The organism is Andreprevotia lacus DSM 23236 (assembly GCF_900176275.1).
GTDB lineage: Bacteria > Pseudomonadota > Gammaproteobacteria > Burkholderiales > Chitinibacteraceae > Andreprevotia > Andreprevotia lacus.
In genome coordinates this window covers 114,177-171,847 of record NZ_FWXD01000010.1, presented here as the reverse complement: position 1 = coordinate 171,847, position 57,671 = coordinate 114,177, and the positions used below count along the sequence as shown (strand labels likewise).

47 protein-coding genes (2 of these 47 cut by a window edge) are annotated in these 57,671 nt (G+C 62.2%); 16 read left to right on the top strand and 31 right to left on the bottom strand.

Going from position 1 to position 57,671, the window contains the following annotated elements; translation table 11 throughout:
- From B9A19_RS10385 to B9A19_RS10350, 8 genes are all read right to left on the bottom strand, one after another.
- Positions 1-1,270 carry part of the coding region annotated (locus B9A19_RS10385) for a condensation domain-containing protein (protein WP_139798768.1) on the bottom strand (this coding region is incomplete at its 3' end). Its footprint begins 488 nt before the window's first position, so 1,270 of the 1,758 annotated nt are shown.
- 112 nt (positions 1,271-1,382) lie between these two features.
- Positions 1,383-2,771, bottom strand: a complete 1,389-nt coding sequence (locus B9A19_RS10380) for an MFS transporter (RefSeq protein WP_084090724.1) — start codon at positions 2,769-2,771, stop codon at positions 1,383-1,385.
- A 15-nt stretch (positions 2,772-2,786) separates the two neighbouring features.
- The gene (locus B9A19_RS10375; protein WP_084090723.1) at positions 2,787-4,328 is read right to left on the bottom strand and encodes a thioesterase domain-containing protein; all 1,542 of its coding nucleotides are present in this window, start codon (positions 4,326-4,328) and stop codon (positions 2,787-2,789) included.
- Positions 4,325-5,656, bottom strand: coding sequence for a diaminobutyrate--2-oxoglutarate transaminase family protein (locus tag B9A19_RS10370; protein WP_084090722.1), 1,332 nt, complete (start codon positions 5,654-5,656; stop codon positions 4,325-4,327). The genes B9A19_RS10375 and B9A19_RS10370 overlap by 4 nt, the downstream gene beginning before the upstream one ends.
- A gap of 649 nt (positions 5,657-6,305) precedes the next feature.
- Positions 6,306-8,072: a glycoside hydrolase family 18 protein gene (locus B9A19_RS10365; RefSeq protein WP_084090721.1), complete on the bottom strand. Its 1,767-nt coding sequence runs from the start codon at positions 8,070-8,072 to the stop codon at positions 6,306-6,308.
- Positions 8,073-8,152: 80 nt separating this feature from the next.
- Entirely contained in the window at positions 8,153-8,695 is a 543-nt protein-coding gene (tadA, locus tag B9A19_RS10360) for a tRNA adenosine(34) deaminase TadA (RefSeq protein WP_084090720.1), read from the bottom strand.
- On the bottom strand, positions 8,688-10,346 hold the full coding sequence (gene recN / locus B9A19_RS10355) for a DNA repair protein RecN (protein ID WP_084090719.1): 1,659 nt from the start codon (positions 10,344-10,346) through the stop codon (positions 8,688-8,690). Before recN ends, tadA begins: the two co-directional genes overlap by 8 nt.
- Positions 10,347-10,356: 10 nt before the next feature.
- Complete coding sequence (locus B9A19_RS10350) at positions 10,357-11,232, bottom strand: NAD kinase (protein ID WP_084090734.1); 876 nt, start codon at positions 11,230-11,232, stop codon at positions 10,357-10,359.
- A 122-nt stretch (positions 11,233-11,354) separates the two neighbouring features.
- On the opposite strand from B9A19_RS10350, the gene B9A19_RS10345 reads away from it, so the two are divergent.
- The 4 genes from B9A19_RS10345 (at position 11,355) to B9A19_RS10330 (ending at position 15,869) form a co-directional block, all read left to right on the top strand.
- The gene (locus tag B9A19_RS10345; protein WP_176216880.1) at positions 11,355-12,917 is read left to right on the top strand and encodes a M48 family metallopeptidase; all 1,563 of its coding nucleotides are present in this window, start codon (positions 11,355-11,357) and stop codon (positions 12,915-12,917) included.
- A gap of 108 nt (positions 12,918-13,025) precedes the next feature.
- Positions 13,026-14,030: a heat-inducible transcriptional repressor HrcA gene (hrcA, locus tag B9A19_RS10340; protein WP_084090733.1), complete on the top strand. Its 1,005-nt coding sequence runs from the start codon at positions 13,026-13,028 to the stop codon at positions 14,028-14,030.
- Positions 14,031-14,046: 16 nt separating this feature from the next.
- On the top strand, positions 14,047-15,114 hold the full coding sequence (gene mltB / locus B9A19_RS10335; protein ID WP_084090717.1) for a lytic murein transglycosylase B: 1,068 nt from the start codon (positions 14,047-14,049) through the stop codon (positions 15,112-15,114).
- 14 nt (positions 15,115-15,128) lie between these two features.
- Positions 15,129-15,869 carry a substrate-binding periplasmic protein gene (locus B9A19_RS10330; RefSeq protein WP_084090716.1) on the top strand — a complete coding sequence of 247 codons (741 nt, stop codon included), beginning with the start codon at positions 15,129-15,131 and terminating at the stop codon, positions 15,867-15,869.
- Between the two features lie 35 nt (positions 15,870-15,904).
- On the opposite strand, the gene rlmB is transcribed toward B9A19_RS10330, so the two are convergent.
- Both rlmB and B9A19_RS10320 read right to left on the bottom strand, forming a co-directional pair.
- Entirely contained in the window at positions 15,905-16,657 is a 753-nt protein-coding gene (gene rlmB, locus B9A19_RS10325; RefSeq protein WP_084090715.1) for a 23S rRNA (guanosine(2251)-2'-O)-methyltransferase RlmB, read from the bottom strand.
- Between the two features lie 103 nt (positions 16,658-16,760).
- Positions 16,761-18,485 (bottom strand): diguanylate cyclase domain-containing protein, encoded by a 1,725-nt coding sequence (locus B9A19_RS10320; RefSeq protein WP_084090714.1) that lies wholly within the window; start codon positions 18,483-18,485, stop codon positions 16,761-16,763.
- 209 nt (positions 18,486-18,694) lie between these two features.
- Here B9A19_RS10320 and mfd point away from each other — a divergent pair, with 209 nt between their 5' ends.
- The 4 genes from mfd (at position 18,695) to B9A19_RS10300 (ending at position 24,352) form a co-directional block, all read left to right on the top strand.
- Entirely contained in the window at positions 18,695-22,099 is a 3,405-nt protein-coding gene (gene mfd, locus B9A19_RS10315) for a transcription-repair coupling factor (protein WP_139798767.1), read from the top strand.
- Between the two features lie 158 nt (positions 22,100-22,257).
- Positions 22,258-22,593, top strand: coding sequence for a PadR family transcriptional regulator (locus tag B9A19_RS10310; RefSeq protein ID WP_084090713.1), 336 nt, complete (start codon positions 22,258-22,260; stop codon positions 22,591-22,593).
- Positions 22,580-23,578 carry an HAAS signaling domain-containing protein gene (locus tag B9A19_RS10305; RefSeq protein WP_176216879.1) on the top strand — a complete coding sequence of 333 codons (999 nt, stop codon included), beginning with the start codon at positions 22,580-22,582 and terminating at the stop codon, positions 23,576-23,578. The genes B9A19_RS10310 and B9A19_RS10305 overlap by 14 nt, the downstream gene beginning before the upstream one ends.
- A gap of 72 nt (positions 23,579-23,650) precedes the next feature.
- Entirely contained in the window at positions 23,651-24,352 is a 702-nt protein-coding gene (locus B9A19_RS10300) for a UPF0149 family protein (protein ID WP_084090731.1), read from the top strand.
- Positions 24,353-24,421: 69 nt separating this feature from the next.
- Here the strand turns inward: B9A19_RS10300 and B9A19_RS10295 are convergent, their stop codons facing one another.
- Genes B9A19_RS10295 through B9A19_RS10280 form a run of 4 tightly spaced genes read right to left on the bottom strand, consistent with a single transcriptional unit; the run spans position 24,422 to position 28,289 of the window.
- Entirely contained in the window at positions 24,422-25,573 is a 1,152-nt protein-coding gene (locus B9A19_RS10295; protein ID WP_084090711.1) for an NAD(P)/FAD-dependent oxidoreductase, read from the bottom strand.
- Between the two features lie 52 nt (positions 25,574-25,625).
- Positions 25,626-26,546, bottom strand: a complete 921-nt coding sequence (locus B9A19_RS10290) for a LysR substrate-binding domain-containing protein (RefSeq protein WP_084090710.1) — start codon at positions 26,544-26,546, stop codon at positions 25,626-25,628.
- Entirely contained in the window at positions 26,543-27,064 is a 522-nt protein-coding gene (locus tag B9A19_RS10285; protein ID WP_084090709.1) for a disulfide bond formation protein B, read from the bottom strand. The genes B9A19_RS10290 and B9A19_RS10285 overlap by 4 nt, the downstream gene beginning before the upstream one ends.
- A 25-nt stretch (positions 27,065-27,089) precedes the next feature.
- Positions 27,090-28,289, bottom strand: a complete 1,200-nt coding sequence (locus B9A19_RS10280; protein ID WP_084090708.1) for a patatin-like phospholipase family protein — start codon at positions 28,287-28,289, stop codon at positions 27,090-27,092.
- A gap of 211 nt (positions 28,290-28,500) precedes the next feature.
- On the opposite strand from B9A19_RS10280, the gene guaB reads away from it, so the two are divergent.
- The gene (gene guaB / locus B9A19_RS10275; RefSeq protein ID WP_084090707.1) at positions 28,501-29,967 is read left to right on the top strand and encodes an IMP dehydrogenase; all 1,467 of its coding nucleotides are present in this window, start codon (positions 28,501-28,503) and stop codon (positions 29,965-29,967) included.
- A gap of 89 nt (positions 29,968-30,056) precedes the next feature.
- On the opposite strand, the gene B9A19_RS10270 is transcribed toward guaB, so the two are convergent.
- The 4 genes from B9A19_RS10270 to B9A19_RS10255 all read right to left on the bottom strand — a co-directional run bounded on the left by B9A19_RS10270 (position 30,057) and on the right by B9A19_RS10255 (position 32,942).
- Positions 30,057-30,899: an AraC family transcriptional regulator gene (locus B9A19_RS10270; RefSeq protein ID WP_084090706.1), complete on the bottom strand. Its 843-nt coding sequence runs from the start codon at positions 30,897-30,899 to the stop codon at positions 30,057-30,059.
- Positions 30,900-30,911: 12 nt separating this feature from the next.
- Positions 30,912-31,220, bottom strand: a complete 309-nt coding sequence (locus tag B9A19_RS10265) for a putative quinol monooxygenase (RefSeq protein ID WP_084090705.1) — start codon at positions 31,218-31,220, stop codon at positions 30,912-30,914.
- A gap of 99 nt (positions 31,221-31,319) precedes the next feature.
- Positions 31,320-32,249: a GNAT family N-acetyltransferase gene (locus B9A19_RS22555; protein ID WP_176216878.1), complete on the bottom strand. Its 930-nt coding sequence runs from the start codon at positions 32,247-32,249 to the stop codon at positions 31,320-31,322.
- Between the two features lie 78 nt (positions 32,250-32,327).
- Positions 32,328-32,942 carry a DJ-1/PfpI family protein gene (locus tag B9A19_RS10255; RefSeq protein WP_139798766.1) on the bottom strand — a complete coding sequence of 205 codons (615 nt, stop codon included), beginning with the start codon at positions 32,940-32,942 and terminating at the stop codon, positions 32,328-32,330.
- Between the two features lie 200 nt (positions 32,943-33,142).
- Between B9A19_RS10255 and B9A19_RS10250 the strand changes: the two genes are divergently transcribed.
- Positions 33,143-34,249: a hypothetical protein gene (locus B9A19_RS10250; RefSeq protein WP_084090703.1), complete on the top strand. Its 1,107-nt coding sequence runs from the start codon at positions 33,143-33,145 to the stop codon at positions 34,247-34,249.
- Positions 34,240-35,829, top strand: a complete 1,590-nt coding sequence (locus B9A19_RS10245) for a GGDEF domain-containing protein (RefSeq protein ID WP_084090702.1) — start codon at positions 34,240-34,242, stop codon at positions 35,827-35,829. The genes B9A19_RS10250 and B9A19_RS10245 overlap by 10 nt, the downstream gene beginning before the upstream one ends.
- Before the next feature lie 35 nt (positions 35,830-35,864).
- Here the strand turns inward: B9A19_RS10245 and B9A19_RS10240 are convergent, their stop codons facing one another.
- On the bottom strand, positions 35,865-37,046 hold the full coding sequence (locus B9A19_RS10240; RefSeq protein ID WP_084090701.1) for a GGDEF domain-containing protein: 1,182 nt from the start codon (positions 37,044-37,046) through the stop codon (positions 35,865-35,867).
- A gap of 477 nt (positions 37,047-37,523) precedes the next feature.
- Here B9A19_RS10240 and B9A19_RS10235 point away from each other — a divergent pair, with 477 nt between their 5' ends.
- From B9A19_RS10235 to B9A19_RS10225, 3 genes are all read left to right on the top strand, one after another.
- Positions 37,524-37,889 (top strand): VOC family protein, encoded by a 366-nt coding sequence (locus B9A19_RS10235; RefSeq protein ID WP_084090700.1) that lies wholly within the window; start codon positions 37,524-37,526, stop codon positions 37,887-37,889.
- A gap of 8 nt (positions 37,890-37,897) precedes the next feature.
- The gene (locus B9A19_RS10230; protein ID WP_084090699.1) at positions 37,898-38,398 is read left to right on the top strand and encodes a GNAT family N-acetyltransferase; all 501 of its coding nucleotides are present in this window, start codon (positions 37,898-37,900) and stop codon (positions 38,396-38,398) included.
- Between the two features lie 74 nt (positions 38,399-38,472).
- Complete coding sequence (locus B9A19_RS10225) at positions 38,473-38,883, top strand: styrene oxide isomerase (RefSeq protein ID WP_084090698.1); 411 nt, start codon at positions 38,473-38,475, stop codon at positions 38,881-38,883.
- A gap of 12 nt (positions 38,884-38,895) precedes the next feature.
- Here B9A19_RS10225 and kdpE read toward each other — a convergent pair whose 3' ends face one another.
- From kdpE to kdpF, 6 genes are all read right to left on the bottom strand, one after another.
- A complete protein-coding gene (gene kdpE / locus B9A19_RS10220) occupies positions 38,896-39,591 on the bottom strand; it encodes a two-component system response regulator KdpE (protein ID WP_084090697.1) in 696 nt (231 codons plus the stop codon).
- Positions 39,592-39,593: 2 nt separating this feature from the next.
- Positions 39,594-42,296, bottom strand: coding sequence for a DUF4118 domain-containing protein (locus tag B9A19_RS10215; protein ID WP_084090730.1), 2,703 nt, complete (start codon positions 42,294-42,296; stop codon positions 39,594-39,596).
- A gap of 82 nt (positions 42,297-42,378) precedes the next feature.
- Positions 42,379-42,951 (bottom strand): potassium-transporting ATPase subunit KdpC, encoded by a 573-nt coding sequence (gene kdpC, locus B9A19_RS10210; RefSeq protein WP_084090696.1) that lies wholly within the window; start codon positions 42,949-42,951, stop codon positions 42,379-42,381.
- A 56-nt stretch (positions 42,952-43,007) separates the two neighbouring features.
- Positions 43,008-45,068, bottom strand: coding sequence for a potassium-transporting ATPase subunit KdpB (gene kdpB / locus B9A19_RS10205; protein WP_084090695.1), 2,061 nt, complete (start codon positions 45,066-45,068; stop codon positions 43,008-43,010).
- A gap of 31 nt (positions 45,069-45,099) precedes the next feature.
- Complete coding sequence (gene kdpA, locus B9A19_RS10200) at positions 45,100-46,890, bottom strand: potassium-transporting ATPase subunit KdpA (RefSeq protein WP_084090694.1); 1,791 nt, start codon at positions 46,888-46,890, stop codon at positions 45,100-45,102.
- Positions 46,891-46,980: a K(+)-transporting ATPase subunit F gene (gene kdpF / locus B9A19_RS10195; RefSeq protein ID WP_084090693.1), complete on the bottom strand. Its 90-nt coding sequence runs from the start codon at positions 46,978-46,980 to the stop codon at positions 46,891-46,893.
- Between the two features lie 347 nt (positions 46,981-47,327).
- Here kdpF and leuA point away from each other — a divergent pair, with 347 nt between their 5' ends.
- Positions 47,328-49,037: a 2-isopropylmalate synthase gene (gene leuA, locus B9A19_RS10190; RefSeq protein ID WP_084090692.1), complete on the top strand. Its 1,710-nt coding sequence runs from the start codon at positions 47,328-47,330 to the stop codon at positions 49,035-49,037.
- A gap of 73 nt (positions 49,038-49,110) precedes the next feature.
- Here the strand turns inward: leuA and tssH are convergent, their stop codons facing one another.
- The gene (gene tssH, locus B9A19_RS10185) at positions 49,111-51,732 is read right to left on the bottom strand and encodes a type VI secretion system ATPase TssH (RefSeq protein WP_084090691.1); all 2,622 of its coding nucleotides are present in this window, start codon (positions 51,730-51,732) and stop codon (positions 49,111-49,113) included.
- An 81-nt stretch (positions 51,733-51,813) separates the two neighbouring features.
- On the opposite strand from tssH, the gene B9A19_RS10180 reads away from it, so the two are divergent.
- Entirely contained in the window at positions 51,814-52,575 is a 762-nt protein-coding gene (locus tag B9A19_RS10180; RefSeq protein ID WP_176216877.1) for an FHA domain-containing protein, read from the top strand.
- A gap of 47 nt (positions 52,576-52,622) precedes the next feature.
- Here the strand turns inward: B9A19_RS10180 and tssG are convergent, their stop codons facing one another.
- The 5 genes in view from tssG to tssM are tightly spaced (at most 19 nt apart) and all read right to left on the bottom strand, a layout consistent with a single transcriptional unit that may run on beyond the window.
- Positions 52,623-53,639 carry a type VI secretion system baseplate subunit TssG gene (gene tssG, locus B9A19_RS10175; RefSeq protein ID WP_084090689.1) on the bottom strand — a complete coding sequence of 339 codons (1,017 nt, stop codon included), beginning with the start codon at positions 53,637-53,639 and terminating at the stop codon, positions 52,623-52,625.
- Positions 53,603-55,474 (bottom strand): type VI secretion system baseplate subunit TssF, encoded by a 1,872-nt coding sequence (gene tssF / locus B9A19_RS10170; protein WP_084090688.1) that lies wholly within the window; start codon positions 55,472-55,474, stop codon positions 53,603-53,605. Before tssF ends, tssG begins: the two co-directional genes overlap by 37 nt.
- A 3-nt stretch (positions 55,475-55,477) precedes the next feature.
- Positions 55,478-55,960, bottom strand: coding sequence for a type VI secretion system baseplate subunit TssE (gene tssE / locus B9A19_RS10165; RefSeq protein ID WP_084090687.1), 483 nt, complete (start codon positions 55,958-55,960; stop codon positions 55,478-55,480).
- A 9-nt stretch (positions 55,961-55,969) separates the two neighbouring features.
- A complete protein-coding gene (tagF, locus tag B9A19_RS10160) occupies positions 55,970-56,686 on the bottom strand; it encodes a type VI secretion system-associated protein TagF (RefSeq protein ID WP_176216876.1) in 717 nt (238 codons plus the stop codon).
- Between the two features lie 19 nt (positions 56,687-56,705).
- Positions 56,706-57,671, bottom strand: the final stretch of a protein-coding gene (tssM, locus tag B9A19_RS10155) for a type VI secretion system membrane subunit TssM (RefSeq protein ID WP_084090685.1). The gene runs 2,643 nt beyond the window's last position; only the last 966 of its 3,609 coding nucleotides appear in the window; its start codon lies off the right edge, out of view — the gene reads right to left on this strand; it ends in the stop codon at positions 56,706-56,708.

The window sequence follows — 57,671 nt, the reverse complement described above, 5'->3', positions numbered from 1 at the left end:
CGTAATCCAGCGGCGCGGCGATGCGGCCATTGGTTTCGGCCAGATCGAATACCAGATCCATGCCGACACCGCCGTTGTTCTGGATGCTGGCGTAGGTACGCAGCTTGACGCCACCCCAGTCCACATCGCCGATTTCGGCACGGTGGGCCATCAGGCCCATCATGTCGGATGCAGCGCGGGCCTTCTGGAAGGTAAACAGCGTCTGGAAATACGGCTGGCCCGACTCGCCGCGTTGCGGGTTCAGCCGCTCCACCAGCTCGGAAAGCGGGTAGTGCTGATTCTTGAGACCGCGCCAGGCAGTAGAGCTGACCTGTTTGATGAAATCGGCCACGCTCAGTGCCGGGTCGATATCGGCACGCAGCACCACCGGGTTGGTGAAGTTGCCGATAGTGTGGTTCCACAGCTTGCTGCGACCCGGCATGGGCGAGCCGACAGCCAGCTCGCGCTGGCCACTCAGGCGCGACAGCAGCAGGAAATACGAGGCCAACAGGGTGGCAAACATGGTGACGCCCAGCCGGTCGGACAATGCACGGATGGCATCGGTCAGCGGCTCGGACACATACAGGTTGACGGTTTCGCGCCCTTCATCGCCGCCCTGCTCGCCCGTGCGATGGTCGGCTTGCAGCGCCAGTGGTTCGCACGGCACACCCACCTCACCACGCCAGTACTCAAGCTGGCGCTCGCCGGCACTGCCTTGCAGCCATTGCTGCTGCTCGGCCACAAAATCGAAAAAGCGTGGTGGCAGCGCTTCAGCCACAGCCGGACCATCCTGCAAAGACAGCAGCGATTGATTCAGCTCCTCCAGGATTTGCCACAGCGACCAGCCATCAGTCACCAGATGGTCAAATGCCAGCAGCAACGCGCATTCGTCATGATGGCGGCTGCGATACAGGCAGGCACGAGCGAGCGGGCCGGCGTGCAGATCGAAGGCCGTGCCACGGTCATCCATGACCCGGGCAATGACGGCCGGATCATCCAGATCGTCCACCTCGACCACGCTGAACGGAAAACGCGCCGAAGCGGAGGCCGCTTGCATGGGCACGCCGTCTTGCAATGCAAATGAGGTGCGCAGCATTTCATGCCGTGCGATCAATTGATCCAGCGCGACCTGAAGGCGAGCGGAATCAATGCCTGGCCGGGCACGTGCGGTAAAGGCTATATTGAAATAACCGCGCAATTCCGGATTCATTTCATAAAGAAACCACAGCGACTTCTGAATGGCCGAGAGCGGATGCCAATCCGAATGAGAAAGCTTGATTTCATTCGGCATATCGTTTTTTGAAGTCAATACGTGCTCAGGCGAAGTCACAATGCTTCTCCATTCAGAATTCGGAGTGGTGCGAAAAGAAGGTGGATAGCCGGTTAGAACCGGCTATCCAGGCTCAAGCTTGGGCAGGTGCCAGCGGCTGTGGAGGAAGAACATCCTCGGTCTGCGTGGTGGGCGGTGTTTCGTCGTCGTCGCGGTTCTGCTCCGGCACCAATTCATCCAGCCGGATCAGACGGCCATTGAGCATGGCCACCAGGGATACCAGTGCAAACACGGCACCAACCAGGATGAAGAGCAGCGCCACGCCACGCCCCTTGCCGGTGCCCAGCCACGGGCCAAGTTGCTCGGCCAGCGCGCTGCCGGGCATCATCAACGGCTCAAGCACGTGCTCGGTCAGCGCGCCACCGCACAGCAGTACGGTGCACATCACCAACAGATTGGCGGCGCCGATGGCTGCAAACACACTGCCCTGCTTTTCCTTGGGTACCTTGCGCATCCACAACGCGCTGGCACACCCTTCGGACACACCGCCGAACGCGAATGCGCCAAACGCACACAGCGACCAGATTTCAATCGACGAACCAAAGCCAGCCCCGGCCACGAACAGCGCCAGACCGACATCAGCAATCAGCACCCACAGCATCAGGTGTTTCTTGAGGTTGGTGGAGGCCAGAATTACCGCGCCGATCACGCCACCAATTGCACCCAGCGTCATCACGGCACCCAGCGTTTCCTTGGAGTGCGTGGCCAGAATCAGCGGTGTGAGCATCGACGAGGCCAGGATCAGCAGACCTTCCTGGATCAGGATGTAGGCAGCCAGGCCCACCATCAGCGGATATGTCTTGAAGTAATCAACCACACCGGCCATGCTCGCCTTGATACCGGCAAACAGCGAGAACGGCGCGCCATCCGAATGCCCCCGTATCGCGCGCGAGGCACTGGTCAGTGCAGCAAAGACCGCAACGGCGCCCGCCAGCACCATGACCAGCTCGATGAGCACGATACCGCGCAGTCCCCAGGCAGCCATCAGGTAACCGGTCAGCAAGGGGGCTCCGATTTGCAGCACCCCCTTGCTCGAATGTACCAGGCCATTGGCTTGGGTCAATTTGTCTGCCGGTACGATCTGGGCAATCGCCGCTTGATAAGACGGGCTACGCAATGCGCCGATCACCGATCCTACCGCACCAATAATGTAGAAATGCGTGATCGCCAGCTGACTATTGAACAGCAGCCAGGCCAGCACCACGATCATCAATACATAAGCCATATCACAAGCGGCAATCACCCAGCGGCGATCAGCCCAATCCGCCAGGGCTCCGGCAACCGGAATGCACAATAGTGCCGGCACTGCCGAAATCAGAATGGCCCAGGAAAATTGCTGCACTGACCCGCTTTGCTCGAAAACCCAAACACCGAGCGCAAAGCCCATCAACGCGGCACCAATATCGAACGCGGTTTCACTAAGCCACAGCAGAATGAAGGCGCGGTTGAACAACTTTTTCATTGGATGAACCTGTATTTAAATGGCGAACCGATAACCATGATGAACGGGGCCGCTGTGCGGCACCGGATTGGGCACGTCTGTTTTCATCCAGTGCGCAACCGAATCGATATGCGGAGACTTGAGCAGGGTGACGTGATTGCCCTTTTCGATGCGCAGCTCCAGCCCCGGGGCCAGGTTTTGCCAGCCTTCAAACGCCTGCTGCATGCGCCGGGTGGCGCTATCACCGAATTCATTGCTGCCACGCACCAGCACCAGCCGTGCAACACCGTTAAAGGTGCCGACCGGCTGGTAACGTGTACGAATCGCTGCCTCGAAGCTGCGCAAGGTACCGCGCAGATGCTCAGGCACGGAACGCGCCGGCATCAGGCCCACCTTGACCAACTGGCGATGCAGCAATTGCAGCTGCCCTGCATGGCCTGCAGTCTCGAACTGTTCTGCGGTCAGCTCCAGTGGCTGGCCGGACGCTTGCTCATACAGCCAGACCAGCAGCATCAACGCCTCCACGCGGGAGTACTCATGCCCTACCCGGCTGCTGAGGCCAGGCGCTTCGCTGTCGAGCAGGGTGAGCGAGCGCACGATGCGGCCCTGCGCCTGCAAGCGCAGTGCCAGCTCGAAAGCCACCCAGCCGCCGAACGAATGGCCAACCAGATGCAGCGGCTGGCGCGGTGCGACACGCTCGATTTCACGCAGATGCACCTGTACTGCGGCCTCGATATTGCCGAAGGGCAGCAGATTGCCGTCCATGCCACGCGATTGCAGGCCGTGCACCGCCACCTGGCTGCCCATGGCGCTGGCCAGCGGCAGAAAATCGAACACGCTGGCACCGGCACCCGGCACGCAGAAATAGGGCTCTGCAGGCTGGCGTGGCGACTGGATGGTCATCAGCGACGAATACGCCAGTTCGGCCGGGGTGGCTCGGCTGGCCGCCGGTACTTCTGCCACGCAGCGCACCAGTTCATCGCCACAGGCATCCGCCGCAGCATGGCCCTGGCCGCTGTCAAGGTGCTGCCGCAGGCTGCTGCCAGCCAGCCCGGCCATGCGCTGCGGCAGGCTGCCCGCAGCATCGGGCGTAGTGCCGAACCAGTGTACGGTCAGCGGCAACGGCTCCAGCTGGTACTGCGCCGCCCAATCGGACCAGACACCAGCAACTGCACCCGGCAGCTCCAGCGCGCCGACAAAGCCGACCGGCTCATCACGCATCAGCGCCTGCCGTGCGACTTCATACGCCAACAGGGCTGCGGAGCCCAGGCCGGCAAAGCGGTAAGGTGCTCCGTCCGTTTTCCAGCTGCGCATTTCAGCCATCACATGCGCGGCCAAGCCTTCCAGCGTGCGAAACAGGCTGGTGTCCTGCACTTCAATCAGGCAGACCGGCGCGATATTGGCCAGATGGCGCAGCAGCAGCGCCGCTTCGGGCCACGATGCATCATTGCTGCGCAGCACGAAGAACGGCGCTGCGCCGGTAACGTGGCTACCCTGCGTGGTGACCACATGCAGCGCCTCGGGCTGCATCAGGCCGTCACCGTGCGGCGCGGTACCGGCCAGCCATTCACGCCTCATGCCGGCACCAGACTCTTGTGAACAGCTGCCGCAACGGCCGCTTCGAAACGATCAAGAATCGCGCCGACATCGGCAGCGGTCACGATCAGCGGCGGCAGGAAGCGCAGCACCGCACCGTGGCGACCGCCGGTTTCCAGCAGCAGACCGTTGGCGAATGCTTCCATCTTGATGCGGCGCGCCATGTCGCCGTCCTGCGGCCCCGGGTAGACCTCATCGCTCGGGCGGATGACCTCGACACCGATCATCAGGCCACGGCCGCGCAGATCACCCAGCACCGGGAAGCGGTTGGCAATTTCGCGCAGGCCATCCATCAGTACATCACCCATCTGGGCTGCGTGCTGACTCAGGTTGTCGCGTGTGATGATTTCCATGGTCTTGCGGCCCGACAGCATGGCGATCTGGTTGCCACGGAAGGTGCCGGCGTGCATGCCGCGTGTCCATGCATCAAGCTGCTTGTTGTACACCACCACGGCCAGCGGGAAGCCACCGCCCAGCGCTTTGGAGAGCACCAGCACGTCCGGCGTGATGCCGGCGCGTTCGAACGCAAACATCGACCCGGTGCGGCCAAAGCCGCTTTGTACTTCGTCGATGATCAGCGGAATGTTGCGATCACGGGTAACCCAGCGCAGCGCACGCAGCCAGGCATCGGACACGGGAATGCAGCCGCCCTCGCCCTGCACCACTTCGACGATCACCGCTGCCGGGGTCGGAATGCCGCTCTCAGGGTCGTTCAGCAGGTTTTCCAGATAGTTGATCGACAGCTCTTCGGTCTGGCTGCCATCACTGCCAAAGGGGCAGCGGAAGCTGTACGGGTACGGTGCAAAGTGTATGCCGGAAGCAGCCGACAACAGGCCGGTCTTGGGCCCCAGATTGCCCATGGCGGCCAGCGCGCCGCTGGTCATGCCGTGATAGGCACCGTGGAAGGCAATGATGGGGTGACGCCCTGTTGCAATGCGGGTCAGCTTCATCGCCGCTTCAACGGCATCCGAACCGCTCGGGCTGCAGAACTGGATCTTGGCGTTGGCCGCAAACTCCGCGGGCAGCAGCGCGAACAATTGGTCTACGAAATCCGACTTGGCCGGCGTGGTCAGATCCAGCGCCTGCAACATGTGGCCCGATTGCAGGAAGGAGATCACTGCATCGCGGACTTCCGGGTGATTGTGCCCCAGCGGCAACGCACCCGCGCAGGCCAGGCAATCGATGATCTCGCGGCCATTGCTGTCCCAGATGCGGGCGCCATTGCCGTATTCGAAAACACTTTCAAATGTCGCCGCATAAGTGCGGGCATTGGATTCGCGCTTCTTCAGCGCTTCATAACGGTGAGTCATGTCTTTCCACCTTCTGGCCGCCGGCCTGAGTTCGTTGATAAACGAAGAGGAGGCCCCCTTTGTTGCGGCGCAATACTAGGCGGAGAACATTACACGTATGTTTATACTTATTAAGTTAATTAAACTTTAAATTACCAAATACTTTCATTTAATCGTCTATACAACCGAATATCAGAAAGAATTAAGATACCAAATGGTATTTATTGCCAAAATCAAGACTGAATGCGGCTCAAGGCACAGCAATGAGGGATTCAGACTAATCCGGCGAACATACCTTTTTGTAAGTAACTTACACAAATGTGTCGAAATTTTCCGGAAACAAGGGAGATGTCGCCAGATAATATTGCGACGCACAAAATCAATAGTTCAAGCAGCCGTGTGAAACAGCTCACCACTTCGCGATTCATGCAGCCCCGGGTAACGGTAAGCACTTTCCCGGAAATCGCGCTTGCTCTCATGCAGGGTGTAGAAAAACCAGGGATTTGAAGTGCCCAATCTGCGCGTCAGGCCGCGCAGCCAAGCCGGGTTCACCCCTCATCCAGCCACATCACCACTTTCTTGCATGGCTCGATCAAGGCAACAGACTGCTGTAATGAAAACGGGGCGCCGCAGCGCCCCGTTTTCATTTCGACCTATCGTGCTATCGTGCTTACTTGAGCAGATTGTCGTAGATGGTGCCGACCAGTTCACCATCGCGATCGCCGCTCAGCTCCCAGGCCATCAGGCCACCCAGCTTCTGGCTCTTCACGAACTCGATCTTGTCCTTCAGCAGCTGAGGATCGTCATAGGTCCAGACATCCTTGCCATTGAGCTTCCACATGGCCTTGGTCTTGTCGTCGCGGAACACCTTGCCCGGCATGGTCTTGAGCAGGTAGTAACCGGCAGTACCCTCTTCCGTCGCACCTGCCAGCTTGGCCTTGGCCTTGGCCGGTTGATAGATGCCGCCATTGTCGGTGTTGTCGACCGTCCAGCCATAGCCATAGAACGGCACGCCCAGCACGATCTTGTTCGACGGTACGCCACGGCCGGTCAGATCCTTCACGGTTGCATCAATGGACACCTTGTCCTTGGCGCTGCCGATCAGCGTGGAATGCGGGCCGGTGACGTTGGACCAAGGACCGTTGAAGTCATAGGTCATCAGGTTGATCCAGTTCAGCGAGAGTGGAATCTTCTCGAACTCGATCAGATCGGTCTTGCTCGACGGTGCCGGCGAGGCAATCGTCAGCAGATAACCCGGCTTGACGGCATCAAGCTGCTTGCGGAACTCGGCCAGCAGTGCGGTGTAGTTCTGAGTATCTTCCGGACGCACGATGTTGCCGTCGTTGCCGGCTGCAGCCGGGTATTCCCAGTCGATATCGAAGCCGTCGAACACGCCGGCAGCCAGACCTTCAGCCAGCTTGCCGTCGCGGGTCGGCACATTGCCCTTGATGTAGGCATCAACGCACGACTTGACAAAGGCAACGCGGTTTTCCGGCAGCGCGGCATCAGAGAAGTACTTGGACCAGGTCCAGCCACCCAGGCTGATCACCACCTTGAGGTTCGGGTGCTTCTTCTTGAGCTGCTTGAGCTGGTTCCAGTGGCCGAACAGGCCGTTGTCACCCTTGTCTTCCTGACCGTCCAGCGTGTTGGCCGCCGGGATGGCATCCCAGTAGTCGTCCGAGGCGGCGCCCACGCCGGCCTTGTCCACGCCGACCACGCACTTCTTGCCATCGACGTTGCCGAAAGCATATTCAATCACTGTGACCTTGTCGGCGGCGCCGCTGGTCTCGATATTCTTCACCCAATAGCCGTTACCCTTGCCCCAGGCGGTGAAATAAGTCACCAGTTGCGGCTTGCTCGGCGCCGGTGCACCACCGGTCACCACCTTGACCTTGGGCGCCTCGCTTGCTGCAGCGCCGCCGCCAAGGCTGGTCAGCTTCAGGTTGTCGATATAGGCATCCTTGCCCTTGCCCTTGGCGCTGTCCCATTGCTCCCACGTCATGTGGAAATCAAACTTGGCAGTGAACTCAAAGTCGTAATGGTTCCACTTGCCGTTGTCGCTCAGCGTATTCGGAAAACCGCGCGCTGTACTGGCGATCCAGTATTCCTTGTTGCCCGGGAAACCTATATGAATGCCCAGCGTAGCGCCGCAGTTGGAGGAACAAGTGCCAAGATAATCGAAGGAAATCTTGTACTTGCCCGCCGGGAAAGTCTGCTTGGTGAAGATGTCGCCGCTGTTTACCGGCTGATCGAACCGGCCAACCTTGTTTCCGGCAACCAGCGGATCATCGACGATGCTGACGTGCATAGGCACCGAGCCATCGCCGCCCTGGCCTACCCAGGCACCCAGATCCTTGTCAAACGTCTCTTCGAACACCACCGATTCGGCGTGTGCACCAACGGCAGCCAGCATCAGCGGCAACAGCAACTTGTTCATGCGTGATCTCCTCCACGACTACTTTTCTGTGAGCAAAACAACTCACGCAGTCTACACCGTCGCCTGATGCTGCAAAATTCTTAATCTGCTTGTGTTGTATCCGTTGAAAGCGCTTCCCCGCCGCCCTGCTTTTCGGCGCGCTTGGCGGCACGGCGCTGGCGAAAGAAGTCGCTCAGCATCTCGCTGGCCTCATCGGACAGCAGGCCGCCGATGACTTCGGTCTGATGGTTCAGGCGCCGGTCGGGAAAGGGGTTGATCACGCTGCCCGCCGCCCCGGTCTTGGGATCGGTCGCGGCATAGACGACGCGCGCCAGCCGGCCATGCAGCATGGCGCCCACGCACATCAAGCACGGTTCCAGCGTGATGTACATGGTGCAGCCCGGCAGCCGGTAATTGGCCATGCGCCGCGCTGCTTGCCGCAGTGCGCGCATTTCGGCGTGGGCACTGGGGTCATGCAGGGCGATGGGCAGATTGTGGCCACGGCCGATGATGACGCCATCCTGCACCAGCACCGCCCCCACCGGTACTTCGCCTCTTGCTGCGGCCTTGCGCGCTTCGGTGAGTGCGGCACGCATGAAGCGCCGGTCTGCTGCGCTCCATGCCGGCGATATTGCTTCACTCATGCCCGAGCAACTCGGCCGCGTGCTTGCGCGTGGTTTCGGTAATGTCCACACCGCCCAGCATGCGTGCGATCTCGTCGATGCGTTCATCACGCCCCAGACCACGCACCGCGCTGACAATGCCACCGGCATCGGTCTTGGCCTTGCTCACCTGCAAGTGCTGGCGGCCTTGTGCGGCCACCTGCGGCAAGTGGGTAATGCATAGCACCTGGCGCGATTCACCCAGTTGCGCCAGCAGACGACCGACAATCTCGGCCACCCGGCCGCCGATGCCGACATCCACTTCATCGAATACCAGCGTGGCCACGCCCGAGCGCGCCGAGACGATGACCTGCAGCGACAGACTGATGCGCGACAATTCGCCACCCGACACGATCTTGCCCAACGCGCGCGCCGGCGCCTCGCCATGCGCCACGCGGAAATCGATGCTCTCCAGCCCGTGTGCCGACGGCGCCCCCGCCTCCAGCACGATCTCCAGCCGTGAATCGGCCAGCGCCAACGGCCGCATCTCTGCCGTTACGGCGGCAGCCAGCTTAGGTGCCGCGGCTGAGCGGGCTTTGGACAGCTTGCGTGCCGCCTTGGTATACGCGGCCTCGGCCTGCTCAACGGCTTTTTCCAGCCGTGCCAACCCTTCGCTGCCGCCCAGCGTAGCCAGCCTTTGCTGCCATTGCGCCAACTGGCCGGCCAGCTGCTCCGGCTCCAATCGGTATTTACGCGCCATGCGCCACACCGCGTCCATGCGTGCCTCAACCTCGGCCAGGCGGTCCGGGTCCAGCTCCAGCGCATCGGCGTAGCGGCGCAAGGTATTCACCGCCTCGGCCAGCTGGGCATCCACGCCTGCCAGCAGCTCCAGCGGCGCTTCCAGTTGGGCATCGTAGCCAGCCAGTTCGGCCAGCCCATGACTGGCGCGGTTGAGCCAGCCCTGGCAGTTGTCATCGCCATCGGCCAGCACCGCGATGGCGGTCTGCACGCCATCAATCAGGCTGGCGGCATGGTGCAGGCGTTTGTGTTCGGCTTGCAGCTCTTCCCACTCGGCATCGGCCAGTGCCAGCCCGGCGACTTCGTCGATCTGCCATTGCAAGCGTTCGCGTTCGGCCTCAAACGCGCTGGCATTGCGGCGGGCATCATCCAGCTGGGCCAGATTGCCCTGCCAGTCACGCCAGCATTCCGCCACCTCGCGCGCCAACGGCAGCGCCTCGGCATAGCCATCAATCAGCTCGCGCTGCACATCGGGCCGCAGCAGCTGCTGGTGTGCATGCTGGCCGTGGATGTCCACCAGCATCTCGCCCAGGGTCTTGAGCTGGGCCAGCGTGGCGCCGATGCCGTTGATATACGCCTTGCTCTTGCCGGCGCTATCGAGCGTGCGGCGCAGCAACAAACGATCTTCCTCATCGCCAGCCATGTCGTTGTCGAGCAGCCAGGCCAGCGCGGACGGCGTTTGCGCCAAGGCAAACTCGGCCACCAGCTCGGCCTTGTCGGCACCATGGCGCAACATGCCGACATCGGCACGATCACCCAGCAGCAGGCCCAGCGCATCGAGCACGATGGACTTGCCCGCGCCGGTCTCGCCGGTCAGCACCGTCAGGCCGCTGGCAAAGTCCAGCTCCAGCTCATCGACGATGACGAAGTTCTTTAGATAAAGGGAAGTCAGCATGGCCGGTGGCTCACATCAGCTTCTGGCCCCAATGCAGCTTGGCACGGAGCATGTCGTAATAGTTGTACCCTTCCGGGTGCAGGATGCGCAGCGTGTTGCGGTAGCGGCGGATCAGCACGCGATCCATTTCCTTCAGCTCGCAGTCGGACTGGTTATCGAAATACACGCGCGTGTCGGCCGAGCGTGTCAGCAGGAATTCGACCTCGCAGTTGTCGTTCACCACAATGGGACGGTTGGACAGCGATTGCGGACAGATCGGCACCAGCGCCAGTGCCGGCAAACTGGGGTGCATGATCGGCCCTCCCGAGGCCAGCGAATAGGCCGTCGAGCCAGTGGGCGTGCTGACGATCAGACCATCCGAGCGCTGGCTGTAGACAAACTGCCGGTCGATGAAGGTTTCAAACTCGATCATCGCACCGGTCGAGCCACGGCTGAATACCACATCGTTGAACGCCAGATAGGGGCCGGACTCAACCCCATCGTGAATCACCGTGGTTTCCAGCAGGATGCGCTCTTCGGGCACGAAGGCGCCGCCGAGCATTTCCGCCACCACGCGCTCCATGTCACCCAGCGGGATATCGGTCATGAAACCGAGCCGGCCCTGATTGATGCCGATCAGTGGAATACGGTATGGCGCCAACAGGCGGGCCACCCCCAGCATGGTGCCGTCGCCCCCCAGCACGATGACCAGATCGGCCAGCTTGCCGATGGCGTCACGCGCGACGGATGGATGGGTGGTAATAGCGTGCTCGCTGGCCGCAGCTTCGTCGATCAATACCTTGACACCCATGCCTTCCAGCATTGCGGCCAGACGCCGCAGCGGTTCACCGATGGCAGGCGTATTGTGGCGCGCCACCAGCGCAATCGTCTTGAACAGGCTTTGCATCAGTTCGCTCTCGTAGCAGATGGCGAATTTAACCATAGCGCGGCCCCATTGCGGCAACTTGGCGCATGAAACCGCTGCGCACTTGCATGACAGTCACATGTCAGGCTGATTTAGCATTTAGAATGCCCTCATCCTTCGTTCACACCGCCGCCATGTTCGACACCGATTACGAAGACCTGGTGCACCGGCTTGAATCCGACGCCAGGCGCAACCCGGGGAGCTTCAAGCTCAAGGTGCTGCTGGTCAGCATGTCCGCCTATCTGCTGCTGGGCCTTAGTTTGCTGTTGATCGTGGCGATCGGCTGGTTTGCCGTATGGATGATTGAAAACCAGCACATGATCATCCGCATGGTGGAGTTGTTGTTATTGCTGGTTGCGGCCAGCATTCCCGTGCTGTTCATCACTGTACGCATGGCGCTGATCCGGCTGGACGCCCCCAAGGGTATCGAGATCACGCGCAAGGAAGCACCCCGGCTGTTCAAGTTGCTCGACAAGCTGCGCAGCAAGCTCAAGGCACCGCATATACACCGCGTCGTCATCGATAACTCGATGAGCGCAACGGTCTTCCAGCTGCCCCGGCTGGGCCTGTTTGGCGGACACAGTAATCATCTGGTGTTGGGCCTGCCACTGCTATTGGCCTGTACGCCCAAGGAAATGCTGGCGCTCATCGCACATGAATATGGTCTGCTGGCCGGCAAGCATGGCTCCGCCGACGCGTGGGTCTACCGCCAGCGGCTGATGTTCAACGCGCTGCAGGAGCGGGTCGACGGGAATCGTGAGGACAACTTCATCAACGGTTTGATGGCCAACTGGCTCAACCGGATCGCGCCCTATTTCAACGCCCATACCTTTGTGCTGGCAAGACAGAATGAATACGAGGCCGACGCAGCAGCAGCCCATCTGATCGGTGCGCAACATCTGGCCAATGGGCTGACCCGTGCCGCGCTGATGTCACCATGGCTGGAAGACACCTTCTGGCCCAAGCTGTATGCGCAAGCCGACGACCGCGCCACGCCGGCCTTCATGCCGCACGCCGCAATGAAGAAAGCATTCACGATGAGTCGCGAACAATGGGCATTGCAGGCGCGGCTGGACGAACTGCTGCTGCAGAATTCCGACCTGCACGATACCCACCCCTGCCTGCGTGATCGTCTGCGTGCGCTGGGCCAGCCGGCCAGGCTGCCCGAAGCGGCGCCCAGAACCGCTGCCGAAGACCTGCTGGGCGAGCTGTGCACGCGGCTGATCAACAAATACGACCTCAAGTGGTGGGAGGATGAGCGCGCCAACTGGCAAAAACATCACCACACCAGGCGCACCGGCAAGACCCGGCTGGCCGAGCTGACGCAGCAACCGCTGGACAACCTGGACGTGATGGCGCTGCACGAGCTGGCCCAGCTTGAAGCCGAACACGGCCACAGCAGTCGCGCCAAGGCCGTACTGGCGCATTTGCAACAGTGTGCCGGCGGGCCGTTCGGCAAGGCGTCACTGCTGCATGGCCGCATCCTGCTGGCCGAAAAAAATGGCAACGGGCTGGACAAGCTGCAGGAGGCCGCTTACCTGATGCCTGAACTCTCCGAGCAATGTGCGCAGCTGGGTTTTGACTATCTGGCCCGCACCGAGGGCGATCTTGCCGCTGAAAGCTGGCTCAAGCGCGTATTCCCGCGCATGGCGCTGGCCCGACAATAGCGCGGTAAGCCGCAGACCCTCTTGTATTTCGCGGCCCTGGCTTGATCTAGCAGATATACCCACCGGCGCACTCGCCGCAGTGTGCGGACAGCCGTTAGAATGGTCGCCATGTTGAACGAACGTGCCCAAATCCTGCTGCGCAGTCTGGTCGAGCGCTATATTGCCGATGGCCAGCCAGTCGGCTCCAAGACGCTTGCCCAGTCCACCGGGCTGGAAGTCAGCCCCGCCACCATCCGCAATGTGATGGCCGAGCTGGAAGACCTGGGCTTCATCGCCAGCCCGCATACTTCGGCCGGCCGGGTGCCCACTGCGCGCGGCTACCGCTTCTTTGTCGATTCGCTGATGATCGCGCAGCAGCGCGAGCTGCTGGACCCGGTTGCCGTGCTGTCGGCCAGCCTGCCCAGCGACAATCCGCAGCGCAGCATTGCAGCTGCCTCGCAGATGCTGTCGCAGCTCACGCAGTTTGCCGGCATCGTCGTGATGGGGCGGCGGCAGGAAGTGCTGCTGCAGCACGTCGAATTTTTGCGCCTGTCGGACAACCGCATCCTGCTCATCATCGTCACCAACGATGGCGATGTGCAAAACCGCATCCTGCATACCGATACGCCGCTAGCACCGATGCAGCTGATCGAGGCTGCCAATTTCCTCAATCAGCATTGTGCCGGCCGCACGCTGAGCCATTTGCGCACCTTTGTCGAGACCGAAGTCTTTGCGCTCAAGCGCGAAATGGTCACCCTGCTCAACCACGAAGGCCAAGCACCCGGCAGCAACGACCAGCTGCTGATTTCGGGCGAGCGCAATCTGCTCAACAGTGATGATCTGGCCAGCAACATGCAGCGCCTGCGCCAGCTGTTTGAATTGTTCGAACGCAAGACCGCACTATTGCAACTGCTCGAACTCGGCCACGCGGCCGAGGGCGTGCAGATTTTCATCGGCGGTGAATCGGGCCTGGAGCCGCTGGGCGATTGCTCGGTGATTACCGCCCCCTATCAAGCCAATGGCGAGATCGTCGGCACGCTGGGCGTCATTGGCCCCACGCGCATGGCCTACGAGCGCGTCATCCCCATTGTGAACATCACGGCCAAGCTGCTGTCGAGCGCGCTCTCGCAGTAAGGCCAAACGGACCCCCATGCGTAAAACCCTGATCGCGGCTGCGGCCGCGCTGCTGTCCTTGTGTGCCCACGCCGACGAAGCCCTGCTGGCCCGTCCCGAGGTGCAGGATTACCTGAACCAGCTCAGCACTACGCAGAACTTTGATCGTGCCCAGCTCGATGCACTGTTCACCCGCGTCAATCTCAAGCCCAATATCATCAGCATTCTGGACCGGCCCTCCACCAGCCGGCCGTGGTATCAATTCCGCGACAACTTCATCAGCAAGAGCCGCGTCGTGGCAGGAGCGCGCTTCATGCGCCGCTACAAGGACACCTTCGATGCGGTGCAGGAGCGCTACGGTGTGCCGGCCGAGGTCGTGGCTGCCGTGATCGGCTGTGAAACCATGTATGGCCGCGACACCGGCAGCTTCCGCGTACTGGACGTGCTGGCCACCATCGCCTTCGACTACCCGCGCCGTGCCGACTTCTTCAAGAACGAGCTGACCGAGTTCATGCTGCTGGCGCGTGAGGAAAACGAAGACCCGCTCAGTTTCATGGGCTCGTATGCCGGCGCCATGGGCCTGCCGCAGTTCATGCCGTCGAGCTTCCGCAAGTACGCGGTGGACTGGAACGGCGACCAGCATCGTGATATCTGGGGCACACCGGACGACGCGATCGCCAGCGTGGCCCATTTCCTCGTCGAGCATGGCTGGCAGAAGAACGGCGAGATCATGCAGCCGGTCAACGTCAGCGGTGAAGAAATTCCCGTGCTACTGGCTGACAAATTCAATCTGCACTACACCGTGGGCGAGCTGATGCAGAAAGGCGTAGCGCCGCTGTCCGAGGTCGACCCGCAGCAGCAGGCGGTGTTGTTTGCGCTGGAGACCGAGCCCGGTTTCACGCGCCACTACATCGGCTACGCCAATTTCTACGCCATTACCCGCTATAACCGCAGCACGCTGTACGCCAGCGCGGTGGCCGGCCTCGCCAATGCCATCCGCACCGCCTATACCGAAGAGAAGGATCTGGCGGTGCCAGAAGCCAAACCCGCCAAGGCCAGCCCCAAGCCTGCAGCCAAAGCGGCCCACAAGAAGAAAACCGGCTGATCGACGAGAACGGAATGCGACGACTGCTGTTGGGATTGTTGCTGTGTGCCACCTGCGTGCAGGCCAAAGAGCCTGCAGTGCGGATAGGCATGATTGCGTCCATTCCGCCCTATGTCTACGCCCAGCAAGATAAAGGCATTGAGGTAGACCTGATCCGCGAAGCCTTGCGCCGTACAGGGCGTGATGCCGAAATGATCTATACCCCGCTGGAGCGGGTGATCTATGGCTTCAAGGCCGGCCAGATCGATGCTGCGGCCACCATGGACGAATCATCCGGGCTGAAAGCCGTTTATTCGGCACCGTATATCGAGTTCCACCACGTGGCCGTGGCGCTGGAGAAAAACCAGCTGGCCATCAAGCAGGTTGCCGATCTGGGCCAGTACCGCATGGTGAGTTTCCGCCGTGCCAGCAACTTTCTTGGCCCGGCCTTCGCTGCGGCGGCCAAGGCAGCCCCCGAGTATCATGAAGAAAACAACGACATCGACCTGAACCGGCTGCTGTACAAAGGCGCGGTGGATGTCGTAGTGGGCGACGAGCGCATTTTCCGCGCCATCATGGCGCAACTGCCCGAGTCGGCAGACAACCCGGTGCGGGTATACCGGGTGTTCCCGGCCAAGCCCTACAGCGTGGCCTTCCGCGATGCCAAACTGCGTGGTGAATTCGACAAGGCCATGGCGCAAATGCGCGCCGACGGCAGCTATGCCCGCATCGTTGCGCACTACCTGGATTTGCTGCCGACCATGACCGAACAGTAGCGCGGCCGAACCGCGCTGCGTTCAGTGCCCGGGTTTCAGCCTTTGGGCGTGGCCATCGTGCGCTGGCGGCGCGATTCGGCCAGCACGATGCCGGTGGCCACCGACACATTCAGGCTTTCCACCGAGCCGAACATCGGAATCGACACCAGCACATCGCAATGCTCGCGCGTCAGGCGGCGCATGCCTTCGCCCTCGTTGCCCAGCACCCAGGCAATCGGGCCGGTGCCACCGGTGAAGTGGTGCAGATCGACATGCGCATCAGCAGCGGTGCCGGCGATCCAGATCTCGCGCTCTTTCATCTCGCGCAGCGTGCGCGCCAGATTGGTCACCATCACATAGGGCATGACCTCGGCCGCACCGCAGGCCACCTTGGACACGGTGGCATTGATGCCCACCGATTTGTCCTTGGGTGCCACCACCGCGTGCACGCCCATGGCATCGGCAACGCGCAGGCAAGCGCCGAGGTTGTGCGGGTCGGTAATGCCGTCGAGCACCAGCACAAATGGCGGCTCGCTCAGATCGTCCAGCACGTCATCCAGCGAAATATATGACTTGCCGGCATCAATGCTGGCCGCCACACCCTGATGGCGACCACCACCAGCCAGACCATCCAGCCGTTTTTCGTCCACCAGCACCACTTTGGTACCCTGGGCCTCGGCCAGCTTCATCAGCTCGCGCATGCGCTGATCCAGCCGCGCGGCGTTCACATACAGCTCGACCACGCTGTCGGGAAAGCGCTTGATGCGGGTGGAGACGGCGTGAAAACCGTGAATGAGCTTGTTTTGCATGGCAATTTCCGGCGCGGGATCAGGCGCGGCACCTTACCCTAGTCGGGCGGGGGCAACAAGCCTGCCCGTTGATTTCAAGCACCCAGCATAGGCAGCAACTGCATCACACCGCCACCGACGGCGCATGAAAGCAGACCTGTCCCTTGCCTGCGTCCTTGGCTTGATACATGGCACTGTCTGCCGCCTTGAGCAGTTGTTGCGCGTCCGCAGCGTCGCGCGGGTAACAGGCGATCCCGATCGATGCCCCCACCTGCAAGGCGGTCTCGTGCAACGTCACCGGCTGTGCCACAGCGGCCAGCAGCCGCTGGGCAATGGCGGCCAGCTCGTCAGTATCACGCACATGATCAAGCAGGATGATGAACTCATCGCCACCCAGACGAGCGATCACGTCGTCATCTTTCAAGCTGCTGCGCAGACGCTGGGCTATCACACGCAGCAACTCGTCGCCCACGTCATGACCGTGGCGATCATTGACCGGCTTGAAGCCGTCGAGGTCAAGAAAGAACAGCGCCAGTTGTTCGCCGCTGCTGCGGGCTGCCGCGATGGCGGCAGTCAGTGCCTCGGTCATCGCTACCCGGTTGCTCAGCCCGGTCAAGGCGTCGGTATGCGCGAGCGCCTGCAATTGCACCTCGACCTGCTTGCGGTCTGAATAATCGGAGAACACGCCCACGTAATTGCTCACGCGGCCCTTGTCGTCATGCACCGCGCTGATCGATAGCCAGGCTGGATACAGCTCGCCGTTGCGGCGGCGATCCAGCGTTTCGCCCTGCCACATGCCGGTGGTCTGCAGTTGCTTGTGCACGGTCTGGTTGAACTCGCGCACCTTGCCGGCCGTATCGAATATACGCGAGGGCTTGCCGATGGCCTCGGCCACCGAATAGCCGGTGATGCGGCTGAAAGCGGGGTTTACCGAGACGATCACCGCGTCGGCATCGGTAATCACGATGCCCTCATGCGTGCTCTCGAACACTTGCGCCGCCATGCGCTGCGCCTTGAGTGCACGCTGCAACAAACGGTTGTAGACGGCCAGCATCAGCGACGAGGTGCCGGCACAAAGCAACGCCAGCACGGCGGCCGGGCTTTGCAGCGCCTCGCCGCTGCCAAAGCGGATGACCACGCTGGCCGCCAGCGCGGCCAGCAGCAGGATGCCGGCATTGAGCGGGTAGCCCGCACGCAACGCAGACCAGATCAACAGGGGAAACAGCAGGAACTGTGCTTCTGCCAGCTCGAACAGTGTACAGGCATAGATGATCGCCACCACGCCCGCCCCCACAGCTAGCGCAGCAAGCAGCCGCAATACCGGCGTGCTCCGCAAGGCAGTCAGACTCGACGGGGACAAAGCCAGCGGCACCAGCGCCAGCACGCCCAGCAGCCCGCCCGCCCACAACCGCAGCCCGTCCTGCCAGCCATCACTGATCAGATCATGCTCTGCCAGGCCAAGGACCAGCATCATCAATCCCGCCACCAGCATGCTGAGCAAGCCCGGCAGCAACACGACGCGCAGCGCGGCAAAACGCAGCGTCAGCGGCATGCCATGCGGGCGTTTTGCCAGGCGATGGATGGCCATGATCTGGCCGGTCTGGAGCAGGGCCAAGCCGCCTGCAGCAAGCCAGGGCAATCCATGCAGCAACGGTAACAGCAAACTGCCCGCCGCCAGCAGCGGCAACATCCGCCTGCCGCGCACCAGCACCATCCACACTGCTACGCCTGTCGCCGGTGCAAACAGGGCCTGATACTGGCCGGCAGGGGCCAGCAGCCAGCCCAGCCATTGGGCCAGGCAGTAAACAAGGGGCGGCAGCAGCAGCGCCAGCCAGGCAGATGCTTTCAAGCGTATCTCCTGCCTCGGGCGGCAAGGGGCTGATCAACAAGGGAAAAAGTCACGGGACAGTAGCGCATGATTCGTTGCTGGTGGTAAAAAATCAACACCTGCCGAATACCCGGCGGGTAGCACAAGATTGCCCCGGACTGTGCATGGTCACGCAACGGTATGGCGCCGACCCCGATATAATCATGCTTTTGCCAGATCCGGCTTTACCCATGCCCGCCCTGCCCCGCGCCAACGAGCGACTGCAACTTGCCCTGCCCCACGGCTCCTTCGACGCCAGAATGCTGGCCGATTACAGCGATGCCGTACGTCCGCTGCTGATCCTGACCGCGCAAGCACAGGACGCCGCACGCCTGAAAGAGGAAATTGCCTTCTTCGCGCCCGGCAAGACGGTGCTGCAGCTGCCGGACTGGGAAACCTTGCCTTATGACCACTTCAGCCCGCATCAGGACTTGATCTCGGAGCGGCTGGAAACGCTGTGGCAATTGCGCGAGCAAAAAGCCGACGTGGTGCTGGTGCCGCTGCAGACCGCCATGAGCCGGCTGGCGCCGGTGGAATACCTGGCCGGCTATACCTTCTTTTTGCAGAAGGGCCAGAAGTTCGATGCCGAAAAGCTGCGCGCCGACATGGCATTTGCCGGCTATAGCCACGTGACGCAGGTCTACAGCCCCGGCGAATTTTCGATCCGTGGCGGGCTGGTCGATCTGTTCCCCATGGGCAGCACCCTGCCGTACCGGCTGGACCTGTTCGACGACGAAATCGAAACCATCCGCACTTTCGACGTCGATACGCAGCGCAGCCTGTTTCCGGTGCCGGAAATCCGCCTGCTGCCAGCGCGTGAATTCCCGCTGGATGATGGCGGGCGTACCAAGTTCCGCCAGCGTTTCCGCGAAGTGTTCGAGGGCGACCCGAGCAAATCGCGGCTGTACAAGGATATCAGCGCTGGTGTCACTCCCGCCGGCGTCGAATACTATCTGCCCTTGTTTTTCGATCTGACGGCCACGCTGTTCGACTATCTGCCCAAGGATGCGCTGATTGCGCTGCATGGCGACATTCACGCCGCCGCGCAGCAATTCTGGGCCGATACGCAGGATCGCTACCGCAACCTGTCGGGCGAGAAAGACCGCCCGATCTTGCCGCCCAAAGACATCTATCTGCCGCCGGACGATCTGTTTGCCAGCCTGAAAAACTTCAAGCGGCTGGAATTCGTTGCCGGCAGCAGCGATGCCACGCTGCCGCTGCCCGATCTGGGTGTTGACCGCCGTGCCGAACAGCCGATCCAGAAGCTGCTCGATTTCATTGCCCGCCACTCCGCCACCAAAACACAGCGTGTGCTGATCTGCGCCGAGAGTCTGGGCCGCCGTGAAACCATGGCGCAGTTCTTTGCCGAATACGGCCTCAAGCCGGCCTTGGTCGATAGCTGGCAAGACTTTGCCAGCGCGCGCGATGCGGTCATGCTGACCGCAGCGCCGCTCTACAACGGCTTTATCGAAGCCGCCAGCCAGCTGGCAGTGATTACCGAGGCCAGTCTTTACGCTACCGTGGCGCAGTCGCGCGGCAAGCGCCAGCAAAAGCGCAGCAATACCGACGCCATGCTGCGCGATCTGTCAGAGCTGAAAATCGGTGATGCGGTGGTGCACGAGGCCCACGGCATCGGCCGCTATCAGGGCCTGGTATCGATGGACCTGGGCGACGGGCCGACCGAACTGCTGCTGTTGCAATACGCGGGCGAAGACAAGCTCTATGTGCCGGTGTCGCAGCTGCATGTGATCTCGCGCTATTCCGGCGGCAGCGCCGATGCGGCGCCACTGCACAAGCTCGGCTCCGGCGCGTGGGATAAAGCCAAGCGACGCGTTGCCGAACAGGTACGTGACACCGCCGCCGAGCTGCTCAATCTATATGCCCGCCGCGCAGCGCGTAAAGGCCATGCGTTCGAGTGGAATCATCACGATTACGAAGCCTTTGCCGCCGGCTTCGGCTTTGAGGAAACCGCCGATCAGGCCGCCGCCATCGAGGCGGTGCTGATCGACCTGCGCATTGATCGCCCCATGGACCGGCTGGTGTGCGGCGACGTGGGTTTCGGCAAGACCGAAGTAGCGCTGCGTGCCGCCTTTGCTGCAGTGCTCGGTGGCAAGCAGGTGGCCGTGCTGGTGCCCACCACCCTGCTGGCCGAGCAACACTTCCAGACTTTCAGCGACCGCTTTGCCGACTGGCCGATCCGCATTGCCGAGCTGTCGCGCTTCCGCTCGCCCAAGGAAGTGGCCGCCGCGCTCAAGGGCTTGGCCGATGGCCAGATCGACATCATCATCGGCACTCACAAGCTGGTGCAGCCGGACGTGCAATTCGCCAAGCTGGGCCTCGTCATCATCGACGAAGAGCACCGCTTTGGCGTGCGCCAGAAAGAACAGCTGAAAGCGCTGCGCGCCGACGTGGACGTACTTACCCTCACCGCCACCCCCATCCCGCGTACGCTGGCGATGAGCCTGGAAGGCTTGCGCGATTTCTCGGTGATTGCCACGGCGCCCAGCAAGCGACTGGCGGTCAAGACCTTCGTTGCAAAATATGCCGACGGCGTGATCCGCGAAGCTGTGCTGCGTGAGTTCAAGCGTGGCGGCCAGGTGTTCTTCCTGCACAACGAAGTCGACACCATCGAGAACATGCGCGAAAAGCTCACCGCGCTGCTGCCCGAGGCCCGCATCGGCGTGGCGCACGGCCAGATGCGCGAGCGCGAGCTGGAGCACGTGATGCGCGACTTCAACGCGCAGCGCTTCAACCTGTTGCTGTGCACCACCATCATCGAAACCGGTATCGACATCCCCAACGCCAACACCATCGTGATGAACCGCGCCGACAAGTTCGGTCTGGCGCAATTGCACCAGATGCGCGGCCGCGTGGGCCGCTCGCACCACCAGGCTTATGCCTATCTGCTGGTGCCCGATCTGAAGAGCATCACCACCGACGCCAAGAAGCGGCTGGAAGCCATCCAGCAGATGGAAGAGCTCGGCTCGGGCTTCTATCTGGCCATGCACGACCTGGAAATCCGCGGTGCGGGCGAGGTGCTGGGTGATTCGCAATCGGGCGAGATGCAGGAAATCGGCTTCTCGCTCTACTCGCAAATGCTCAACGAAGCCGTCAAGGCGCTCAAGAAGGGGCTGGAGCCGGACCTGACCCAGCCACTGGGCGTGACCACCGAAATCAATCTGCATGCGCCAGCGCTGCTGCCGGTGGACTATTGCCCGGACGTGAACGAACGCCTGAGCCTGTACAAGCGCCTGGCCAGCGCCGATACGCCGGACGATCTGGACGACCTGATGCAGGAATTGATCGACCGCTTCGGCCTGCTGCCAGATGCTGCCAAGGTGTTGCTGGACTGCCACCGCCTGCGCATATTGGCCAAACCGGCCGGCATCGCCAAGATCGACGCGGCCGACAGCGCCATCGTGGTCACCTTTGCCAAGAACACCGTGGTCGAGCCGTTCAAGATCATCCAGCTGGTGCAGAGCAAAAAGAACTACAAGATGGTGCCGCCAGACCGGTTGCGTATCGAGGGCAACTGGCCCGAACCCACGCTGCGCACCGTGCGCATCAAGGAATTGCTGGTCGAACTGACCCGCTGATTGGCATGCCACCCGGCGCCCCTGCCGGGTGGTGGTTCTCCACTGCCGTATTGAACATCCCCCAACCGCACAAGCACTCTTCATCATGCAAGGTATCTTGCAATGAAAGATACCTTGCCATAGACTGAGCGCATTCCAGATCACGTCGTGGGGCCGGCATGGCCGAGGCAATTTCCACCCAGCTCAAGAAAGGCGTCCTCGACCTGTGCGTGCTGGCCTTGCTCGATCAGGGCGACAACTATGCCTACGAGATCGCGGGCGCACTGGCACAGGCTGTGGACATGGGCGAAGGCACCATCTATCCGCTGATGCGCCGCCTGCAGCAGGATGGCTATGTCAGCACCTATCTGCAGGAATCGCCTAGCGGACCGCCGCGCAAGTACTACCGCATCACCCCTGCCGGCCAGGCGTCGCTCAGCCAGCAAAAACAGGAATGGCGGCAATTTTCCGGTGCAGTCAGCCGCTTACTCGGAGGCAATGATGAACAAGTTTGAGTTTCTGGCGCGCCTGCGCAAGGCGCTGAAAGGCCTGCCCGCGGATGATGTGAACGAGATCGTGGCCGACTACGACAGCCACTTTGCCGAGGCCAGCGCAGCCGGCCGCAGCGAGGAAGAAACCGCCCGCGCACTGGGCGACCCGGCCCGACTGGCCCGCGAGCACACTGGCGGACGCCAGCGCCGGCAACGTCATGGCGCGGCGGGCAAACCGGTCAACTGGTTGCTGGCTGGCGCCGGCATGACCTTGCTGCTGCCATTTGCCGGCTTGCTGCTGCTTCTGGTGGGCGGACTGCTGTTTTCGCTCATCATTGTGGGCGGCGGCTTGCTGCTGACCGTGCTGCCGCTGATGCTGGGCGGCGTACTGATTGCGCTTACGCTGGCCATCGCACGTCGAAGCCGGCCGGCCAGTGGCCGCAAAGCACCAGACTGGCAAGAGCGCGAGCTGCCCTGGCAACCCGGCCGCAGCATGACCATCAACATCGCCGCGGACGTGACCTGGCGCCCGGCCATCACGCCGCGCGCCGTGATACGGGGCAATGCCCGAGCGCTGGAGCACATCCAGCTTCACGGCACACAAATCAGCGGCAAGTTTCGCTGGCGCGATTTCGACCAGGTGCGGATCGAGCTGGAAGGACCTGCGGTCGAATCCTGGCAGTTGCTCAGCAGCGGCGACCTGCAACTGCTGAACGTAGATCAGGCTCTGCTGGAACTGGAAGTCTGCGGCAGCGGCGATATCGAGGCCAGTGGCAGCGTGCAGGTCTTGTCCGCGCTGGTTGCGGGCTCGGGCGATGTGTCCACCGGGGCGCTGCGGCAAATCCGCAGCTGCGTGCGCATCGCCGGCAGCGGCGATGCCGTCATTGCGCCCAGCGAGCTGGCCGATCTGGAAATTGCCGGCAGTGGCGACATCATCGTGCTGAGCAAACCGGCCACCGTGCACAGCCGCGTGGCAGGCAGCGGCGAAATCCGCATGGCGGCGCGCTGACGGCGGTATCGGCTGGCAGCGATACCGGCTAAAATCCCGGGTTAACCCGTTGATCTGCAGACTGGAATTGCAATGAGCCACACTCCGCTGAACGAGAGCGAACTCGAATACCTCGATACCTTTTTGATGGGGCCAACCACCCCGGACGAAACCATGGACCTGGAAATGGTCGATGGCTTCTTTGTCGCCCTGACCGTCGGCCCGGAAGACATCGCCGAGGACGAGTGGCTGCCGCAGATTTTTGCCGGGCAGACCCCGGAATTCTCCGACCAGAATGAAGCCGATGAAATCCTCGGCCTGATCCGCCGTCATTATCAGACCGTGCAGGATGCCTACTCGCCCAAGCGCCGTGGCAATGTGGGCGAAGAACCGCTCTACCTGCCGCTGATCCTCGAAGATGAAGGTGTGGACGAGAAATGGAAGGAAACGCTGGGGGCCTACTGGGCGTCGGGCTTCCGCGTCGGCATTCTGGCGCGTGAAGACCTGTGGCAAGCCGGGCTGGACGAGGATGAGGAATTCTTCGACACCGTGGCCGGCATTCTGGCGCTGGAAGGCAATGACGGCGAGGACGAAGACCTGGAAACACTGGACATCGCCCAGCGCGAAGAACGCCTGGCCGAACTGCCGTGGCTGGTCGAGGACGCGATGTTCTACTGGCTGGAAAAGCGCTACGGCAAAGTGGAAACCGTGCGCAACGATGCCCCCAAGGTCGGCCGCAACGACCCCTGCCCGTGCGGCAGTGGCAAGAAGTACAAGAAATGCCACGGCGCGTGATTGCATTGCACCTCATGAAAAACGGCGCCTGAAGCGCCGCTTTTCATTGCAATCCACGCAGTTCGTGAATCAGCCCAACACAGCCGGCAACGACGGCGCCAATGCCTGGCGCTGCTTGCTCGCCTCGCCCAGCAGCGCAAAGCCCAGCAGGCTGCCGTCGGCGGCGACAAAACGTGCATCGACGCCTGCCTCGCTCGCTTCAACCCACCACTGCCCGGCGGCACCGGCAGCGGGCAGTGCCACCACGGTCGGGCAAGCAGGGGTTTTCACCACCACCGGCATGGCCGGGTATTTGAGCTCCGTAGCGTTACCAGCCAAGGTAGCGCCCAGCGCACGTGCCTGCTGCATGATGGGCATCACAAAAGGCAGATTCAGCCCTTCCACTTCGGCGGTATCACCCAGCGCATAGATATCCGGGCTGCTGGTTTGCAGCAGCCGGTTCACCACCACGCCGCGCTGCACCGTCAACCCGGCTGCTTGCGCCAGTTGCGTGCGCGGGCGCAAGCCAATGGCAGACAGCACCAGATCGGCATCCAGCCTGCTGCCATCGTCCAGCGTGATGCGATAACCACTGCCTTGCTTGTCCACCGCACTGGCTGCCACGCCAAAACGGAACTGCACACCGGCGGCGGTCAGTTTGGCGGCCAGATAATCACCCGCCTGCTGCGGCACCAGTCGTGACAACGGCCATTGCGCCACATCCAGCACGGTCGGAGTGATGCCGCGTGCCAGCAAATCGTTGGCGAATTCGCAACCGATCAGACCGCCACCCAGAATGGCCACACTGCGTACGCCTTCCAGCTTGTCGGCAAAGCGCGCGTAGTCGTCCAGATCATTCACCGACAGCACGTCGGCTGAGGCATCGCCCGCCAGCGGCAGGCGAATCGGGTCGGCGCCCTGTGCCAGCACCAGTTTGCCGTAGGCAATGCTGCTACCGTCGGCCAGCGTCACCGTATGTGCTGCCGGGTCGATGGCATTGACGTCGCTACGCGCCAGTATGGTTGCGTTCAGCTCTTCAGCCATCTTCTCCACCGGTTTCATCACCAGCGTGGTCGCCGTCTTGTTGCCGGCCAGCGCATTGGACAACATGGGCTTGGAATAGAAACCGGCGCCGTCGCGGCTGATCAGGGTCAGCGGCGTGGCGGTGTCGTGTTTGCGCAGCTCGCGCGCCAGGTTGTAGCCGGCCAGGCCGGTGCCAATGATGACGATGTTGGCAGTCATGGGGTCCTCTCAGCCGCGCCACGGGGGCTGGCCAGCAAATCAACAGATTGGATCAGTGCAGGAACGTAACGCCGGCCAGGCCGGAGTTGAGCACCGCAGTACGCACGGCCTCGATGGCTGCCGTACGCGGGAAATTCTTGCGCCAGGCCAGAATCACCCGCCGCGTCGGCGTTTCGCCCGAGAAGGGCTTGATGGTCAACAGCGCATCGTCAGCTGGTGTCACCGACGTTACCGGCAATACGGTCACGCCGATGCCGCCCGCCACCATGTGGCGGATGGTGGTCAGCGAGCTGCCCTGCAAGGTGCGCTGCAGGCTGCCGGCCGGCAGGCTTTCACGATTCAGGTCCGGGCAGGTTTGCAAAACATGGTCGCGGAAGCAGTTGCCCGGCGACAGCAGCAGCACGTTTTCCTCGGCCAGCTGGCTGGAATCAATGGCAGGCAACGCCTCCCACGGGTGGCCCTTGGGCGTGGCGACGACAAAGGGCTCGTCGTAGAGCTGCATGGTGCTGACGCCGCCTTCAAAGAAAGGCTCGGCCACGATGGCGGCGTCAATCTCGCCCTGTTTGAGCATTTCAGCCAGGCGACCAGTGTAGTTTTCTTCCAGCAGCAACTGCATTTGCGGTGCGACCTCGCGCAGCGCCGGAATCAGGCAAGGCAGCAAATAGGGGCTGATGGTGTAGATGATGCCGAGGCGCAGCGGCCCGGCCAGCGGGTCTTTGCCCTGCTCGGCCAGTTGCTTGACCACCTGCACTTCTTCCAGCACGCGCTGCGCCTGCTCCACCACACGCTCGCCGGTTGAGGTCAGCGATACATCACCAGCCGAGCGCTCGAACAGGGTCACGCCCAGTTCGTCCTCCAGCTTTTTCACTGCCACCGACAGCGTGGGCTGCGATACAAAGCAACTGGCAGCCGCGCGGCCGAAATGGCGCTCGCGCGCCACGGCTACGATATAGCGCAGCTCGGTCAGCGTCATCGCCACCACCCGCGCTGCAGTTCACGCGCACGCAGACGGCACAGCAGCATGGCCGCGCCAAACAGGCCCAGGCAGGCCACCACCACCCATACCGGCATGGAAAGGCCGAATACGGTCAGGTCGATGTTGCTGCAGTCACCCACAGGGCGGAACAGGCCGGAGAACCACGCAGGCCACTTCGGATCGTTGAAATCAATCGGGAAAGGCAGGCTGGGCGCACAGCTTACTGTCGGGTCTTTCGGGCCATATTGCAGCATCACGTGTTTGGCTGCGGCAAAGGCGCCACCCAGCGAAGCAATGCTCGCCAGCGCGCCAATCACATAAACACCACCACGCGTTTTGGGCGCCCACAGCACCGCCAGCAAGGCGACAAAACCGTAGCTGATGACGGCCATGCGCTGATAGATACACATCAGGCAAGGCATCAGAAAGTTGTAATACTGTTCATACAGTGCGAAGCCGATCATGCCCGCACAAGACAACGCCAAGACCAGAAAACCCAAACGCCAACGCAACATGACTCCACCCTATCGATTGTTTTTTTCAATCGACGGCAATTGTAGCAGCCTCATCGCCTGCTGGGCGGGCCTGTGGACTTAATCCCAAAAAAGTCTCCAGCGCTTGACGTTGCGCCATCGCATCCTTGTAACCGAGCTGGATCAGCGCGCGCGTGTATTCACCGTGGAACATCAGATAGCTGGCCACCACCGAGCCTTGGCGGCGAAAAGCACCCAGGCCCGACAGCAAAAAGCGCAACCCCGGCGGAAAAGTGGACTTGTGCGGAATCGACAGCCGCTCCAGCGGTTGCGACGGCGCAATCGACAACACCTCGATAGGTTGCAGCTCCAGCTGGCTGGCCCCATCGTTTGGCAACTTCGACAAGGTGCGATTGATGCGCGTCAGCCGTTCCAGATCGGTTTCCAGGCTGTCGAGGAACACGCTGTTCATCAAATGGCCGGCCACCTGGGCCAGCGAGGGATAGGCGTCGGTCCGCTGCCGGTTGGCCCCGTGTTCATCCTGCGGCGCCACCCCGACCACCAGCAGCTTGCGCGCGCCCAGATGGATGGCCGGGCTGATCGGCGCAATCTGTCGCACCGAACCGTCACCGAAATACTCGCGGCGAATGTGCACGGCTGGAAACACCAGCGGGATGGCGCTGGATGCCATCAGATGATCCATCTCGATCTCTACCGGCACGCCGATGCGTTTGGCCCTGCGCCAGCCGTCGAGCGCGGGATCGCCCTGGAAGAAGCTGACCGACTCCCCCGAGGTATAGCCCGATGCGGTGATCGACAACGCCACCAGGCTCCCCTGCTCAACACTCTGGCCTATGCCGGCCAGATCGATCATCTCGCCCAAGAGCTCGCGCAGCGGCGCGTTGTCCAGAAAGCTGCGCGGGTTGTAGCGCCCCATGCCACCGATCAGCAATGACAGCACCCAGTGCCCGGCACGACCGAACAGTTGCAACAAACCGGCGCGGTAGACGCGGTCTGGCGTCAGCGCCCCCCAGGCATGCACCAGCTTGAACACGCTGCGCTTGAAATCTGTGGCCCCCGCTGCCAGTGCAGCGGCATTGATGGCGCCGGCTGAAGTGCCGCAAATGATGGGGAAGGGATTCACCCCACGACGTGGCAGCAAGCGCGCCACCGCCAGCAACACCCCTACCTGATACGCAGCCCGTGCACCGCCACCGGACAGGATCAAACCGACCGGTGCTTGCTTGTGCTGGACATTGTCGGCCATCTCGCTGCCCTGAAAACTTACTTGTCATGCTTTGAAAGTAGTTTTTCTTACAGCCGGGCGCAATCATGCGCCGCAACATCGTTGCATTCCGCGCAGGCAGGCACCTGTTGCCGGTGCTGCTACACCGGGTTTTGCCGACGGCTTGCAGGGGCGTAGCTCAGCGTGGCGGTTTTCGGTATAATCGATTTTTGCCGCCTAAGGATTGCGCCCCATGCGTATCGTTCAGAAAGCCCTGACCTTCGACGACGTCCTGCTCGTTCCCGCTCATTCGACCGTACTGCCGCGCGACGTTTCGCTCGCCACCCAGCTGACCCGCAATATCCGCATCAATCTGCCGCTGCTGTCCGCCGCAATGGACACGGTGACCGAGGCGCGTCTGGCGATTGCACTGGCGCAGGAAGGCGGTATCGGCATCGTGCACAAGAACATCCCGGCAAAGATGCAGGCGCAGGAAGTCGCCAAGGTCAAGCGCTACGAATCGGGCATCGTGAAAGACCCGATTACCGTGCGTCCGGACCTGCTGGTGCGTGACGTGATTGCCATCACCCGCCAGCATCGCATCTCCGGCCTGCCGGTTATCGATGCCGCCGGCCAGGTGGTCGGCATTGTCACCAACCGTGACCTGCGTTTCGAAACCCGCCTCGACGTGCCGGTTTCGACCATCATGACGCCCAAGGACAAGCTGATCACCGTGCGCGAAGGCGCCAGCATCGACGAAGCCCGCGAACTGATGCACGCACATCGCCTGGAGCGTGTGCTGGTGGTCGACGAGTCGTTCAAGCTCAAGGGCCTGATCACCGTCAAGGACATCATCAAGAATACCGAACACCCGAACGCCGCCAAGGATTCCGCAGGCCGCCTGCTGGTTGGCGCCGCCGTCGGCACCGGTGGAGATACCGAAGAGCGCGTGGCGCTGCTGGTGGAAGCCGGCGTGGACGTACTGGTGGTCGATACCGCCCACGGCCACAGCCAGGGCGTGCTGGACCGCGTGCGCTGGGTGAAGCAGACCTTCCCGCAAGTGCAGGTCATCGGTGGCAACATCGCCACCGCCGCTGCCGCACTGGCGCTGGTGGAAGCCGGCGCTGACGGTGTCAAGGTCGGCATCGGCCCCGGTTCGATCTGCACCACGCGTATCGTTGCCGGCGTGGGTGTGCCGCAAATCTCGGCGGTTTCCAACGTGGCTGAAGCACTGGCCGGTACCGGCGTACCACTGATTGCCGACGGCGGCATCCGCTTCTCGGGCGATATCTCCAAGGCACTGGCTGCCGGCGCGCATTGCGTGATGCTGGGCGGCCTGTTCGCCGGCACCGAAGAAGCCCCCGGCGAAGTCGAGCTGTACCAGGGCCGCTCGTACAAGAGCTACCGTGGCATGGGCTCGCTGGGCGCGATGCAGCAAGGCTCGTCCGACCGCTACTTCCAGGAAGAAAACACCGCCAACGTCGAAAAGCTGGTGCCGGAAGGCATTGAAGGCCGCGTACCGTACAAGGGCCCGCTGACTGCCATCGTGCACCAGCTGGTCGGCGGTATCCGCTCTTCCATGGGTTATGTGGGCTGCGCCAGCATCGCCGACATGCACCAGAAGGCCGAGTTCGTGCAGATCACTGCTGCCGGCATCCGCGAATCGCACGTACATGACGTGCAGATCACCAAGGAAGCACCGAACTACCGCATGGAGTAATCGATACTCCGGCGTGTTCAGAACCCCGCACTCCTGCACGGATGCGGGGTTTTTTATTGCGCTTGTGATTCAGCCCGGGACGGGCAGCATCAGCGCTCCCGCCCGGGACGGGCATAGAATGTCACCCTGCCACGCATCTGGCGGCGCACCCGCTCTGGCGTGCTGGCAAGCAGCGCCCGGAAAGACCGTGTCAGATGCGCCTGATCGGCATAGCCGCTCGCAGCTGCGACCTGCACCAGCGGCAGGGCTGGCTCAAGGCACAGCAGCCGTGCCGCCCGCTGAAAACGCGCCAGCAGTCTGAACTGCACCGGGCTGATGCCCTCCTGCGCCATGAATCGCCGTGCGAGCTGCCGCCCTGACATGCCAAGTTGCCGTGCCAGTGCCTCCACGCCCGGAGCTTGGTAGTACAGATGTTGTACGCCCAGCGCAATGTCCATGTCGAAATGCGGGGATGACTGCAGACATTGCAGCAACAAGCCCTCCAGCAGCACGATGCGCGCCTGTCTGCCTGCACAGGCGTGCAGCTGATCCAGCAGCTTGTCGGCGGACAGTCCACCCAGACTGGTCAGGCACTGTGGCGTGTCGATCAATTCACCCACCGGCAGGCCAAGCAGCCGCGCGGCCATGCCGGCCTTGAAACGAACTGCGATGAAATCGAGATCGGCCGCTGGCGCCAGAGCTAGCGACTGCGTTCGCAATGCCAGCAAGGTGAGCGCAGGCAGCGGGCTTGGCCGACCGTGGCCATCGCAGGCCAGAAACGGCGTGCCCAGCTGCAGAAACAGCTCGGCACCCGTGCCGGGCAACAAGCAGGGCAAGACCACGGCCTGCTGCGATGACATGCCCCAGATGCAGTCAACAAATGGTGTCAGCAGTGGTGATACGGCATGCCGCCAGATCGGGGCGGCCGTGCCGGCGCAACGCTCACGCTCCATCCGTGTCCTCCGTCAATCATCCGCGCAAAAGTGCCCGGCCAGCAATCCGGCCTGCACGATGCGGGGCGGATGCTGCAACAGCAGCTCGAATTTTTGCAGCACCGCCTGAATCGGCGCCGAGTGCAGATGCAGCTCGCAGTCTGCCTTGCTGCGGTAGCGCTCATACACCACAAACTCGTCCGGACTATCTTCCCGGCAGAAAATGGCAAAGTCCAGATTGCCGGGCTCGGCGCGGGCTGCTTGCCGGCAGGTATCCAGCAGGCTCCGCACCTCCGCGATGGCATGGGGACGGGCTTTCAATTCGGCGTGCAGCAAATACATGGCTTGCCCCTTTGGCAAATGATCGAGCTCCCATGCTGAAGCGTTGGCAGGCGCATGTATTGAACAAATCCGACATTTCGCCAAAGGCGAAATCCGTCACTACCGGGGCAATTGCAAGCTGCAAATGATTTCCTGCGGCGTTTCCCGCAGGGGCACGAAGCCAAATGAAGCATACAAGCGAGCTGCGGACAGGTTTTCGGGCCGGTGCCCCAACAGGATGCGCCTGCAGGCGCGCTGTGCCGAGAAATACGCCAACAAAGCCTGCATGCCGGCTCGTCCGAAACCCTGTCCCTGGTGAGGGGCGTCAATCACGAATGCGAGCAGCCAGTGCTCGCCATCCTCGGGATCCACGCCCGTCACGGCAAAACCAATCAACTGTGCGTCCACGGACAAGCCATGCAAACGAAAACTCGGCTCAAAACGTGATTCGGCAATCCATCCCAGCACGCTGCAGGGGAAAAGTGCCTGCTGAGCCGCGGTTACCGACAACGCAGCACATTGCTGCCAATTGTCACGATTTACGTCGACCAGCTCAAGCGGGCTTGTCACTTTGTCTGGCAATGCAGCAGAACTCACTGTGAAATACTCCAGCACCTCGTCACCGTCCACCAGCTCGCCTGTCGGACGCCAGCCACAATGGCGATAGAAACCATAGGCCCGCCCCGAGGGAGATCGATTTGCCGTCAACCAGATACGCGGGCACCCGCAGGACACAAGCCAGGAGACAACCTCCGTCAGTAGCCGCTTGCCAATGCCACGCCCCTCGTATTCTGGCAGCACGGCCAGTACCAGCATCTCTCCTGAATCACGGTCACCACTGGCAAAACCGACGATCTGACCAGCCATTTCACACAGCCAGCCCTGAACCTGGCCATTGAGCATGGCGGCAGCCGAACTGGCTGGCGTAATACCCAGGGTAGCGAGGTATTCAATGTCAAGCGCGTTTTCTCGAGTACGGGCCCTGATTTCGAACAATGCCGGCAAATCAGCCGGCCGGGTACGTCGGATTGAAGAAGTCAAAATGTGCATCCCTTGCATCGGTTGTGATCGGATTCTCTCGTTGCAGGGGCGCAGGTCGGGCGCCCGGTAATCCCCCCCCCGGAGGGATTACAGTGCTTCCAGCGCCTGGCGCACTGCCTTGCCAAATTCGCCGGATGCTGCCGGGCCATTGCCGGTGATCAGGCGCCCGTCGATTTCTACCCGGTTACCGGTGTAGCTGGCCTGGCCTTTTTTCAGCTCGGACAGGATGTCGCTGCTGTAAAAGGCGGTGGCTTTGCGTTGCTGCAGCAATCCGGCGCGTGCCAGCACCACCGGGGCGGCGCAAATGGCCGCGACCAGCTTGTGCTGGTTGTAGCCTGCGTTGACGAGTTGCTGCAGCTTGGCATGCCCCCACAGGTCGCCGGCGGCGCCCTCTCCGCCAATCAGCACGATGGCATCGTAGTCATCCGCACGGGCATCGTCGATCAACAGGTCGGGCAGGATGGTCTGTGCGCTGTACGTTGTGGCCGGGCTCATCTTGACGCTGGCGACGTGGACGATGGCGCCAGCCTGCTCCAGTTGCTGCCGTGGCTCGTTGTACTCGACTTCAGCCACCTTGTAAGACGCCACCACCATCAACACCTTGGGGTGGTCCTTGGCAACAGCGCTGGCAGAGCCGGCAATCAGCACGCTGCCCAGCAGCAGGGCTTGAATCAGGGCAAGGGAATGGGTGATACGCATCATGAACTCCGGATGGTGGTTGGAGCCCACATCCTGGATCAGGCCGGATACGGGCGGCAGTACCAAGCGGCAAGCAAAAGGTGCGTAATGACAAATCTTTGCCCTTGCCCCCCGCAGGCCGGCCACCTGTCTCGTCCGGCCTGCCCCTACCCGGAACGGCAATCTATATTGATAGCAGAACCCAATCCCGGAGCGACTCGGCAATGGCGAACACCGCTGATCTCCTTGCCCAGGCGGGGCAGTTGCTGAAAACGCAGGCGCGATCCGCACGGCCTGTCGTTCGCCTGGCGTTGCGATCAGCGCGGCAGCAGCATGACGATGTGGACGAATTGCAGGCGCTCCTGCTCAGTGCGCGTGTGGAGTGGGCTGCCAATGGCCATGGTGCAATGCGCCGCCATGCGCTCAGGGCACATACCCTGGCAGACAGGCTGGGTGCGGCAGCGCAGTGCGCCGAAGCCAGGCAGCTGGCTGCAACCGCGTGCCAGGAGCTGGGCGACTTCAGCACGGCTGTCGATCTGTGGCTGGCCAATCTCGATCTGGCCACCGAGGCAGCGCTGCCTGCCTATGTCGTCGATGCCTATCTGGGCATAGGCAACGTTTTTCTGGTGGAAAACGATCTGCCACGCGCCCGTGATGCACACCGTTTTGCCTATGACGTCGCCTGCCAGGCCGGCGAACCGGTGCAGATCATCAAAAGCGGCCTGTATCTGGCCAATGACCTGACCCGCCTGGCACCGGGGCAGGTTGTCCTGCAGCTGTTGGCCGACATCAAGCATTTGATGAACGGCTCGATGGAGCCGTTGTGGTGGGTGGACTTTGAAAATGCGCGCGCCGCAAACCTGATGGCGATTGCCGCCGAACAGGAGGCCACCAGCGCATTGGCGGTCGCCACGCAGCGTGCGCGCGACGGCCATTACCTGTGGGGGCTGACCCAGGCGCTCTATCACCAGGCCACGCTGGCCATGTCCCAGGGCAAGCCGGCGGCAGCCATCGCGTCGCTGCAGGAAAGCATCGTGCTCAGCGACAAATCGGGCATGTTCCTGCCTACCCATTTTTCCGAGCGGCTGGCGCAATTGCTTGAGCAACAGGGGGACATCCACGGTGCGCTCGCGACCTACGAGCGTTATCACCTGCAGCGCGTGCACCAGCTGGAAGACCGGCATCGGCGGGCTCATTTGATGGGCAGCGTCAAGGCCGAGGTAGTCGAACTCAAAATGGAAGTCCACGCCTTGCGCGCGCAAAACCGTCAATTGCAACAAACGCTGGCGCAGCTGCAAGCCGGGCAGCCACAAGGTGCAGCATGCCGTTGAACCAGCTCTACGCCCGACTCGACACCGAGGCCCGCACTGTCCAGCAAGAAGCAGAGCAACTGGCCCGCACAGCCCGTGACGCCGGCCAGGTCAAGGAACGGCTGGAGGCCGAGCTGCTGGTCGCCATCGCCATCGGCCGCCAGGGGCGGTTTGGTGCCGCACTGGCAGCACTGGACCCGATCATCAAGCAGGCACGGGCCGCCAAGCTGGATCAGGTGGTGCTGATCGCCCTTGATGAAGGTGGCGGGCATGCGCTGCAGCAGGCAGAGGCCATGCGGGCGCTCAATTACTGGGGAGATTGCCTGCAGCTCGCACTACTGCGGCACGATGCCCGCCATGCCATCCGTGCGCTGGTTGGCCTGGGCAAGGCATTTTTCAGCATCAACGACTACTCCACGGCCAAGCGCTACCATTATCGGGCGCTGGAACTGGCGCAACCCTCGCAATCCCCCGCCAGCCTGGCGCAGATTTATGTCTGCCTGGCTGCAGACCTGCTGCATCTGAATGACCCCACCACGGCAGAAGTGGTGCTGCGGGTAGGCGAAGAGCACGTGATGCGGCACGACAGCCGGCACTGGCAGATCGAATACCTGCTGCATTTGGGCACCGCCCTGCTGCAAAGCGGTGACGTAGTGGCCAGCGAGCAATACCTGCAGCGGGCCGAAGAGGCCGCGCTGGTGCTGGGTTACGGCTGGGCAGCGGCCCAGGCCGCCCTGCAGCGCGGCGAGCTGGACATGCAGCGCGGCGAGTCCGATGCATGCCTGACGCATTTCAGCCGGGCCATTGCCCACGCCGAGCAGATCGACTCGCAACTGCTGCTGGAGCGCATCCACCAGGCGGCCTATCGCTGCTACAAGCAAATGGACAGACCCCGGCAGGCGCTGGATCACCTGAAGGCCTTCCATCGCTGCTACGAGGCAAACCAGGCCAAATCCGACCGCTATCGGATCAGCGTGCTGGGGCTGCGCCGCCTCAAGCAGATGGATGCCCGGCTTGAGCTGGCACTGCGCGAATACGAAAGCGTCTTTCTGGAAGGCGCGCTGCGCCAGGAACAAGCGGCGCGCCATGCCCTGCTGACCGAAGCACAGACCGATGCACTGACCAGACTGGGCAACCGGCGTGCACTCGAGCAATCGCTCGACGAGCAGGAGCAACTGCAGCAAACACCCTACGCAATCATCCTGCTCGACCTTGATCACTTCAAGCACGTGAATGACCTGCACGGCCACCGGATGGGCGATCTCGTCCTGCAAACCCTGGCGCAGCTGCTGCGCGAATGCTGCCGCCAGGACCCGGAAAGGATTGCCCGCTATGGCGGGGAAGAATTCTGCCTGCTGCTACCCGGCGCCAGCCGACAGGCGGCAAACGCAATCGCCGAGCGCATCCACAAACGGGTGCACAGGCATGACTGGCACGCCATTGCACCCGCGCTGCAAGTAACGGTCAGCCAGGGGGTTGCTGCAGCGGAGCATTACATCCCGCCCCGCCAGCTTCTAGACTGGGCCGATCATGCCCTCTATTCAGCAAAACATGGTGGCCGCGACCGTATCCATACTTTTCAGGCTACCGCCCTGGACTGAAACAGGGCGGTGCCGCGCCACAACCAATACAGGCATCATGTCGTGACCGGCGGGCTGCTGGAGTCGGGCTCCGCGCCATGCAGGCAATAGCCGTTCTTGCCATGCCGCTTGATGTGATACATGGCGGTATCCGCATATTCCAGCAGCGCAGGCAACGAGGTGCCATGCAAGGGGTACAGGCTGATACCCATGCTTGCACCCAGCACATGCTCGCGACCATCAACGTTAATCGGCGTGGTCAGCACTTCCAGCAGTTTGTCCGCGATGCTGTGGACCTGATCCGGCTGATCCAGCTGGGTACAGATGGCCACAAATTCATCGCCCCCCAGGCGCGCGCAAATGTCGGTACTGCGGGTGGCACTCTTGAGCCGACTTGCCACCACTTTCAAGACCTCGTCACCCGCGTGATGGCCAGCTGTATCGTTGATTGGTTTGAAGTTATCCAGATCAATGTAAATGATGGCGACCAATTGATGCGGTCTGGTTGCAAGCAGCAGGGCCTGCTCGAACAGCGAGCGCATATAGCGCTGGTTACTCAACCCCGTCAGTGGATCAAGAAAAGCCATTTCGAGCGCCCTGGATTCGGCCTCGATGAGCCGTTGCTGAAATTGCTGCAATACTGTCGCCAGCAGGGACAAGTATTGCAACCCGACCAGAAAGGTCCCCAGCAGAAACCCTTGCACGGACCAAGCGGGCCAGAAGCCGATAATGATGAATCCTGTAGCCCAGTGCAGCACCAGCAATCCGCTGGCAAGTGAAGCAACCAGCAACAATCTGGATGGCAGTTCATGGCGTTGACGCCAAGTCATCCACGCCGCACAGGACAACATGCCGGCATTGAACATCGCCACACCAATACCGCGAACAGATGGCGAGAATCCGGCAAACCAAGCAACAAGCAGCCAGAATTCGACCATCAGCGTGGCCAGCACAAACCAGCGCAGCTTGAATGGCAGGTCGAAAAAGCGCACCAGCCCGATAACGAGGCACAGTTTCTCGAGAACGTTCAGGGTGGAGTACAGCATGGCGGTCTGTTGCGCATCGTGTTGGGGCAAGACCAGCAGGAAAGTCAGGCGAGCCAGCAAACCAAATGCCATGGCAGCGGCCCACCAGTTTGCACCCTGGTTGGTCCTCGGTATCCGGCTAACCCACCAGAACAGTACAAAAAAAACGAAATAGCAGGTCGAACCTATCGCATGGACGATGTGATGTGGCATTCCAGAACTTCCATTGATATGTCAGTCATTTGCAGCTGGGTACAATCGCAAGGGGCATGGTCATGCGTCGCTGTTCTCTGTTCTCAGGATAGTCCAGCCATTTTTGGAGCTGGTTATGCACCTGAACGCGTGATTTTCAAAGACCCGATTCGGACCTCTGAGGCGCGAAGCGAGGCCCCCTCGCGCAGGCAAGGGCATGAAATCAATCCGGGAGAGCCGCTGTTCAACCCCAAAAACCGGTGAGCACCCGGCTTTGCCGGGGTGCTTGATGCCGGTGTATCCACAAATGATGGCCCAGAGTGCATATAACTGGCTCTTGCTTGCCGGCCGTGGCCGTGCACCGCAAGCGTGGAATCCACTCATGCGGCATTTATCAAGGGCCCGTCATTCAGCACGCTTTGGCCACAACCCGCCAAGCCATTAACATCTCTTGCAACGGAGCAAGCCATGCTCCACTCAAACAGGATCAAGCGCCTCATGACCAATTTGCGCAGCGTGGAACTCAAGGCCTTTGTGCCAGCGCGTGATTTTGCCGCCAGCCTGGCGTTCTATCGCGCACTGGGTTTCGCCGTGAACTGGGAAGATGGCAATCTTGCTTACCTGCACCATGACCAGTGCAGCTTCTTGTTGCAGAATTTCTACGTGCGCGAGCTGGCCGAAAACCTGATGCTGCATCTGCTGGTCGAAGACGTGGACAGCTGGTGGAGCCAGCTGCAGGCAGATGGATTTTTCGATCGCCATCCGGTCGCACAAGGCCTGCAGGACCAGCCTTGGAGCATGCGCGACTTCGTGCTGCTCGACCCGTCCGGCGTGCTGTGGCGCATCGGACAGAATCTGGACTGATTCTCACCATGCATGACGACACCACGCTTCAGATCGGCTTTTACCAAGCGGACAGGCTCGAATCCACGGCAGACCTGCTGCTGGACATGAGCCGTCATTACAACGGCGCCAACGCATCCAGCCGCGAGACTGTGCACGCCAACCTGCGTGACAACATCCTCGGGGCTGACTCGGGCGTGCAGCTGGTGCTGGCCTGCAGCGCAGATCAAGTAGTCGGGTTGGCGTGCATTTCGCTGCTCTACCCCGCGCCCAAGGAAAGCGCACAGCTGTTCATGAAGGAGCTGTATGTGCATAGCGGCTGGCGCAATGCCGGCATCGGCGCGGCGTTGATGCGCTGGATCGCCGCTTATGCACAGCACAAGGGCTGCAGCCGTTTCGACTGGACGGTGGATGCCGACAATACCCGTGCGCTGGAATTTTATCGCCAACTGGGCGCCAGCCATGTCAGCGACAAGTTGTACTTCCGCTTTGGCGTCGATGCGCTGGCGGCCCTTGCCGGACAAGGCTGAGGGGCCAGCATTCCCGTTGCCAGGAGCGTGACAGGCTGGCAAGGTAGCCCGCTTTCGTTCCAACCCGGTTTCTGATGACCCCAGCTACCCATCAACTGGCGCTGCATGGCGCCGTCGTGTTACTCATCGGCCTGCTGTGCGGCGCACCCTACGCCCGTGCCATCAAGCGCGGCGCGCCCGCAGCGATACAACATGCCTGGCGGGTGGCGCATGCCAGTCTGCCCATTGGCGCCACCCTGATGTTTGCCGTTGCTGCGCTGTTGCCGCAGCTGCAAGTGACCGCCTGGCTGCAATGGGCAATCGTGCTCAGCCTCATCGTATCCGGCTACGCCTTTTGCGCTGCCTTGCCGCTGGGCGCCGCCACTGGTCACCGTGGCCTCGGCAACGGCAGGCCGTTGCTGGCCCGCCTTGTTTACGCCGGCAATCTGCTGGGCGCGGTCACCTCGCTGCTTGCGAGTGTGTTGCTGATCATCGTGCTGTTATGAACTCGCTGAGCATCACTCAGCCAGCAGACGATAACCCACGCCGGTCTCGGTAACGATGTAGCGCGGCAGCGCCGGTTCGTCCTCCAGCTTTTGCCGCAAGTGGCCCATGTAAACACGCAGATACTGACTGGATTCGGAGTGCGACGGCCCCCACACCTCGCGCAAGAGTTCGCGGTGCGTCAGCACCCGGCCGGCATGGCGAATCAAGGTCGTGAGCAAGCGATACTCGATCGGCGTCAGGTGCACGGCTTCGTCACCCTTGAACACCTGCCGCCCAGCCAGATCAACGTGCACATCGCCAAACGTAAACTCGCTCTGGGGGCTGGCCGACTGCCCGGCATGGCGACGCAGCAATACGCGCAGCCGCGCCATCAACTCGGCCACGCCAAAGGGCTTGGTCAGGTAGTCATCGGCACCGGCATCCAGCGCGGCCACCTTTTCCGCCTCCTGCGTGCGTGCCGACAGCACCAGGATGGGCAAAGTGCACCACTCGCGCAGGCGGGCAATCACGTCCACGCCATCAATATCCGGCAACCCCAGATCGAGGATGACCAGATCGGGCTTGCGCGTGGCCACGTCGATCAGACCCTGCTTGCCGGTTTCGGCCTCGTGCACGTGCATGCCTTCGGCCTCCAGCGTGGTGGAGAGAAAACGGCGAATCGGCTTGTCGTCCTCAATGACGATCACGGTAATGGGGGCGGTATCCATGCTCACAAATCTGGCAGCGCCGGCGGGTTGCCCGCCGGCAGGGTAAAGATGAATGCTGCGCCTGCGACACGGCCAGCGTGGTCGATATTCTGCGCCCAAATGCGTCCGCCATGCGCCTCGACGATGGTGCGGCAGATGGCAAGGCCCAGACCAACGCCGGGCGTGGCCGATTCGACCTCGCCACGGGCAAACTTGGCAAACAATTGTTCGGCGCGACCAGGCGGCAAGCCGGGGCCGTCGTCGCTGATGCAGACCTCGACCACTTCGCCGGTCTGCCGGGCTGCCACGCTGATGGTGCTGCCGGCGGGCGTGTATTTGCCGGCGTTCTCCAGCAGGTTGACCAGCACGCGCTCGATCAGCACCTGATCGAATTCCAGCATGGGCAAATCGGCCGGCAGGTGGATTTTGAGCTGGTGCGTACCCAGCACCTGCCGCAAGGCGCGTGCAGCACTGCCGACCACCTCATCCAGCAGTTGCCAGACCTTGTTGAGCTTCACGCCCGATTGCAGCCGCGCCATGTCCAGCAGGTTGACCACCAGCCGGTTCATGCGCTCGGCTTCCTGGCGGATGGCGGCAGTCAGTTCGCGTTGCTGCTCGCCCGCAACGTGGCCGCCGTCGAGCAGGCTGGTCAGCCCCAAGAGGCTGGTCAGCGGTGTACGCAGGTCATGTGATACCGCCGACAGCACGCCGTTGCGCAGCCGCTCGGCCTCCATCGCGACAATGGCATCCTGCGCCACTTCAACGTAGTGCACCCGCTCCAGCGACAGCGCGATCTGGCTGGCGCAGGTTTCCAGCAAGCGCTGCTGTTCGGGCAGGAATACCTGCTGCAATGCGTCGTTGCGTGGTGTCAGCGCCAGCACGCCGCGCACGCGCATCGGCGCACGCAGCGGCACGTAATGCGCCACATTGGCCGGCAAGGTATGCGTACCCAGGCCGGCTGGTTCTTGATGATCGAACACCCACTGCGCTACACCGAAATCGAAACCATCGCCCTCGCCCGCCGCCTGCAGCTTGTCCTTGCTGTCGGGCAGGAACACGCGCACCTCGGACTGGAACAAGCCTTCGAGCTGGCGCATGCCGATCTCGACCACCTGTGGGGCGGTGAGTGCGCCAGCCAGTTCACGGCCCAGCTCGTACAGCGCACGGGTGCGGCGCTCGCGGTAGGTGGCCACGGTGGCCTCGAAACGCAGCCGCGCGGTGAGCTGGCCGATAATCAAGGCCACGGCCAGCATCACCACGAAAGTCAGCAGGTATTGCGTGTCGGACACCGAAAACGAAAAACGCGGCGGCACAAAGAAGAAATCGAACGCCGCCACGCTCAGCACCGCCGCCAGCGCCCCGGCTCCCCGGCCAAAACGGATCGCCACAAGCGCTACCGCCAGCAGATAGAGCATGACCACGTTGGCCAGCTCCAGCACGTGGGTCAGCGTGGCAGCCACCACGGTAATCAGCGCGCAGGCAGCAATGGCCGCCAGAAAGCCATAGCGCTTGCGGCGTGGTGCTTCGCTGTCGAACAGCATGCTGCGCGCCTGGCCGCTGTGTTTGGCGCCGTCATCGTCCAAATCATGCGCAACCACATAGACATCGACATCGCGCGCCGTATGCGCCAGCCGTTCCGACAATGGCGCCTGCCACAGCCTTGATACCGCACCGCGCAGGGACTTGCCCACCACCAGCTTGGAGACATTGCGGCTCTGCGCATACGCCAACAAGGTTGCCGGCAGATCGGCACCGGCCAGCACGCTGGTTTCGGCGCCAAACTCCTGCGCCAGCTTGAGTGCCTTCAGCATGCGTGCGCGTTGCTCGTCGCCCAGCCGCTGCAGGCCGGGCGTTTCGACATACACGGCCAGCCAGTCGGCTTGCAGGCTGGCGGCCAGCCGCGCGCCGCTACGGATCAGCTTGTCGGCATTGCCATCGGAACCGACGCACACCAGCAAGCGCTCGCGCGCCTGCCAGACCGGGCGGATGGATTGATCGGCACGGTAAGCGCGCATCTGTGCATCGACGCGGTCTGCGGTGCGGCGCAGCGCCAGCTCACGCAGCGCCAGCAGATTGCCCTTGCGGAAGAAATGCTGGGCGGCGCGCTCGGCCTGCGCCGGCAGATACACCTTGCCGGCCTGCAGCCGCGCCAGCAGCTCGTCCGGCGGCAGATCAACCAGCGTCACTTCATCGGCAGCATCAAACACGCGGTCAGGTACGGTTTCACGCACCGCAATGCCGGTAATCTGGCCCACGATATCGTTCAGGCTTTCCAGATGCTGCACATTCAGCGTGGTGTAGACATCGATGCTGGCAGCCAGCAGCTCCTCGACATCCTGCCAGCGCTTGGGGTGGCGGCTGCCCGCCACGTTCGAGTGCGCATATTCGTCGATCAGGATCAGCGCCGGCTTGATGGCCAGCGCGGTATCCAGATCGAACTCGGGCAGAGTGTGCCCCTTGTATTCGATGCGACGCAGCGGCAGTTGCTGCAGGCCGGTCAGCATGGCCTCAGTCTCGGCGCGGCCATGCGTCTCGACCACGCCAGCCACCACGGTCACGCCCTCACGCACCTTGGCCTGTGCGGCGGACAGCATGGCATAGGTCTTGCCCACGCCCGCGCAGCCGCCAAAGAAGATCTTCAGCCGGCCGCGACAGGCACGCGCTTCGTCGCGCTGGATTTCCTCCAGCAACTGGTCGGGATCGGGGCGTTTTTCTGTTTCGCTCATGCTGCGATCATCGCTCATAGTCTGACGCCGGGCCAGTGCCCGGCGTATATCTCATTGCACGCTGACAGCGCGGTCAGCAGGCTCAGCGCTCGGCATCCAGCGCCATATTGAGTGCCAGCACATTCACGCGCGGCTCGCCCAGCAGCCCCCACTGGCGCCCCTCGGTATGCGCATCGATCAGCGCCTGCACACGCTCGATCTGCAGCTTGCGCGCCACTGCCACACGCTTGAGCTGGTAAGCAGCCGCTTCGGGGCTGATGTGCGGGTCCAGCCCGCTGGCCGAGGCGGTGATCAGATCAACCGGCACCGCTGCGGTATTGGCCGGATCAGCCGCCTTGAGCGCGGCCACGCGCGCCTTCACCGCGTCAGCCAGCGCCGGATTGGTCGGCCCCTGGTTGGAGCCGGACGAATTGGCGCCGTTATACGGCATCGGGCCGGTGGCCGACGGGCGACCCCAGAAATAGCGCGGCGAGCTGAAGTTCTGCCCGATCAGGCTGGAGCCGACTGCCTTGCCGTCGCGTTCAATCAGGCTGCCATTGGCTGCTTGCGGAAACGCGGCCTGCGCAATGCCGGTGACCAGCGCCGGGTACAGCACGCCGGTCAACAGCGTCAGTGCGCCAAACAGCACCAGTGCGGGGCGAAGATGGTTTTTCATGATGTGTATCCTCATTCGGTTTTCTTGTGGCCGGCCACCATGGGCCGGCCCATGCGTCAGGCCAGGTGCAATGCCACCAGCAGCAGGTCGATCAGCTTGATGCCGGCAAACGGCACGATCAGGCCGCCCACACCGTAGATCAGCAGATTGCTGCGCAGCAGGCGCGCGGCGCTTTGTGCCTTGTAGGCCACGCCTTTGAGCGCCAGCGGGATCAGGAACACGATGATGATGGCATTGAAGATCACCGCAGACAGGATGGCCGACGCCGGGCTTTGCAGCCCCATGACGTTGAGCGCGTTCAACTGCGGATAGGTGCTGGCAAACGCGGCCGGTATGATGGCGAAATACTTGGCCACGTCGTTGGCCACCGAGAAGGTGGTGAGCGAGCCGCGCGTCATCAGCATCTGCTTGCCGATGCCGACGATCTCGATCAGCTTGGTCGGGTTGGAATCCAGATCGACCATATTGCCGGCCTCCTTGGCGGCCTGCGTGCCGGTGTTCATGGCCACCGCCACATCAGCCTGTGCCAGTGCTGGTGCATCATTGGTGCCGTCGCCGGTCATGGCCACCAGGCGACCCTCGCCCTGGTGGCGACGGATCAGCGCCAGCTTGTCCTCGGGCTTGGCTTCGGCCAGGAAGTCATCGACACCGGCCTCGGCAGCGATGGCGGCAGCGGTCAGCGGGTTGTCGCCGGTGATCATCACCGTCTTGATGCCCATGGCACGCAGCTCGGCAAAGCGCTCCTTGATGCCGCCCTTCACGATGTCCTTGAGCTCGACCACGCCCAGCACGCGCTCGTTGTCCGATACGAGCAGCGGCGTGGCGCCACGGCGGGCCACGTCATTGGCCAGTTGCGCCACGACCTCGGGGAACAGGCCGCCCAGCTCGGTCACGTGCTTCTTGATTGCGTCAATCGCACCCTTGCGGATCTGCCGGCCATCGTAGTCCACGCCGCTCATGCGTGTCTGCGCAGTAAAGGCAACGAAATGCGCATCATGCTCACCCAGTTCACGGGCACGAATGGCGAACTTCTGCTTGGCCAGCACCACGATGCTGCGGCCTTCCGGCGTTTCATCGGACAGCGAGGCCAGTTGCGCGAAGTCGGCCAGCTCCTTCTCGGCCACACCCGGCGCCGGCAGGAACGCCGCTGCCTGGCGGTTGCCGAGAGTGATGGTGCCGGTCTTGTCGAGCAGCAACACGTCCACGTCGCCGGCCGCCTCGACGGCACGGCCCGAGGTGGCGATCACATTGGCCTGCATCATGCGGCTCATCCCGGCCACGCCAATCGCCGACAGCAGCGCACCGATGGTGGTGGGGATCAGACAAACCAGCAGTGCGATCAGCGCGGTAATGCTGATCGGCGTACCGGCCTTGGCGACCTCGACGCTGAATTGCGAGAACGGCAGCAAGGTCACCGTCACCACCAGGAACACGATGGTCAGCGCTACCAGCAGGATGGTCAGTGCGATCTCGTTCGGCGTTTTCTGGCGCTTGGCGCCTTCCACCATGGCAATCATGCGGTCGAGGAAGGCCTCACCAGGGTTGACCGTCACGCGCACCACGATCCAGTCCGACAGCACGCGTGTGCCGCCAGTCACGGCAGTGAAATCACCGCCGGATTCGCGGATCACCGGGGCCGATTCGCCGGTAATGGCCGATTCGTCCACCGATGCCACGCCCTCCACCACCTCGCCATCGGCCGGGATCACATCGCCGGCCTCAACCAGTACGTAGTCGCCACGGCGCAGGTCGCTGCTGCTGGCAATCTGCTTGCTGGCTGCCTTGTTGGGGCCAGACAGCTTCTTGGCCATCACGTTCTTCTTGCTGCTGCGCAAGGTGGCGGCCTGTGCCTTGCTGCGCCCTTCGGCCAGTGCCTCGGCAAAGTTGGCAAACAGCACGGTGAACCACAGCCAGACGGTAATCGCGCCGATAAAGCCCACCGGCGCCTCACCTTTGCCGGTGAGCGCCTGCACGAACAGGATGGTGGTGAGGATGCTGCCCAGATACACCACGAACATCACCGGGTTGCGCCATTGCACCTGTGGCGCCAGCTTCTTGAATGCATCGACCAGTGCCGGTTTGACCAACGCCGGGTCGAGCAGGGAAAGTTTTGTCATTTTGTTTATCCTTTGGACGCAAGCTACCGGCTCAGTGATGAACCACAGCCATTTGCAGGTGCTCGACAATCGGCCCCAGCGCCAGTGCCGGGATATAGTTGAGCGCCCCCACCAGCAATACCGAGCCAATCAGCAGCAGCACGAACAGCGGGCCATGCGTGGGCAGAGTGCCGGCGTTGGCATTCAGCCGCTTTTTGGCCGCCAGCGAGCCGGCAATGGCCAGGATGGGCACGATCATCCAGAAGCGGCCGAACCACATCGCCACACCCAGCAGCACGTTGTAGAACTGCGTGTTGGCAGACAGACCGGCAAAGGCCGAGCCGTTGTTGTTGGCCGCGCTCGACAGCGCGTAGAGGATTTCCGAGAAACCATGCGCACCCGGGTTGGCAATGCCTGCCTTGCCAGCCGTGGCCAGCACCGCAATGGCAGTGCCGGCCAGCACCAGGATGGGCGTAACCAGAATGGCCACCGCCGTCATCTTCATCTCGAACGATTCGATCTTCTTGCCCAGGTATTCGGGCGTGCGGCCCACCATCAGGCCGGCGATGAACACGGCCAGGATGGCAAACACCAGCATGCCGTACAGACCCGAGCCCACGCCGCCGAACACCACTTCACCCAGTTGCATCAGCAAGGTGGGCACCATACCGCCCAGCGGGGTGAGCGAATCGTGCATGGTATTGACCGCGCCGCACGATGCCGCCGTGGTGATGGTGGCAAACAGGCTGGATGCCACGACGCCAAAGCGCGTTTCCTTGCCTTCCATGTTCAGCGCGCTGCCCGCCCCCGCCTGCTGCAGCGCCGGGTTGCCGGCAATTTCAGCCGAAACCAGTGCGCCATAGGCCAGTACGAAGATCAGCGTCATTGCCGCCAATACCGCCCAGCCCTGCCGGCGGTCACCCACCATGCGGCCAAACACGAAGCACAGCGAGGCCGGCACCAGGAAGATGGCGATCATCTGCAGGAAGTTGGCCAGCGGCGTCGGGTTCTCATACGGATGAGCCGAGTTGGCATTGAAGAAGCCGCCACCATTGGTGCCTATCATCTTGATCGCTTCTTGCGATGCCACCGGGCCTTGCGCCAGCGTTTGCGTGGTGGTGGTCACGTCTTCCAGCACCGGGTTGCCCTTGGCGTCCTTGAGTGCATTGCCTTGCGCATCCAGCTTGGGTTGCTGGAAGGTGGTGGCCTCGACGGTATGCACGTCCTGATAGGGCTTGAAGTTCTGGATCACGCCCTGCCCGGACAGCGCCACGGCAAACACGATGGACAGCGGCAGCAGCACATAGAGCGTGGCACGGGTGATGTCCACCCACACATTGCCGATGGTGGCACTGCTCTTGCGTGCAAAACCGCGAATCAGCGCAATCGCCACGGCGATGCCGGTGGCGGCAGACAGGAAGTTCTGCACCGTCAGCACCAGCATCTGTGTCAGATAGCTCATAGTGGTTTCGCCACCGTAGCCCTGCCAGTTGGTATTGGTGACGAAGGAAATCGCCGTGTTGAACGAAGAGTCAGGCGACACCGCGCCCAGGCCCTGCGGGTTGAACGGCAGCACGCCCTGCAGGCGCTGCAACGCATAGACAGCAACGACGCCAATCAGGTTGAACAGGATCAGGCCGATGGCATAGCCCTTCCAGCCTGCTTCTTCATCAGCCTTTACGCCGGCGAGGCGGTAAAACAGGCGCTCCAGCGGCGCCAGCCAGCGCATGTAGCGCGGGGTTTCATCGGAAAAAACCTTCTGGATATGCGCGCCCAGCGGCCAGGCCAGCGCCAGCAGCACAGCCAGATAGAGCACGAGTTGAAGTACGGCATTGGTTTGCATTTAAAAGCGCTCCGGTTTGATCAGCGCATAGAACAGGTACACCAGCAGGAAGACGGCGGCCGCACCGGCCAGCCAAATGATCAGGTTCATCGTGCGCTCCCGGCTTGGTCACACAGGTAGATGAACAACAGCGTCAAACCGGCAAAGGCGGCTGTGACAGCGATGTAAAGCAGGTCCATGACAATGCTCCAGGTTCAGTGGGTTTGGCCTGATTGCACTGTAAGGAAGGTGGTGTAAAGACGGCGCTAAAAGCCGGGCAATAGATATAAAAATCGCATAAACATACGACAAAAATACATTTTGTCCAAAAACCAACTAAGAAATCTCATCAAACCCAATAGTCGCACAAGAAAAATTTGACAATACGTCGCCAAATTTGCATTAATGATGCAACGCAGCAGCAAATACATCACTTTTTGTCCAAGACGAGGTGCACCATGCTCAAGAACCCCGCCAGCAAATACCGCGCATTCCAGCCCATCGCCCTGCCCGACCGCACTTGGCCCAACCAGGTCATCAGCAAGGCACCGATCTGGATGAGCACCGACCTGCGCGACGGCAACCAGGCGCTGATCGAGCCGATGAGCGTGGACAAGAAGCTGAAGATGTTCGAAACGCTGGTAGCGATCGGTTTCAAGGAGATCGAGGTCGCGTTTCCTTCCGCCTCGCAAACCGATTTCGACTTTGTGCGCCGCTTGATCGAGGAAAAGCGCATTCCGGATGACGTGACCATCGAGGTGCTCACACAGGCGCGTGAGGACTTGATCCGCCGCACCATCGAATCATTGATTGGCGCGCGCCGTGCCATCGTGCACGTATATAACGCGCTCGCACCCAATTTCCGCCGCATCGTGTTCGATACCGATCAGGCCGGATCGAAGCGCATCGCGGTCGAGGCCACCCGCCTCGTCAAGGAAATCACTGCCAGCCATCCGGAAACCGAATGGGTCTACCAGTATTCGCCCGAGACCTTCTCGGCCACCGAAATCGACTACGCCAAGGAAGTGTGTGATGCCGTCAGCGCCACCTGGCAGCCCACGCCGCAGCACAAGATGATCATCAACCTGCCCGCCACGGTGGAGATGAGCACGCCCAATACCTATGCCGACCAGATCGAGTGGATGAGCCGCAATATCGAGCGGCGCGACAGCATCATCCTGTCCGTGCACCCGCACAACGACCGCGGTTGCGCGGTGGCTGCGGCCGAGCTGGCCGTGATGGCCGGCGCCGACCGGGTGGAAGGTTGCTTGTTCGGCAGTGGCGAGCGCACCGGCAATGTCGATCTCGTCACCCTTGCGCTCAACCTCTATAGCCAGGGCGTCGATCCGGGCCTCGATTTTTCGGACATCGACGCCATCCGCCACACCGCCGAATACTGCACGCAGTTGCCGGTACACCCGCGCCACCCCTATGCCGGCGACCTGGTGTTCACGGCGTTTTCCGGCTCGCACCAGGACGCGATCAAGAAGGGCTTTGCCCGCCGCGTCGAAGGGGAAATCTGGGAGTTGCCCTATTTGCCGCTCGACCCGGCCGACCTTGGCCGCAGCTACGATGCGGTGATCCGCGTCAACAGCCAGTCCGGCAAGGGCGGCGTGGCCTATCTGTTGCAGCAGGAATACGGTTTTGAATTGCCACGCCGCATGCAGATCGAGTTCAGCCGCGCCATCCAGCAGGTGAGCGATGCCACCGGCCGCGAAGTGCGCCCGGACGACATCATGGGCATCCTGCGCAACGAGTACCTCGACCGCAACACCCCGTGGCAATACCTGCGCCACAGCCTGGAGGAGCGCAGCGACGCCAACGGCGGCACGGTGGAAATCGAGGTGGAAGTGCAGCACAACGGCCAGCGCCAGCTGGTGATCGGCAAGGGCAATGGCCCGATTGACGCCTTTGTGGCTGCATTCCGCAGCGCCAGTGGCATCGATGTCGCCGTAGTCGATTACCACGAGCACGCACTGAAGGGCGGTGCCGATGCCGAGGCGGCCTGCTACGTGGAAATGCGCGTAGACGGCAATGCCGCAGGCTTTGGTGCCGGCACCGATCGCAACATCGTTGCGGCTGCCATCAAGGCGCTGCTGTGTGGCGTCAACCGCCAGGCAACGGTGAGCGCAGCATCCAAATCGACAGAGGCTGCTACGGCAAACTGAAACCGGCAGCGGTACCAAACAAAAAGCCCCGCGTACATCACGCGGGGCTTTTTGATAATCAGCGGATCAGTAATCAAGCATCTTGCAGCACGATATGCCCGTCGTTGCAGACGATGCGGATGGTATCGCCCGGCTGATGCGTGTCGTTGCCGGCCAGCAATTTCAGGCTCAGCTCGGTCAGCACCAGGCGGTTGAGCAGTGCGTCGATGATACGGCCCCCGCTTTCCACCTGATTGCAGCGGGCGCGCAGCTCGGCCAGCACCGCGTCGTCCCATTCCAGCTTGAGCTGGTGACGGGTTTGCAGTCGCTCGGCAATGCGGCGCAGCTTGTGCGCCACCAGCTGCTGCAACACATCGTCGGACAGTGGGTAGTACGGCACCACGTTCAAGCGCCCCAGGAAGGCGGCCGGGAAGACCTTGCGCAGCGGCTCGCGCAGTTCTTGCGCCAGCACGGCCGGCGGTGGCGCCAGCTCGGGGTCGGCACACAGACGGATCAACTCTTCGCTGCCGACGTTGGAGGTGAGCAGGATCAGCGTGTTGCGGAAGTCGATATAGCGACCTTCGCCGTCTTCCATCCAGCCCTTGTCGAACACCTGGAAGAACAGCTCGTGCACGTCCGGGTGGGCCTTTTCCACTTCGTCCAGCAGCACCACGCTGTACGGACGGCGGCGCACCGCCTCGGTCAGTACGCCGCCCTCGCCATAGCCGACATAGCCGGGAGGCGCACCCTTCAGCGTCGAGACGGTATGCGATTCCTGATACTCGCTCATATTGATGCAGATGAGGTTTTCCTCGCCGCCATACAGCAGCTCGGCCAGCGCCAGCGCGGTTTCGGTCTTGCCGACACCGGATGGCCCCACCAGCATGAACACGCCGGTCGGTTTCACCGGGTCTTCCAGACCGGCACGGGCAATCTGCACCTGACGGCTGATTTCCTGCAGCGCGTGGTCTTGCCCCACCACGCGGCGGGCCAGGTCTTGCGGCAGTTGCAGGATGGCGCTGGTTTCATCACGCACCATGCGGCCCACCGGAATACCGGTCCAGTCTGCCACCACGGCCGCCACGGCAGCGCCGTCCACGCACGGGTGCACCAGCTTGTTCTCCTGCTGCAGCGCTTCCAGCTTCTGCTTCACCGCCACATAGGCTTCGCGCGGTTCGGCATCGTCCGGATTTTCGCGGATGGCGTTGCCCAGATCAGCCAGCTCCTGCACCAGCACCTGTTCGGCCTGCCAGCGCTCAGTCATGACCTGCGCGGCCGCCTCGTCGGCATCGATGCCGGCACGCAGGCTGTTCACACGCTCGCTGTGATCGATGCCGTGCTTTTGTTCCTCTTCCAGCATGGCCAGTGTTTCATGCGCGCGGGCAATGCCGGCGTGCAGACGTTCCAGCTCGGCCGGTTGCTGCGACTGGCTGACCGCCACGCGCGAGCAAGCAGTATCGAGCAGGCTGACCGCCTTGTCCGGCAACTGGCGTGCCGGGATATAGCGGTGCGACAACTTGACCGCCGCTTCGACAGCCTCATCCAGCAGGAACACGCGGTGGTGACGCTGCAAATGGGCCGCAACCGAGCGCAGCATGCCAATGGCCTTGTCTTCATCCGGCTCGTGCACCTGCACCACCTGGAAGCGGCGGGTCAGCGCCGGGTCTTTCTCGATATAGCGCTTGTATTCGCTCCAGGTCGTTGCAGCCACGGTACGCAGCTCGCCGCGCGCCAGCGCCGGCTTGAGCAGGTTGGCCGCATCGCCCGTGCCGCTGGCGCCGCCGGCACCGATCAACGTGTGGGCTTCGTCGATGAACAGGATGATGGGCTGCTCGGACGCATGCACTTCGTTGATGATCTGCTTGAGGCGGCTCTCGAACTCGCCCTTCACGCCAGCACCGGCCTGCATCATGCCGATGTCCAGCGCCAGCAGGCGCACATTGCGCAGCGGCTCGGGCACGCTACCCTCGACGATGCGCTGCGCCAGCCCTTCCACCACCGCAGTCTTGCCGACACCGGCTTCGCCGGTCAGCAGCGGGTTATTCTGGCGGCGGCGGATCAGGATGTCGATCATCTGGCGGATTTCGTCTTCGCGGCCGGATACCGGGTCCATCTTGCCCGAGCGCGCCTGTTCGGTCAGGTCGGTGGTGTAGCGCTTGAGCGCATCGCCACGGCTGCCCGGCATGCCGCCCTGCTCGCCTTCACCGCCGGCAACCGGTGCTGCCTCGATCACTTCATTGCCTTCCGGCGAGCCGTTCAGGATGCTGCCCCAGCGCTCGGTCAGCGTATCCACGTCCAGCCGGCGCAACTCGCTGCTGATGCGGAACAGATCGCTGCGCATGGTCGCGTCAGACAGGATGGCCACCAGCAAGTGGGCGCCGCGAATGCGCGCCGCACCGTACTTGAGCGAGGCATACATCCACGCCTTCTCGACCGCATGCTCCAGCTCGCCAGAAAAATCCACGCCGCTGGCGTTTTGCGGCAGCTTGCCCATCAGCGCAGTGAAATCGGCCGACAGCTTGCCCAGATCAACGTCGAATGCCTTGGCAATCTGGTGCAGGTCAGACCCGCTCAGTTGCAGCAACTGGTTCAGCCAGTGCGCAATTTCCACGCGCGGATTGCCGCGATAGCGGGCAAAAAGCGTTGCGCTTTCCAGTGCCTCGAACAGCGTGCGGTCCAGTTTCTCGAACAAGGCGGTGCGGCTGATATCGGCCATCAATGATCTCCGGTGCGACATGCTAAAATGGGGTCCGAATGCAGGGCTGTGCGGCCCGGCTCCGAACTGGTTTTCAATTCAATGTTCATTCAACTGCTTTCATCCGGCACCCCGGCCGGCTCGTGCGCCAAACTGGTGGAGCACACCACCGTAGGCAGCGCCGCAAATTGCGATCTGGTGCTGCCCGATAGCGGCGCCATATCGCCCGTGCACGCCACCATCGGCCCCGGACCTGCCGGCTGGCAGATTCGCGATCAGGGTGACCTGATTCCGGTGCTGGTCAACCAGACTGCGCTGGGTGTGGGCGAAGCCCGTACTTTGCGGCTGGGGGATTACATCAAGATTGGTACGTCGGTGATGCAGATCGTTGCGCAGGCCCCGGAGGGCACCTTGCGCCCTGCCGATGCCCCCGCCAGCGCGCCGCAGCAGCCCGCCATGCTGGTGCAAACACAACCTGCCACGGAATACGCCACGCGCATCGCTGCCGAGCGGCTGGCCGAGCTGGGCACGCATCGCGGCCCGAGCATAGACCCACTGGCCATGTTCGGCGGCCCTGCCCCCACGTCCGTTGCCCAGGGCGGCGGTAGCAGCAGCACACGCAGCAGCAACGATCTGGATGCCATGTTCGGTTTGGCCGGCGCCAGCACCGTGCGGCCCGCAGTCCCAACCTTGCCGGTGGACAGCTCGCTGGACCCGTTGGCGCTGCTGGGCGGCCCCAGTCGCAGCCCGCAGGCGAGCGCCTACCCGGAGCAACGCCAGCAAGCCGGTTCGGCCATCCACGTGCCCAAGTCGCGCCCCAGCGACGACGATGCACTGGACGCGCTGTTCCGCCCGAAAGACTAGCGCCAGGGTCGCCGACACAGCGCCGTACAAGCAGGCGAGCCAACTCATCACTGGCGGTGCACCATGGTGGCGCCCTGCAAGGTTTGGCGCGGCACATTCAGATCACGCGCCCAGCCGTCAAAGCTGAGGCGCGCGCCCTTGCCCAGCTGCAGCGGCCTTGCCGTGGCAGCGTGTGCCAGCAGTTTCACCTGCCAGCGGTACTCCACACCCACCCAGTTGTGCACCAGCGCGGTGAGGGCCTGCATCGCAAAGCCATCAGGGGCAAACAATTCGTATTGCTGGCGATCCAGCGGGCCGATTTCGATCTCGAAGCCGTATTGCACGTCCGGCACGCGTTTGCCCAGCACCACGCTGTGCGCCAGCCCGACGTTATCGCGGCTGAGCTGGCTCCATTGCGACGGCTCCAGTTCGATATAACCACGTACGTGCTCGTGCACCTTGACCGGCACGCCGAACAGCTCACCCAGCAGCGACTGCAGCGCACCCGCGCTGCGCACCGAGCGCGCAAAGAAACCGGCATGCAGCAGCTTGAAAGCATCGCTGACCGCATCGCGTTTGGACAGGGTCTCACTACCGTAGCCGCACAGGCTGCCCAGCATGCGCGTGAAGGCGCCGTGTCCGTCGCGGTCAAAACTGATCACGGGCTGGCTGTCTGCCCAAGCGCGGTAGAACAGGCTGTGCAGGCGCTGGTGGAATACGTCGGCAAACGCAACCAGGCTGTCGTCCTGCTGGTTGTGCAGCTGATCCCATGCGGCTTCGGTCAGGTGCAGTTGCAGCGGGCCATTGGGGCCATAGACGCCAAAACCGGCCGAGCGGATGCGCGGTACGCTGCCCGGCTGGCTGCACACCTCGGCCACTTCGCTCGGCGCAAAAATGAGCGCGGGCAGCTGCGACAGCCGCACCGCCTCTTGCTGCGGGCGCGGCGCACGGCCCAGCGGCGGCAAGCCCGGCGATGCGGCATCCACCAGCCGCAGCAGCGCAAAATACTCCTGCCGGCTGGCGGTGTCGACAAACGGGGCCAGCGCGTTCAGATCAGCCCTTTGTGTCCCAGCTGCGCCGGCCATGTCTTGATATCCTTTCTACCCAGCCCGTGCAGGGTGGTTTCCACAAAGCTGTTCAGATGTGCGTGTTGCTTGAGGTAATGCTGCATCACCAGCCCGAGCACGAAGGCGCTGCTGCCGCCAAAGGGCATCTCGTCGAAGGTCAGGTCTACCTTGACGCCCCGCGCATAGACAATTGGGCCGCCCCCCGGATAAGGTCGCGTCACCACGCGGGTTTGCACCTGCTGCAGCGCTTGCGCATGCGCATGATTGCGCCCGCTCACCAAGAGCGCGTGCAAGGACAGCAATTCCTTCACCGCAGCTGCAGCTGCGCCCTCGGTCTGGTCGTGCAGATACAGGTAATTGAGCGACAAGAGGTTGATCAAGCGCCATGGCGTATCCCCCTCGGCCAGCGCCGAGCTAGGCTCGGTTGGCCCGGCAATGAAGCGGATGCCGTCGACCGGCGCCGAATCGGTCATCGCCAGATCATGGCTGCTGCCCTTGGGGCACAGGATGGGCAAGGCACCATTCGTGACCAGGATATCGCCACCGATCTGTGCCAGATCGTTGCGATACGGCACGTTGTCGCGATCAACCAGCGAGACGAACACATCCGAATAGCGGTAGTTGCCCAATTGCGCTTGCGCGCCGGACAGGTTCTGGATCAGCCGTGGCGAACGGCGCAGCGAGAACATGGCGCGCGACGGCGCCCATTCACGTGCATCAGCTGGCGCAAACAGCGGCGCAAAACGGGTGAAATCATTGGCGTCTGCCGCATAGCCTTCGAGCGACAAGACGTCGTAGACCTCGTAACTGAGCGGCCGGCGGCGATCGGGCACCACATGATATTCGGTGGCCAGCTGATTGACCAGGATACGGTCTGTACGGCGCTGAAACAGGTTGATGACCGGCGTGGTGAACAGCAGCAGGTTGTCTCGATCAACCGCACCGGCCAGCGACGCATCGCTGCTCGACAGATAAAACACGATATTGACGCGATTATTCACCGCATGTTTTGCAATGGCCTGAGCCAGTTGTGCACCCGCGAGGCGGAAATAACGGAAGCGCTGCGGAAATGCAAAATACTCGTGCAGCATGCGATAGCCGGCAAAGGCCGCAGTGGCGTGCTCCAGCATGGCTTCGTCATCGCGAAAACCGATGGGGGCCAGTGCATCGAGACGCAACTCGGTAAATCGGCGTGGCTCTGGCCCCTCAGGCGCGCTCACGCGTATCGCCACGCTGCGGCCCAGCACTTGCTCGGTGAGTCGCCCGGCTACATCGTCGGCCCCGGTCAGATGCACGCACAGATCGTCAATGCGCATGCGTGTGAGATCTGCGCCTGTATTGGCCTCCAGGGTAACTTCCAGCTTCGCCTGCGTGGACGGATGCGCAGCCTCTTGCGGGCGGCCCGGCAAATAGCGGCAGGCAGAAATCGCCAGCGGCCAGACCTTGACCTGCTGCGCGGTAACGAACTCGCAAACACCGTCGATGCCAGGCACCGACTGACTGCTCAGCCGCGTGCCACGCGGAATGGCATAGCCTTCGAGCAAGCCGGCCGCTGCCCGCGACGGCGCCATGGCAACGATGGCCATCGACGGCGTGGGCGAACCCCAGTTGGGATAAGCGCAACGCAGCAGTTGACTGGTGAATTGCGGAAACGCCGATTCCTGCTTGAGCTGCACCCGTGCAGTGAGGAAAGCAAAGGCCTCGACCATGCGCTCGACATAAGGATCGCTGATGCCCTCGAAATCGCCCAGCCGTGCAGCGATATCCGGATATTGCTGCGCAAACTCGCGACCGGTTTCGCGCACGTGGCGCAATTCCTGGTTGTAGAGCTCCAGAAAGCGTTGATTGACCATGAATTAATACTCGGAAACCGAAAAGCGGCCGTTTTCAACGTCCAGCTGGGTGCGCAGCAGCAATTCGATCGGCACCGGATTGGCCAGTACATAGCCGGCTATCTGGAAGGCCAGCAACTGGTGATGTGATTCAGCACCGTTAAGCAAAGGAATCACCTTGAGCGAGACCGGGTCGATACGCGGCTCGAAGCGCACAATGGCCTGGCGTATCCAGCGCTCGATCTGCTTGGCCGTCCCCTGGCTGCTGGTTTGGCCATTCAGGCAGGGAAAACCGAAACCGATCACCGAGGTGCTGTACGGCTCGTCACTGTCCGGCGCAATGTGGTACGCAGTAATCGAGTTGAGCAAAAACGACAAGTCACGCTGTATGCTGGCCAACAGCCCCTTGCGGTCAGGCAAGCGAGCGCCATTGCGGCCTGCCACAACGGCCTGCGTACCGGTCAGCCGATCAAACAGCGAGGGGAAAAAGAAGTCTTCTCGTTTCATGCTGGCTCGTTACACAGGTGCAGTTGCGCTGGCGCGCGGCGACATCAGTAGCGAAAACTCGTAAAAATTGGGCAAGCCCTGAAAGCGGCGCATCTGATACTGCTCATGCCCCTGCCCACGCTCCCACCAGACCGACTGACCAGCAAACAAGCGCTCGAACGCCAGACTGCCCAACTGCTGTGCCAGCGTGTTGAGCGGCAGCTCGGCGGGCAGGCCCAACGGCGCCCCCATGGGGCGGTGCTGATGCCATTCGGTTGCCAGCCGACGTGCCTGGGCATCAAAGGGCATGTTCAACTCGTCCAGCCCCAATATCTTCAAACGCTCCAGCTCGCCATCGATCTGCTGGCTGTCCCAACGCTGGCCTACTGCCTGCAACGCGATGGACTCCAGTTGCGCAAACCATGCAGTAACGTCGGCCAGCACCAGTTGCTGCGCCCAGTGCTCGGCCAGCAATTTGCCGAACACGCAGGGGTAGCAGCGGCCGACAGCATCGATACTGGGCGTGATCACACCGATCATGGCCTGCGGGCTGATCACGCCCGGCGCCAGCAAAAAACGCCACTGCGGTGCCTGCAGGAACAGGCTCTGCCAGTCTGCGCCGGCGGTTTGTCGATAGCTGGCGACCGAGCTTTCCAGCCAGTCTGCCAGTCTTTGTGCCAATGCCTCGTCCAGATGGCGGACGATGAAATCCGGCGCAGCCGGGATCTTGCCAAACCAACCGATCACCAACTACTCCTGCCTGCGATCACAGCGCGGTCGGGCATTTGAACTTGTCGAGCTCGGCCAGCCGGAACGGGCTCTGTACGGTCGACGTGGTGATTTCGTACTTCACGTAGCGATCCTGGATCTTGAACACCACGCGCACGGTTTCCGGGCGGGCGGTCTGCTCGATCACGGCCTTGTCCATTGCGTGCCACAGCGCCCAGTCGCCCTCAAAGGTCAGGCCACCGACATCGCTGCCGTTCACTGCATTCATGGCCAGGCGAATCTGGCCAGTGCCCTTGCTGCCCGGCCAGGTCATTTGCTGTGGCACGATGGCACCGTGGCGGTACTTCAGGACCTGACCGTCGATATCGAGTACGGTTTGGGCGAGGGCGGCATCCATTTCAACCGGCTTGATGGTAAACCGGACCTGAGCCTGGTTGCCGCCCGGGAAAAAAACATCGCGAATCACCGCTGCACGCTGGAAATCGGCCAGCGCAACAGACTGGTTGTTGGCCGCACCAGCCGTACCCGGCTTGAACGACCACGGTTTGGTCGAGGTATCTACTTCCTGCGCCAGGCTCTTCTGGAAGAAGGCATCGATCACGCCACCCGGACTGAAAATGCGCGCAAAGTCATCGCGGCGCACATCGCTGCTGCTGGCACGGTTGAACGGATAGCGATCCTTGACCACTTGCGCGCAGGCCTCGCCCACGGTGTTTTCCATCACCGACGACAGATTCTGCTTGGCCACGCCCTGCACGTGATTGACACTGGTGTCACCCAGGCCCTGCAGCATGCCGCCGATCGGCTCGGGCATGCGGGCCGCTTCGCTCTTCAGGCGTTGCGGCAAGTCACTGGCCGGCAGTGCGCCCTTGGATTGAACTGCAGCATCGGCAGCGGTCAGGTAGTTGTACAGGTCGCTGAGCAGCACGATGGTGCCATCAATCGGCGCCGGGGCATTCGGGCCGGGCGGCGTCACCATGCGGTGGATGCTGGTGAAGCGGCT

Excerpts from the sequence above, each read along its gene's own strand:
- tssF (WP_084090688.1), bottom strand. The coding sequence starts at position 55,474 with ATGGTCAATCAACGCTTTCTGGAGCTCTACAACCAGGAATTGCGCCAC.
- B9A19_RS10285 (WP_084090709.1), bottom strand. The coding sequence starts at position 27,064 with ATGTTGCGTTGGCGTTTGGGTTTTCTGGTCTTGGCGTTGTCTTGTGCG.
- B9A19_RS10290 (WP_084090710.1), bottom strand. The coding sequence starts at position 26,546 with ATGACGCTGACCGAGCTGCGCTATATCGTAGCCGTGGCGCGCGAGCGC.
- B9A19_RS10215 (WP_084090730.1), bottom strand. The coding sequence starts at position 42,296 with ATGAGCGAAACAGAAAAACGCCCCGATCCCGACCAGTTGCTGGAGGAA.
- tssH (WP_084090691.1), bottom strand. The coding sequence starts at position 51,732 with ATGGCCGATATCAGCCGCACCGCCTTGTTCGAGAAACTGGACCGCACG.
- hrcA (WP_084090733.1), top strand. The coding sequence starts at position 13,026 with ATGTTGAACGAACGTGCCCAAATCCTGCTGCGCAGTCTGGTCGAGCGC.
- B9A19_RS10365 (WP_084090721.1), bottom strand. The coding sequence starts at position 8,072 with ATGAACAAGTTGCTGTTGCCGCTGATGCTGGCTGCCGTTGGTGCACAC.
- B9A19_RS10345 (WP_176216880.1), top strand. The coding sequence starts at position 11,355 with ATGCCCTCATCCTTCGTTCACACCGCCGCCATGTTCGACACCGATTAC.
- rlmB (WP_084090715.1), bottom strand. The coding sequence starts at position 16,657 with ATGCAAAACAAGCTCATTCACGGTTTTCACGCCGTCTCCACCCGCATC.
- kdpC (WP_084090696.1), bottom strand. The coding sequence starts at position 42,951 with ATGAAAAACCATCTTCGCCCCGCACTGGTGCTGTTTGGCGCACTGACG.
- B9A19_RS10380 (WP_084090724.1), bottom strand. The coding sequence starts at position 2,771 with ATGAAAAAGTTGTTCAACCGCGCCTTCATTCTGCTGTGGCTTAGTGAA.
- B9A19_RS10350 (WP_084090734.1), bottom strand. The coding sequence starts at position 11,232 with ATGCAAAGCCTGTTCAAGACGATTGCGCTGGTGGCGCGCCACAATACG.
- B9A19_RS10225 (WP_084090698.1), top strand. The coding sequence starts at position 38,473 with ATGACCCCAGCTACCCATCAACTGGCGCTGCATGGCGCCGTCGTGTTA.
- kdpA (WP_084090694.1), bottom strand. The coding sequence starts at position 46,890 with ATGCAAACCAATGCCGTACTTCAACTCGTGCTCTATCTGGCTGTGCTG.
- B9A19_RS10250 (WP_084090703.1), top strand. The coding sequence starts at position 33,143 with ATGGCGAACACCGCTGATCTCCTTGCCCAGGCGGGGCAGTTGCTGAAA.
- guaB (WP_084090707.1), top strand. The coding sequence starts at position 28,501 with ATGCGTATCGTTCAGAAAGCCCTGACCTTCGACGACGTCCTGCTCGTT.
- tssE (WP_084090687.1), bottom strand. The coding sequence starts at position 55,960 with ATGAAACGAGAAGACTTCTTTTTCCCCTCGCTGTTTGATCGGCTGACC.
- recN (WP_084090719.1), bottom strand. The coding sequence starts at position 10,346 with ATGCTGACTTCCCTTTATCTAAAGAACTTCGTCATCGTCGATGAGCTG.
- mfd (WP_139798767.1), top strand. The coding sequence starts at position 18,695 with ATGCCCGCCCTGCCCCGCGCCAACGAGCGACTGCAACTTGCCCTGCCC.
- B9A19_RS10270 (WP_084090706.1), bottom strand. The coding sequence starts at position 30,899 with ATGGAGCGTGAGCGTTGCGCCGGCACGGCCGCCCCGATCTGGCGGCAT.
- leuA (WP_084090692.1), top strand. The coding sequence starts at position 47,328 with ATGCTCAAGAACCCCGCCAGCAAATACCGCGCATTCCAGCCCATCGCC.
- tssG (WP_084090689.1), bottom strand. The coding sequence starts at position 53,639 with ATGGCCGGCGCAGCTGGGACACAAAGGGCTGATCTGAACGCGCTGGCC.
- kdpF (WP_084090693.1), bottom strand. The coding sequence starts at position 46,980 with ATGAACCTGATCATTTGGCTGGCCGGTGCGGCCGCCGTCTTCCTGCTG.
- kdpE (WP_084090697.1), bottom strand. The coding sequence starts at position 39,591 with ATGGATACCGCCCCCATTACCGTGATCGTCATTGAGGACGACAAGCCG.
- B9A19_RS10330 (WP_084090716.1), top strand. The coding sequence starts at position 15,129 with ATGCGACGACTGCTGTTGGGATTGTTGCTGTGTGCCACCTGCGTGCAG.
- tadA (WP_084090720.1), bottom strand. The coding sequence starts at position 8,695 with ATGAGTGAAGCAATATCGCCGGCATGGAGCGCAGCAGACCGGCGCTTC.
- B9A19_RS10230 (WP_084090699.1), top strand. The coding sequence starts at position 37,898 with ATGCATGACGACACCACGCTTCAGATCGGCTTTTACCAAGCGGACAGG.
- B9A19_RS10240 (WP_084090701.1), bottom strand. The coding sequence starts at position 37,046 with ATGCCACATCACATCGTCCATGCGATAGGTTCGACCTGCTATTTCGTT.
- B9A19_RS10305 (WP_176216879.1), top strand. The coding sequence starts at position 22,580 with ATGAACAAGTTTGAGTTTCTGGCGCGCCTGCGCAAGGCGCTGAAAGGC.
- B9A19_RS10245 (WP_084090702.1), top strand. The coding sequence starts at position 34,240 with ATGCCGTTGAACCAGCTCTACGCCCGACTCGACACCGAGGCCCGCACT.
- B9A19_RS10280 (WP_084090708.1), bottom strand. The coding sequence starts at position 28,289 with ATGGCCGACAATGTCCAGCACAAGCAAGCACCGGTCGGTTTGATCCTG.
- B9A19_RS10255 (WP_139798766.1), bottom strand. The coding sequence starts at position 32,942 with ATGATGCGTATCACCCATTCCCTTGCCCTGATTCAAGCCCTGCTGCTG.
- B9A19_RS22555 (WP_176216878.1), bottom strand. The coding sequence starts at position 32,249 with ATGCACATTTTGACTTCTTCAATCCGACGTACCCGGCCGGCTGATTTG.
- B9A19_RS10375 (WP_084090723.1), bottom strand. The coding sequence starts at position 4,328 with ATGAGGCGTGAATGGCTGGCCGGTACCGCGCCGCACGGTGACGGCCTG.
- kdpB (WP_084090695.1), bottom strand. The coding sequence starts at position 45,068 with ATGACAAAACTTTCCCTGCTCGACCCGGCGTTGGTCAAACCGGCACTG.
- B9A19_RS10300 (WP_084090731.1), top strand. The coding sequence starts at position 23,651 with ATGAGCCACACTCCGCTGAACGAGAGCGAACTCGAATACCTCGATACC.
- B9A19_RS10265 (WP_084090705.1), bottom strand. The coding sequence starts at position 31,220 with ATGTATTTGCTGCACGCCGAATTGAAAGCCCGTCCCCATGCCATCGCG.
- B9A19_RS10295 (WP_084090711.1), bottom strand. The coding sequence starts at position 25,573 with ATGACTGCCAACATCGTCATCATTGGCACCGGCCTGGCCGGCTACAAC.
- B9A19_RS10310 (WP_084090713.1), top strand. The coding sequence starts at position 22,258 with ATGGCCGAGGCAATTTCCACCCAGCTCAAGAAAGGCGTCCTCGACCTG.
- mltB (WP_084090717.1), top strand. The coding sequence starts at position 14,047 with ATGCGTAAAACCCTGATCGCGGCTGCGGCCGCGCTGCTGTCCTTGTGT.
- B9A19_RS10180 (WP_176216877.1), top strand. The coding sequence starts at position 51,814 with ATGTTCATTCAACTGCTTTCATCCGGCACCCCGGCCGGCTCGTGCGCC.
- B9A19_RS10370 (WP_084090722.1), bottom strand. The coding sequence starts at position 5,656 with ATGACTCACCGTTATGAAGCGCTGAAGAAGCGCGAATCCAATGCCCGC.
- B9A19_RS10235 (WP_084090700.1), top strand. The coding sequence starts at position 37,524 with ATGACCAATTTGCGCAGCGTGGAACTCAAGGCCTTTGTGCCAGCGCGT.